General features: G+C 63.3%; 46 protein-coding genes and 1 tRNA gene. 21 read left to right on the forward strand and 26 right to left on the reverse strand.

Translation table 11 applies throughout. From position 1 onward, the window contains the following. Positions 1-134 precede the first annotated feature (134 nt). Complete coding sequence (locus NKI31_RS29255) at positions 135-1946, reverse strand: methyl-accepting chemotaxis protein (protein ID WP_023714517.1); 1812 nt, start codon at positions 1944-1946, stop codon at positions 135-137. A gap of 249 nt (positions 1947-2195) precedes the next feature. Between NKI31_RS29255 and NKI31_RS29260 the strand changes: the two genes are divergently transcribed. The 13 genes from NKI31_RS29260 (at position 2196) to NKI31_RS29320 (ending at position 14751) form a co-directional block, all read left to right on the forward strand. Next, positions 2196-3164: a D-alanyl-D-alanine carboxypeptidase family protein gene (locus tag NKI31_RS29260; protein ID WP_023689149.1), complete on the forward strand. Its 969-nt coding sequence runs from the start codon at positions 2196-2198 to the stop codon at positions 3162-3164. Between the two features lie 429 nt (positions 3165-3593). Then, complete coding sequence (locus NKI31_RS29265; RefSeq protein WP_023703727.1) at positions 3594-4496, forward strand: DUF1003 domain-containing protein; 903 nt, start codon at positions 3594-3596, stop codon at positions 4494-4496. Positions 4497-4658: 162 nt separating this feature from the next. Beyond that, positions 4659-4735: transfer RNA gene (locus tag NKI31_RS29270), tRNA-Arg, on the forward strand. A gap of 264 nt (positions 4736-4999) precedes the next feature. Further along, positions 5000-5266, forward strand: coding sequence for an acylphosphatase (locus NKI31_RS29275; RefSeq protein WP_023714515.1), 267 nt, complete (start codon positions 5000-5002; stop codon positions 5264-5266). Positions 5267-5423: 157 nt separating this feature from the next. After that, a complete protein-coding gene (locus NKI31_RS29280) occupies positions 5424-6077 on the forward strand; it encodes a Rieske 2Fe-2S domain-containing protein (RefSeq protein WP_023714514.1) in 654 nt (217 codons plus the stop codon). Then, the gene (locus NKI31_RS29285; RefSeq protein ID WP_023699367.1) at positions 6074-6919 is read left to right on the forward strand and encodes an aromatic ring-hydroxylating oxygenase subunit alpha; all 846 of its coding nucleotides are present in this window, start codon (positions 6074-6076) and stop codon (positions 6917-6919) included. The genes NKI31_RS29280 and NKI31_RS29285 overlap by 4 nt, the downstream gene beginning before the upstream one ends. Continuing rightward, positions 6916-7575, forward strand: coding sequence for a glutathione S-transferase family protein (locus NKI31_RS29290; protein ID WP_023699368.1), 660 nt, complete (start codon positions 6916-6918; stop codon positions 7573-7575). Before NKI31_RS29285 ends, NKI31_RS29290 begins: the two co-directional genes overlap by 4 nt. Position 7576: 1 nt before the next feature. After that, positions 7577-8956 carry an amidohydrolase gene (locus tag NKI31_RS29295; protein WP_023689144.1) on the forward strand — a complete coding sequence of 460 codons (1380 nt, stop codon included), beginning with the start codon at positions 7577-7579 and terminating at the stop codon, positions 8954-8956. 26 nt (positions 8957-8982) lie between these two features. After that, on the forward strand, positions 8983-10080 hold the full coding sequence (locus tag NKI31_RS29300; RefSeq protein WP_196813867.1) for a BMP family ABC transporter substrate-binding protein: 1098 nt from the start codon (positions 8983-8985) through the stop codon (positions 10078-10080). 3 nt (positions 10081-10083) lie between these two features. Continuing rightward, positions 10084-11607, forward strand: coding sequence for an ABC transporter ATP-binding protein (locus NKI31_RS29305; RefSeq protein ID WP_023699370.1), 1524 nt, complete (start codon positions 10084-10086; stop codon positions 11605-11607). Then, complete coding sequence (locus tag NKI31_RS29310) at positions 11604-12704, forward strand: ABC transporter permease (RefSeq protein ID WP_023699371.1); 1101 nt, start codon at positions 11604-11606, stop codon at positions 12702-12704. Before NKI31_RS29305 ends, NKI31_RS29310 begins: the two co-directional genes overlap by 4 nt. Next, on the forward strand, positions 12701-13612 hold the full coding sequence (locus NKI31_RS29315; RefSeq protein WP_023699372.1) for an ABC transporter permease: 912 nt from the start codon (positions 12701-12703) through the stop codon (positions 13610-13612). Before NKI31_RS29310 ends, NKI31_RS29315 begins: the two co-directional genes overlap by 4 nt. Before the next feature lie 545 nt (positions 13613-14157). Further along, a complete protein-coding gene (locus NKI31_RS29320; protein ID WP_352653225.1) occupies positions 14158-14751 on the forward strand; it encodes a hypothetical protein in 594 nt (197 codons plus the stop codon). A gap of 445 nt (positions 14752-15196) precedes the next feature. Here the strand turns inward: NKI31_RS29320 and NKI31_RS29325 are convergent, their stop codons facing one another. Continuing rightward, a complete protein-coding gene (locus NKI31_RS29325; protein ID WP_198018657.1) occupies positions 15197-15451 on the reverse strand; it encodes a hypothetical protein in 255 nt (84 codons plus the stop codon). A gap of 146 nt (positions 15452-15597) precedes the next feature. Further along, on the reverse strand, positions 15598-16701 hold the full coding sequence (locus NKI31_RS29330; RefSeq protein WP_031253435.1) for a LacI family DNA-binding transcriptional regulator: 1104 nt from the start codon (positions 16699-16701) through the stop codon (positions 15598-15600). 581 nt (positions 16702-17282) lie between these two features. Here NKI31_RS29330 and NKI31_RS29335 point away from each other — a divergent pair. The 3 genes from NKI31_RS29335 (at position 17283) to NKI31_RS29345 (ending at position 20937) form a co-directional block, all read left to right on the forward strand. Next, positions 17283-18245, forward strand: a complete 963-nt coding sequence (locus NKI31_RS29335) for a sugar-binding protein (RefSeq protein ID WP_023672352.1) — start codon at positions 17283-17285, stop codon at positions 18243-18245. Between the two features lie 122 nt (positions 18246-18367). Next, positions 18368-19906: a sugar ABC transporter ATP-binding protein gene (locus tag NKI31_RS29340; protein ID WP_286487875.1), complete on the forward strand. Its 1539-nt coding sequence runs from the start codon at positions 18368-18370 to the stop codon at positions 19904-19906. Positions 19907-19950: 44 nt separating this feature from the next. After that, positions 19951-20937, forward strand: a complete 987-nt coding sequence (locus NKI31_RS29345) for an ABC transporter permease (protein ID WP_023684050.1) — start codon at positions 19951-19953, stop codon at positions 20935-20937. 2 nt (positions 20938-20939) lie between these two features. On the opposite strand, the gene phnN is transcribed toward NKI31_RS29345, so the two are convergent. From phnN to NKI31_RS29395, 10 genes are all read right to left on the reverse strand, one after another. Then, positions 20940-21569, reverse strand: coding sequence for a phosphonate metabolism protein/1,5-bisphosphokinase (PRPP-forming) PhnN (phnN, locus tag NKI31_RS29350; protein ID WP_352653237.1), 630 nt, complete (start codon positions 21567-21569; stop codon positions 20940-20942). Then, positions 21566-22720 carry an alpha-D-ribose 1-methylphosphonate 5-triphosphate diphosphatase gene (locus NKI31_RS29355; protein WP_352510634.1) on the reverse strand — a complete coding sequence of 385 codons (1155 nt, stop codon included), beginning with the start codon at positions 22718-22720 and terminating at the stop codon, positions 21566-21568. The genes phnN and NKI31_RS29355 overlap by 4 nt, the downstream gene beginning before the upstream one ends. A gap of 34 nt (positions 22721-22754) precedes the next feature. Then, entirely contained in the window at positions 22755-23462 is a 708-nt protein-coding gene (locus tag NKI31_RS29360; protein ID WP_352653226.1) for a DUF1045 domain-containing protein, read from the reverse strand. 154 nt (positions 23463-23616) lie between these two features. Beyond that, positions 23617-24429 carry a 5-deoxy-glucuronate isomerase gene (iolB, locus tag NKI31_RS29365; protein ID WP_352510636.1) on the reverse strand — a complete coding sequence of 271 codons (813 nt, stop codon included), beginning with the start codon at positions 24427-24429 and terminating at the stop codon, positions 23617-23619. A 190-nt stretch (positions 24430-24619) separates the two neighbouring features. Next, positions 24620-24868: a hypothetical protein gene (locus tag NKI31_RS29370; protein ID WP_023672345.1), complete on the reverse strand. Its 249-nt coding sequence runs from the start codon at positions 24866-24868 to the stop codon at positions 24620-24622. Positions 24869-24877: 9 nt separating this feature from the next. Beyond that, positions 24878-25795 carry a myo-inosose-2 dehydratase gene (gene iolE, locus NKI31_RS29375; RefSeq protein WP_352510637.1) on the reverse strand — a complete coding sequence of 306 codons (918 nt, stop codon included), beginning with the start codon at positions 25793-25795 and terminating at the stop codon, positions 24878-24880. 141 nt (positions 25796-25936) lie between these two features. Next, on the reverse strand, positions 25937-27787 hold the full coding sequence (gene iolD / locus NKI31_RS29380) for a 3D-(3,5/4)-trihydroxycyclohexane-1,2-dione acylhydrolase (decyclizing) (RefSeq protein ID WP_352653227.1): 1851 nt from the start codon (positions 27785-27787) through the stop codon (positions 25937-25939). A 33-nt stretch (positions 27788-27820) separates the two neighbouring features. After that, the gene (locus tag NKI31_RS29385; protein WP_352653228.1) at positions 27821-29755 is read right to left on the reverse strand and encodes a bifunctional 5-dehydro-2-deoxygluconokinase/5-dehydro-2-deoxyphosphogluconate aldolase; all 1935 of its coding nucleotides are present in this window, start codon (positions 29753-29755) and stop codon (positions 27821-27823) included. 249 nt (positions 29756-30004) lie between these two features. Next, positions 30005-30559 carry a hypothetical protein gene (locus NKI31_RS29390; RefSeq protein ID WP_352653229.1) on the reverse strand — a complete coding sequence of 185 codons (555 nt, stop codon included), beginning with the start codon at positions 30557-30559 and terminating at the stop codon, positions 30005-30007. Positions 30560-30577: 18 nt separating this feature from the next. After that, positions 30578-31423, reverse strand: a complete 846-nt coding sequence (locus NKI31_RS29395; RefSeq protein ID WP_352653230.1) for a MurR/RpiR family transcriptional regulator — start codon at positions 31421-31423, stop codon at positions 30578-30580. 315 nt (positions 31424-31738) lie between these two features. On the opposite strand from NKI31_RS29395, the gene NKI31_RS29400 reads away from it, so the two are divergent. Further along, positions 31739-32848 (forward strand): Gfo/Idh/MocA family protein, encoded by a 1110-nt coding sequence (locus NKI31_RS29400; RefSeq protein WP_352653231.1) that lies wholly within the window; start codon positions 31739-31741, stop codon positions 32846-32848. Between the two features lie 12 nt (positions 32849-32860). On the opposite strand, the gene NKI31_RS29405 is transcribed toward NKI31_RS29400, so the two are convergent. After that, positions 32861-33559 carry a helix-turn-helix transcriptional regulator gene (locus tag NKI31_RS29405; protein WP_023821754.1) on the reverse strand — a complete coding sequence of 233 codons (699 nt, stop codon included), beginning with the start codon at positions 33557-33559 and terminating at the stop codon, positions 32861-32863. 127 nt (positions 33560-33686) lie between these two features. On the opposite strand from NKI31_RS29405, the gene NKI31_RS29410 reads away from it, so the two are divergent. After that, a complete protein-coding gene (locus NKI31_RS29410) occupies positions 33687-34322 on the forward strand; it encodes a LysE family translocator (protein WP_023672340.1) in 636 nt (211 codons plus the stop codon). Positions 34323-34437: 115 nt separating this feature from the next. Here the strand turns inward: NKI31_RS29410 and NKI31_RS29415 are convergent, their stop codons facing one another. The 12 genes from NKI31_RS29415 to NKI31_RS29470 all read right to left on the reverse strand — a co-directional run bounded on the left by NKI31_RS29415 (position 34438) and on the right by NKI31_RS29470 (position 43985). Continuing rightward, on the reverse strand, positions 34438-34953 hold the full coding sequence (locus NKI31_RS29415) for an SRPBCC domain-containing protein (protein ID WP_352653232.1): 516 nt from the start codon (positions 34951-34953) through the stop codon (positions 34438-34440). Next, positions 34931-35290, reverse strand: a complete 360-nt coding sequence (locus NKI31_RS29420) for an ArsR/SmtB family transcription factor (protein ID WP_023672338.1) — start codon at positions 35288-35290, stop codon at positions 34931-34933. The genes NKI31_RS29415 and NKI31_RS29420 overlap by 23 nt, the downstream gene beginning before the upstream one ends. Before the next feature lie 74 nt (positions 35291-35364). Next, positions 35365-36456: a 3-deoxy-7-phosphoheptulonate synthase gene (locus NKI31_RS29425; protein ID WP_023695981.1), complete on the reverse strand. Its 1092-nt coding sequence runs from the start codon at positions 36454-36456 to the stop codon at positions 35365-35367. 89 nt (positions 36457-36545) lie between these two features. Beyond that, the gene (locus NKI31_RS29430) at positions 36546-36671 is read right to left on the reverse strand and encodes a hypothetical protein (RefSeq protein WP_280938682.1); all 126 of its coding nucleotides are present in this window, start codon (positions 36669-36671) and stop codon (positions 36546-36548) included. Between the two features lie 257 nt (positions 36672-36928). After that, positions 36929-37351, reverse strand: a complete 423-nt coding sequence (locus tag NKI31_RS29435; protein ID WP_352653233.1) for a type II toxin-antitoxin system VapC family toxin — start codon at positions 37349-37351, stop codon at positions 36929-36931. After that, complete coding sequence (locus tag NKI31_RS29440) at positions 37348-37611, reverse strand: type II toxin-antitoxin system Phd/YefM family antitoxin (RefSeq protein WP_023687410.1); 264 nt, start codon at positions 37609-37611, stop codon at positions 37348-37350. The genes NKI31_RS29435 and NKI31_RS29440 overlap by 4 nt, the downstream gene beginning before the upstream one ends. A gap of 72 nt (positions 37612-37683) precedes the next feature. Next, positions 37684-38478, reverse strand: coding sequence for an SDR family oxidoreductase (locus NKI31_RS29445; protein ID WP_352653234.1), 795 nt, complete (start codon positions 38476-38478; stop codon positions 37684-37686). A gap of 30 nt (positions 38479-38508) precedes the next feature. Then, the gene (gene iolG, locus NKI31_RS29450) at positions 38509-39504 is read right to left on the reverse strand and encodes an inositol 2-dehydrogenase (RefSeq protein WP_352653235.1); all 996 of its coding nucleotides are present in this window, start codon (positions 39502-39504) and stop codon (positions 38509-38511) included. Positions 39505-39616: 112 nt separating this feature from the next. After that, positions 39617-40399, reverse strand: a complete 783-nt coding sequence (locus NKI31_RS29455; protein ID WP_027049093.1) for an ATP-binding cassette domain-containing protein — start codon at positions 40397-40399, stop codon at positions 39617-39619. A 2-nt stretch (positions 40400-40401) separates the two neighbouring features. Then, on the reverse strand, positions 40402-41478 hold the full coding sequence (locus NKI31_RS29460; protein ID WP_023703753.1) for an ABC transporter permease: 1077 nt from the start codon (positions 41476-41478) through the stop codon (positions 40402-40404). A 161-nt stretch (positions 41479-41639) separates the two neighbouring features. Next, positions 41640-42581: a sugar ABC transporter substrate-binding protein gene (locus tag NKI31_RS29465; protein ID WP_023684065.1), complete on the reverse strand. Its 942-nt coding sequence runs from the start codon at positions 42579-42581 to the stop codon at positions 41640-41642. Positions 42582-42953: 372 nt separating this feature from the next. Continuing rightward, on the reverse strand, positions 42954-43985 hold the full coding sequence (locus tag NKI31_RS29470) for a LacI family DNA-binding transcriptional regulator (protein WP_023684066.1): 1032 nt from the start codon (positions 43983-43985) through the stop codon (positions 42954-42956). Positions 43986-44159: 174 nt separating this feature from the next. On the opposite strand from NKI31_RS29470, the gene NKI31_RS29475 reads away from it, so the two are divergent. The 3 genes from NKI31_RS29475 to NKI31_RS29485 all read left to right on the forward strand — a co-directional run bounded on the left by NKI31_RS29475 (position 44160) and on the right by NKI31_RS29485 (position 46897). Beyond that, entirely contained in the window at positions 44160-45263 is a 1104-nt protein-coding gene (locus NKI31_RS29475; RefSeq protein WP_031209636.1) for a fatty acid desaturase family protein, read from the forward strand. Positions 45264-45348: 85 nt separating this feature from the next. Beyond that, positions 45349-45663, forward strand: coding sequence for a MocE family 2Fe-2S type ferredoxin (locus NKI31_RS29480; protein ID WP_023672328.1), 315 nt, complete (start codon positions 45349-45351; stop codon positions 45661-45663). 16 nt (positions 45664-45679) lie between these two features. After that, on the forward strand, positions 45680-46897 hold the full coding sequence (locus NKI31_RS29485; RefSeq protein WP_352653236.1) for an NAD(P)/FAD-dependent oxidoreductase: 1218 nt from the start codon (positions 45680-45682) through the stop codon (positions 46895-46897). Positions 46898-47189 lie beyond the last annotated feature (292 nt).

Here is a 47189-nt window from a genome sequence, read left to right on the forward strand (position 1 = left end):
GGGGGGGGGGGGCGCGGGCGGCGCGCGCCGCGTCCCCTACCCCCGCCGCGGGGGGGGGGGCAAGCGCCCTACGAGGACCCCCACCCCGATCCGCTACGCGGATCGACCCTCCCCACATGGGGGAGGGTGGGCGCCTACTGCCGCTTATACTCGCGCACCGGCGACTTGGTGCCGTCGGTGTAGGTGACCTGCACCGCCATCGACGTCACGTTGTCGGCGACCTTGAAGTAAGGCTGGTAGTCATAAGGAATGGCGTACGGGTCCTTCTTGTCGCAAGGCGGCAGCTTGATCTCCCTGTCGAGCGCCGTGCCGTTCAGGCTGTAGCGCACCTCCTTGATGCCGCAGCGGAACGACAGCATCTGGGAGAAATAGACCAGGCCATGATTGCCGCTGGCGTCGAAGGCGATCCACGACGTCCAGAACTGGTCGAGGATCTGTTTGTTGCCCTGTTGCAGCGCTGCGTCCGGATCGAAACTTATGTTGAACGGCCCGGTCTCGCGGCCCCTGAGATCGAGATACTTGACCCCGATGGTGGTGGCCGTGGTGCTGTCGGGCAATTCGAAGCTCGGATTGGGCATCGGCTTGCCGGTGCGCTGGTCGTTCATCGCCATCAGCCCGGTGTCGGTGAACGGACCTGACACACCCATGCGCCAGGAAATGCCGGTCGCGGCCTCGGGCAGCGAGATGGAGATCGTCCAGCCGGCATTGGAGCGCATCGGCGTCAGCGTCGGGGCAAAGCGTGCTGGGTCGAGCACGTCGCCAAGCGCCGTCAGGCGGGTACGGCTGCGGTCGAGCCAGTCGGCGAGCTGCGTCTGGTCGACGAAATATTTGAGCAGCCCGCCTTCCTTTTCATAGGAGACGAACCTGGTCAGCGCCTCGGCCTCGCTGCGCTTGTCGGACAGCGACTGGACGCCGAGGCGATCCTCGGAAAACTCCTGCGCGAGCAGGTAATAGGCCGGTGCGAAATCCGGATTGGCGGCGATGAAGGCGTTGAGCTTGTCGAGACGCTGGGCATCGTCGAACTGCAGGATATGGACCAGCTTGATCGACAGCGCCTTGGCCTTGTCGGCCAGGGCGCCGAACACTTCGCGGGCGCCGGCCTTGCCGTCCTGCACGCGCAGCAGGGTGGCGAAGCGTGTGTAGGGATCGACGGCGTCGACGTCGAAACCGGCGAAAGCGAGATAGGAGCGCCGCGCATTCAGCATGTCGCCGGAAAGCTCGTAGACGCGGGCATTGTGATAGAATTCGTCCGGCCGCTTCGGCTCGGCGATCGTCCCGCCCTGCGCGGCCAATGCGGCAAAGCCCTTGGCGATGGTGTCGATCGAGGCGGCGATCTGCTCGGTGGTCGCCTGAAGCTTATCCGCCTGCTCGGCCTGTTTCTGCTGGCCGGCAGCGAGCGTTTCGGTCGTCTGCTTGACCGCCTCTACCGACTTTTGCGTCTGCGCGCCCTGCTCAGCCTGCTGCTGCTGGGTCGACGCAATTTCCTCGGTCTTCTTCGCCACCGCGTCGGTCGATTGCTTGACCTGGTCGACCGCCAGCTTCGTCTCGGTTACCGTTTGCTCGATCCTGGCCACCCTGGCCGAGACGATGCCCATCTGCTGCTGCAACTGGGCGATGGCCGGCACCAGGCCGGCGATCACACCGTTCTGCGAATTGGACTGCTGCTGCAGGCCATAGACGCCGCCGGCGACGGCGGCAGCGCTGGTGGCAAAGATCAGCGCCGGCAGCGCCTTGGCGGCCAGCACCAGCCGCAGAACGATGGCAATGGCGATGACGGCGGCGGCAACCGAAGCGACCAGCGCGATATAGGCGGCGAACGGCGCCAGCGGATTGAGGATGTCGGATGCGGCGCCGCCGATGAAAGCGACGCTGCCGGCCCATTTGCCGGTGCGGCTGAGCGAAGCCCTGATAAGAGATGGCGCAGCCGCGCCGATGTCACCGGTCATTGTCAAATCCCCCAAGCAATTGCCGCCTCTATAGCAGCACCGCGACCCCGCAGGCAAAACAGGACAGGAAGCAGGCGATTTCGGGAGGTTGCCGTTTCAGCGCCGATGGTTGGCGAAGCCGAAGCGACATCTGATCTCCCCCCTTGCGGGGGAGATTGGCAGCGTCATCGGCAGCTCCGCCGTTAACCAAATGGACGAACAAAATGGGTTAGGCTAGGTTCCGGCCCTCTCAGCAACGCCGGACTTGACTTGCCAAATTTCCATTTCCCCTCCCCCGCCCAGAAATTTCTCGCAGCCCTCCTGCTGCTTGTCTTCGTGGCCGGCTGCAGCACCACCGCACCGCCCGACAGCGTGCTGGCGGTGCCGGCGCCGCAGGAGAAATATGCGGCCATCGTCGTCGATGCCGGCAGTGGCAAGACGCTGTTCGAAGTCAGTTCGAGGGCGCAACGCTATCCGGCGTCGCTGACCAAGATGATGACGCTGTACCTGCTGTTCGAGGCGCTGGAGTCCGGCCGCGTCTCGAAGGAAACGCAGATTCCGGTCTCCGACAATGCCGCCCGGCAGCCGCCGACCAAATTGCGCTTCAAGCGCGGCGAGAGCATCGATGTCGATTCGGCGATCCGGGCGATCGTGGTCAAGTCGGCCAATGACGTGGCGGTGGCGGTGGGCGAATATCTCGGCGGCTCGGAGGACCAGTTCGCCGCCATGATGACGTCCAAGGCGCGCCAGATCGGCATGAGCAGCACCGTCTTCCGCAATGCCTCCGGCCTGCCCGACGATGGCCAGCACACATCGGCGCGCGACATGGCGACGCTGGGGATGGCGCTGCGCGCCCGCTTCCCGCAGCAGTTCCACTATTTCTCCGAAAGCGACTTCATGTTCCGCGGCCGGCTGGTGCGCGGCCACAACGACATGCTCGGCCGGGTGCGCGGCGTCGACGGCATCAAGACCGGCTATATCAGGGCATCCGGTTACAATATCGTCACGTCCTACAATGCCGACGGCCGGCATCTGATCGTGGTGGTGATGGGCGCCGACAGCGCTAGGCAGCGCAACGACCATGTCGAAGCGCTGATCCAGCGCAGTCTGTCGCCCGCCATGGCCGATACGAAGACGCGGCTGATGTTTGCGGGAGATCAGCCGGCCGCGTCGCCCGGCCTGCCGCCGCCTGGTTTGCCGGCGCAGGGGTCGCAGTTGCCTGGTTTACCGCCGCAATAGAACCCGTCGTTGGGTGGAGGAACTCTGAAACGCCGGCGGGACAGCACCCCCCTCTGGCCTGCCGGCCATCTCCCCCTCAAGTGGGGAGATTAGCAGCTTCGGCGTCTCGCCTCTTTTTCGTGTTTGGCGAAGCCATGGCGACATCTGATCTCCCCCCTTGAGGGGGAGATGTCCGGCAGGACAGAGGGGGGTCGTGAAGGATCGCTGCCTCATCTTAACTCTGCAGCAGGCGCGACCTCCGTCGGCAACAGCACTTCGGCGGTCTGGTTGCCGAGCAGCAGGCGAGCGAGGCCCCGGGGGGCTGCGCTGCCACAGGCAATTGCAGCAGGCATTCATCACAAGCATGCACAAGCCCCCAATCTTCACCGCCACAGTGGCTATGCCGCCTCGCCTTGGCGTATCGTGGGCGCGACAGCAGGAGCCGGCATCATGAGCCCAAAACCATCCGAACAGGCCGACAATGAAAACGACAGCGGCGGCGAGTATTTCGAGGCGCCGCCCGCCCACGACGCCGAACTGGTTGCCGACGAGGCGCTGGAAGCGCCCGATGTGCCGGACTCCGAACCCCATGGCCGCCTGAAGCCGAAGCGAAAACCGTCGGCGATATCAGGTAGAAAGTTTCGCAAGCGTGACCTGGTGCGCATCGACGACCTCAGGCCGAGCCTGGCCGACCGCATCCGCTCCGATCATCCCGACCTGCCGCGCGGCGCCCGCATCAGCCGGGAGGAGCTCGGCCGTTACCGCATGCGCTACATGGAGGAGCTGCTGCAGCAGGAGCATGGCGAATTCTCCGAGCTCGACCGCCAGGTGGTCGAATCGATCGCCAGGCAGGACACGATTTCGGAAAACTCGGAAGAGGAGTTCGAGGAGCACCGCTCGTTCGCCGACCGCGTCTCCGACAACATGGCGGCTTTCGGCGGCAGCTGGTGGTTCCTGATCTCGTTCGGCAGCGTGCTTGCGGTGTGGATCGGCATCAATTTGATCGCGGGCGTGAGCAGCGCCTTCGACCCCTACCCCTTCATCCTGCTCAACCTGCTGCTCTCCTGTATCGCCGCCATCCAGGCGCCGATCATCATGATGAGCCAGAGACGGACGGAGGCCAAGGACCGCCTGCGCTCGTTCAACGACTACCGGGTGAACCTGAAAGCCGAGCTGGAAGTGCGCCATTTGCACGAAAAGCTCGACTATCTGATCTCGCGCCAATGGACGCGGCTGGCCGAAATGCAGCAGATGCAGCTGGATGCGATGCACGAACTGACCGGCGCGAAGAAGGCGAAGCGGGCGCCGCGCAGGGTGCGCAGGCGGGTGGCGAAGGTGGAGGTGGCGGGGTGAGTCCCGGGCTGAGGCTGCAGGGCGGACGCGAAGTTGCCAAGCCGCGCGACGTGGCTTCGAAAATATCGCCACGCCAATTGCCCGTTGAAGCCCGGCGCGGCTTCCGCTAAGAAGCCGTGGCTGGCCGGCCTATCGGCTGGTTCGTTTTCAGGTTCCTTGAAGGCACCCGTAGCTCAGCTGGATAGAGCGCTGCCCTCCGAAGGCAGAGGTCACAGGTTCGAATCCTGTCGGGTGCGCCAATCTACCCATGTATTACAATAGCTCAGATAACCCTAAAGCGCGTCACGCTGAACGGATCCATGCGACCCGCTTGAAGTCTTTGTTTTAATGCATGTCGTTGTCCCAGAACCGCGGCTCACTTCTGGGCGACATGCATGAGTGCCCGGTGTAGGCATGGGCGATCAGTCCATATTCGGCGTCATGGCGCGTCGATTACCACTTCCGCCCGTTCAGTCAGACGCTATGCTGCCGACCATGACACCAAGGCGCGCGTTCCGTTCGTGATGAAGCAAAGTCAACACCGCTTGCATGAGCGGATGACCATTCGCGGCCACCTCGAACCCGCGTCCTTCCTGCCCTGGATCATGCGCCATGCGGCCAAGCTCGGTCTCGCGCACCACATCGCTCATGCAAGCACCGATCGCATCGAACTCGATATTGCCGGTGCGGCGGAACTGATCGACATGATGGAGATGGGATGTTCGCTTGGGCCCATTGAAGTCTGGGTCGAGACGGTCGACCGCGCGCCTGTCGAGCAAAAAAACATATAGCTTTGCGTGTGGTTACCCTCCGTTTGCACTTAATTTAATCAATATTGCAATTGCGAAATAATTATGCATACGTCAGCCGCATCGAGCGGTTCGCCAACTCCTTGCGCCGGCATCTCTCTGGTCGGGAAACAGTAGTATCAGTACGGAAAGTAAGGTCATGCTGTCCGACAAGACGGACACCTGGGTGCCGGTCGCCCTTACCCAGGATCTGCCAACAGGACAGGTAATGCCGGCGCGGACGCCCGCCGGTCCCATTGCCCTCTGGCGAAGCCAATCGGGGCGCTTGGCGGCATCGGCGGATCGCTGTCCGCATCGCGGCATGCGCCTCTCCCATGGCTTCGTGCGCGGCGAGGCGCTCTCCTGCATCTATCACGGCTGGACCTATTCGCAGGCCGGTCAGTGCCTGCGCATTCCTGCCCATCCCAGCCTCACGCCGCCGGAGACGATTCGCGTTGCGACCCGGTTGGTCGAAGAGGCCGGCGGGATCATCTGGGTCGCTGATGGAGAGCCTGATGGCAACCCACCCCTTTTTGAGGGTTACGTGCCGCTCCGTTCATTGACGGCCCGTGCCGGACATTCGGCGCTCTCGGTCGCTGCCGGTACGAAGGCCACCGTTGAAGGATACGTCTGGCAGGCACCCGGCGCGCCGGCAATTCGCCTGCTGCCTATCCCGCGGGAAGCCGGCGAGACGCTGATCCACGTCCTTGTTCCAGCCGATTGCGATGCGTCCGAGCGCATCGCCGCCTCGCGAGCCGCCGAGAGCCTTCGGCGCATGGCCGAAGGGATCGAGGCGAAAGGGGCTGTGCCATGATCGACGATGCGATGCGCGACGAATGGTATCCGGTCGGGCTTTTCAGCCGGCTCGACCGCTATGGGCGCGAGACCACCCTGATGGACGAGCGGATCAAGGTTGCGCTCGACGCCAATGGCGCGGCGAAAGTGACAGGCGAAAACGGGCGCGTGCTGCCGGTTTCGGTGCGCTATGGCCATATCTGGTCGTCGCTCGGCGAACCGAAGAAACCGGTCTTTCCGATTCCCGAGGCAGACCAGCCCGGGCGCCGCTTCGTCGATGTCGGCGTGGTGCGGGTGCGCTGCTCGCCGCTCCGCGCCGTCGAGAACTTCCTCGACATCGCACACTTCCCCTTCGTCCATACCGACATCCTCGGCTCGGAGCCACATACCGAGGTCGAAAACTACAAGGTCGATATCCGCGAGGAAGAGGATGAGGTCTGGGCGACCCAGGTGAAGTTCTACCAGCCGCAGGCGGCGAAATCCGCGAGCGGAGGTATCACGACGGAATACATGTACCGCGTGCCGGCTCCGACCTGCTCAGTCCTCTACAAGACCTGCCCGCCGCGCCCGGGCGAATGGGATGTGATTGCGCTATTCGTCCAGCCGCTTGCCGAGGATCTCTGCGACGTCTGGCCGTGGATGGCGCTTTTTGATGACGAGACGCCACAGACCGACCTCATCCATTTCCAGCAGACGATTTTCCTGCAGGACCGCTCGATCCTCGAAAACCAGATCCCGCGTCTTTTGCCGCTCGATCCCGGCATGGAAATCCCGACGCGCGCCGACCTGACCTCGGTCGCCTATCGCCGCTGGCTGAAGCGCCACAATTATACCTACGGCGCGCAATTGGTGGCACAATGAAGCTTTACGACTACATCCTCTCCCCAAGTTGCTACAAGGTGCGCCTGATGGCGACGCTGTCAGGTGTGAAGCTCGAAATCCGCCCGGTCGACTTCCATCCCGGCGCCGAGCATCGTGGCCCCGAGCTTATGGCGCTTAATCCGGGAGGCTCCATCCCGATCCTTGAAGACGGCGACCTGATCCTGACCGAGTCTTCCGCCATGCTTGGCTATCTCGCCGCGAAGGCAGCACCGGCCTGGCTCGGCAGCGGCGCCCCCGAGGAGACGGCGCGCATCCAGCAATGGCTTTCCTTCTCGCACAGGCTGACCGCCAACCTCGGCGGCGCGCGCCTGCATGAGATGCTGCTGCGTCCCGGTGACATCGGTGCGCTTCAGGCCAATGGCATAGCGGCACTACGTGAGCTGGAAGCCGGCCTCTTCGAACAAAAAATGCGTGGCGATCGGTTTCTCGCATCCGACCGGCCGACGATTGCCGACATTGCTTGCTTTCCCTACGTCGCGCTCGCGCCCGACGGCGGCGTTTCCCTCGATCCGTATCCCACGATCCGGCTCTGGTCGCGAGCGCTCCGCAGCCTCGACAATTTCATCGAAATGCCCGGTATCCACCGGCTGCACGAGTTGAAGCCCGAACCGCGACCCATGCTGGACGAGGCGTGAGGTGACCGGCTATCTCCTGAAGAATTGCGCAGCGGTCATCACCGACGAGGGCAGGGGTCCGAGCGTCCGGCGCAATGTCGATGTGCTGACGAATGGCCCGCAGATCGAGGCAATCGGGCAAGGCCTGCACAGAAGCGAGTTGCCGGCCGGTACTATCGTGCAGGACGCCGACGGCTGGTTCGTCTATCCCGGCCTCGTCAACACGCACCATCACTTCTTTCAGTGCTTTGTGCGCAACCGTGCCGAACTCGACTGGACGAAGCTGTCGGTCATCGAATGGCTCGACCGGATCTATCCGATCTTCTCCCGGCTCAACGAGGATTGTTTCTACCACGCCTCGATCACGGCGATGGCAGAGATGATAAAGCACGGTTGCACGACGGCCTTCGACCACCAGTACAATTTTCCGCGCCATGCCGGAAAACGGCTCATCGACCGGCAGTTCGAAGCGGCCGATCTTCTCGGCATGCGTTTCCATGCCGGCCGCGGCGGCAACACGCTGCCAAAATCGGAAGGCTCGACCATTCCAGACGAGATGCTGGAGACCACGGACGAATTCATTGCCGACTGCGCACGCCTCATCGACACTTATCACGACACCAGTCCCTTCAGCATGCGTCAGGTCGTGGTCGCTCCCTGCCAGCCGGTCAACTGCTACCGCGAGACCTTCGTGGAATCGGTTTCGCTGGCGCGTGATCGCGGGGTGCGGATGCACACCCATGTCGGCGAGGGCGAAAGCCCGATCATCGAGGCCCGCCATGGCATGCGTACGGTGGACTATCTCGAGGACCTCGGATTTGCCGGCCGAGACACTTTCTATGCCCATTGCTGGGAGCTGACGCATGACGAACTGCGGCTGATGGCGGCGAGCGGCACCGGTGTCTCGCATTGCCCTGAGCCGGTCTATCTGGTGGGCGCGGAGGTGACTGATATTCCCGCCATGTCCGCCTTTGGCCTGCGCGTCGGTCTCGGCTGCGACGGTGCTGCCTCGAACGACAATTCCAACCTCATGCACTGCATCCATTCCGCCTACATGCTGCAATGCCTGGCGGCCTCGACGCGCGCTCATCCCGTGCCTGCGCCGGTCGATTTCCTCGGCTATGCGACAACGGGCGGGGCCGCGCTTCTGGGCCGCAATGACATCGGCCGACTGTCGCCCGGCATGGCCGCCGACCTCTTCGCGATCGACACGCGCCGCATGGATTATGTCGGCACGCGCCACGATCCATTGAGCCTGATCGCCAAGGTCGGTATCGGCATGCCCACCGACATGACCATGATCAACGGCCGCATCGTCTGGGAGAAGGGTGCGTTTACCGGGCTGAACGAGGCCCGGCTTGCTGCGGACGCGGAAGCCGCCTTTGCCGCGGTGGAATTCTAACAACTTAAGACAGGGGAACTGACATGCTGAACTATCTGACCCGCAGAACTCTGATGAAGGGCCTTGCCGCGACAGGGCTTGCCGGCGCGCTTGGCAGCCGTCCCGCCTTTGCGGCCGACGAGCCGCTCGGTATCACGCTCGTGCTCCCGTCGCCGGTCGGCGATGTCGGCTGGGGCCATGCGCTCGCCGCCGGCCTCGAGCCGGTCAAGGCCGCCTACGGCGACAAGGTGAAGATCACCGTCATCGAGAACATCGCCGAAGGGCCGGACGCCGACCGGATCATGAACAAGACCGTCGCCGACGGTAACAAGTTCCTGATCGCCGGCTCATTCGGCTACCAGAATGGTGCACTACAGATCGCCCGCCGCGATCCTGGGGTCACCGTGCTGCATGCCTCCGGCTTCCAGACCGCGCCGAATTTCTCGCCCTTCGCGGCGAAGTATTTCCAGGGCACTTACCTGCTCGGCATAGCCGCCGCAGCTCTTTCCAAGACCGGCAAGCTCGGCTCCGTCTCGGCCTTCGCCATTCCGGAGCTGATCACCTCGATCAACGCATTCACGCTCGGCGCACAGACTGTAAATCCCGATGTCGAGGTATCGGTCGTCTGGGTGAACTCCTGGTTCGACCCGGCCAAGGAACAGGAAGCCGCCAAGGCGCTGATGGCACAGAACTGCGACGTGATCTTCTCGAACGCGCAGGACACACCCTCCGTGATCTCGGCCTGCGAGGAGGCTGGCGTCTATGCGTTCAACCTCAATTCGTCGATGAAGAAATATGCACCGAAGAAATATCTCGGCTGCATCGCGACGGACTGGTCGCCCTTCTTCAAGGCTTCCGTGGATGCCCATCTCGCCGGAACTTTCAAGGGCGCCAACACCTTCCTCGGCGTCGCGGAAAAGGTGGTGGAGGTCGTGGACTGGAACTCAGATATCCCAGCCGACACGATGACGAAGATCAAGGAAGTGGCGGCGAGGATCGCCGACGGCAGCTTCTCGCCCTTCACAGGTCCAATCACCAAGGCCGACGGCAGCGAAGCCGCCGCCGCCGGTGCGACGATAGCGGATCCCGAGATCGTCGCGATGGACTGGCACGTCAAGGGTGTCACCACACCACTGCCGAAGTAAGTCATGACCCCGCCCCTTCTGTCGCTCCGCGGCATCTCGAAGAGCTACGGCCAGATCCGGGCTAACGAAGCCATCGATCTGGACGTGGCGCCCCAATCGATCCATGCGATCCTCGGGGAGAATGGGGCGGGCAAATCGACGCTGATGAAGCTCATCTATGGCGTTGAACAGCCGGACGAAGGCACCGTCGTCTGGAACGGAGAGCCTCTGCGCCTTGCCTCGCCGGCTGAGGCACGGCGCAGGGGCATCGGCATGGTCTTTCAGCATTTCTCGCTGTTCGAGACGCTGACTGTCGTCGAGAACATCCAGCTCGTCGTCCCCGGCGGCAAGGCGGAGTTGGCCGGGCGCATCCGCAGCCTCGGCCAGGATTTTGGCCTTGAAGTAGATCCTCTCGCCGATGTGCACGCGCTCTCGGTCGGCGAACGGCAGCGGGTGGAGATCATCCGCTGCCTGATGACGGACCCGAAGCTGCTCATTCTCGACGAGCCGACCTCGGTCTTGCCGCCGCAGGCGGTGAAGAAGCTGTTCGACACGCTCAGGCGCCTTCGCGACCGCGGCGTGTCCATCCTGTTCATCTCCCACAAACTGGAGGAAATTCGCACGATCTGTGACCAGGCGACGGTCTTGCGTGGAGGGCGCGTTATCGGCACCGTCGACCCGCGCGACTATGATGCGCACGACCTCGCCCGGATGATGATCGGCCGCGACATGCCCGAGGTGATGCCCGCGTTGGCCATGCCCGAGGGGGAGAAGCGGCTGGAAATAATCGACATGGACTACACGCCGGACGACCCCTTTGCCACGCCGCTCTCCGGCATCAGCCTCACGGTACGATCAGGCGAGATCCTTGGCATAGCCGGAATATCGGGCAATGGCCAAGGCGAGCTTGCCGCGCTCATCTCGGGCGAAGCGATGCTGCTGAAGGAACAACGCGACCGGATCTACATGATGGGCCGCGACGTAGGCACACTCGATGCGGCCGCGCGCAGGAGATTTGGCTTCGCCTTCGTGCCCGAAGACCGGCTGGGACGCGGCGCGGTCCCTGAAATGTCGCTCGTGCTCAACACCGTTCTTACCGCCCATCCTTTCGATCTCGTGAGGCGCGGCCTCATCAACAGCGCCGGAGCGACGGCTTTCACCAGCGAATGCATCCGTCGGTACGACGTCCGCGCCTCCGGCCCGGATGCCGAAGCGGGCTCGCTGTCCGGCGGCAACTTGCAGAAATTCATCGTCGGTCGCGAGATGATGCTGTCGCCAAAACTGCTTTTCGTGGCGCAGCCAACCTGGGGTGTAGACATTGGCGCTGCATCCGCCATCAGAAGGCGGCTCATCGCGTTGCGCAACCTGGGCGTGGCGATCCTCGTAATTTCCGAGGAACTCGAGGAACTTTTCGAACTCTGCGATTTCATCCAGGTGCTCCATCATGGAATGCTGAGTCCGCCTCTGGTCACGCGGGACACGCGCCCCGAAGACATCGGCAGATACATGATCGGAGCACATGCCTCGCCAGAGAAGGTTCCTGCATGAGCGTTTGGGCCGCGCCGTTCCTCCCCGCGCTCGTCCGCCGGGAGCATGCCTCGCACGTCGCGGCCATGCTGGCCCCGGCTGTCGCGCTTGGCATGGCGATCATCCTCAATCTGGGCCTTTATGTGCTGATAGGCCGAGATCCGGCGGCCGTCCTGTACGCGATGCTTCTCGAGCCGTTCCTCTCCTGGGCATCGTTTGCGGAGGTGCTGCTGAAGGCGGGGCCCCTTCTCCTCATTGCTCAGGGGCTGGCGATCGGTTTCCGCGCAAAAGTGTTCAACATCGGCGCGGAGGGCCAGTTTATCCTGGGCGCTATTTTCGCCTCGGCGATCCCCGTCTGGTTTCCGCAGGCGACCGGGCAGTGGATCTGGCCGCTGATGCTGCTTCTCGGTGCCCTCGGCGGTGCACTTTGGGCATCTATCACCGCCTTCTGGCGCGTCAGGCTCAATGCGAACGAGATCCTGGTCTCCTTGATGCTGAGCCTCGTTGCGGCGCAAGTCCTCAACTACCTGCTGCTCGGCCCATGGAAGGACCCGGCCGGCTTCAATTTCCCACAATCCGTCATGTTTCAGAACGACGCGATGGTGCCGACCCTGATCACCGGTACCCGCGTCAACGTCTCGCTGCTCATCACACTTGCGCTCTCGCTGGTGGCCTGGGTTTTCATGCAGCGAAGCTTCATGGGGTATAAGCTCAAGGTCGGCGGCCATGCCCCGCGCGCGGCCGGTTACGCCGGCTTCAGCGAAGGGCGTGCGATTTGGCTGTCGCTTCTGATCGGTGGCATGGCGGCGGGACTGGCAGGCGCGGCGGAAGTCGCGGGTCCGCTCGGCCAGCTGCAGCGCTCGATCTCGACCGGCTACGGTTATGCGGCCATCATTGTCGCCTATCTCGGCGGCTTGCATCCAGTCGGCATCATCTTTTCCGCGCTCTTTATGGCTGTCCTCTATATCGGCGGCGACAATGCGATGGTGTCGGCAAACCTGCCGATCGCCGCCGTCCGCGTCTTCCAAGGCAGCTTGCTGCTCGCCTATCTCGGCGCTGTGGCCTTCGTGCGCTACCGCATCGAGTGGCGCCGCCCCCATCACCTGAGCCAGCCATGAACGCCGTCGAGTTCATTATTTCGGGCATGCTCGCAGCGGCAACCCCCTTTCTCCTTGCCGCACTCGGCGAGTTGGTGGTCGAGCGCGCCGGTGTTCTTAACCTCGGCGTAGAGGGCCTGATGGCCCTCGGCGCGGTGCTCGCGTTCATCGTCGTCTACCACGGCGGTGGACACCTGCTGGGGTTCGTTGCCGCCGGCCTCGGTAGCGCCGTCCTGTCCCTCGTCTTTGCAGTGCTGGCACTCGGATTCCGGGCAAACCAGGTCGCGACAGGCCTTGCGATCGGCATTCTCGGCCAAGGCCTTTCGGCGCTGTTCGGCAAAAGCTACGAGAGCTTGACGGTGAAGGGGCTCCCGAAACTTGTCTTTCCCGGCCTCTCGGAAATCCCGGTAGTCGGCAGGCTGTTTGTCCAGGACGTCGTCGTATGGCTTTCCCTTGCCGTGACGTTTGCGATCTGGGCGATGTTTGCCTATACGAGAGTCGGCCTTGTCGTGAGGGCAATCGGCGAGAATCCCAAGGCAGCCCACGCCATCGGCCATCCGGTCATCGCTATCCGTGTCGCGGCCATAGCTTTTGGTGGCATGATGGCGGGTTTTGCCGGCGCCTATGCGGCGGCGGTGTACACGCCCCTTTGGGCGGACGGTATGATTGCCGGACGTGGCTGGATCGCGATCGCACTCGTTGTCTTTGGTACGTGGCTCGCTGGCCGCATCTTCCTGGGTGCCTGCCTCTTCGGCGCGGTTTCGCTGATGAGCCTCGCCGCCCAGGCGACCGGTCTGGACTTGCCATCGCAACTGCTTTCCAGCCTTCCCTATCTCGTTACGATCGTCGTGCTCGGTGTCATCTCGGCGGACCGCCGCTTGCTCAGGCTGAACGGTGTCGCCTCGCTTGGCGAACCCTTCGAACGTTAGCCGGGATGAAAGTGGATTTGCGAAACTCGGCGTAAGTTGAAGAGATTCGAAACGCCAGCGGACGATCGGCATCCGATCCAAAGGGCAGAAACGCCAAACGGGGCGAAGGTATGCCCGCAAGGGTAGCGCTGACGCCGTCGACTGCGAGCAGCGGAACGATGTGACGCACAACGCGCCCGACATCGGTGGAGATCGTCGCGGGTTTCTTGGGTCGTCCCCTTTCCCCAGCACGAGCCCATTCTCGAGGGTCCATTCTCCACCGCAGCCTAGGGAAGCGGCTTCGCAAGACGGCCTGAGGCATGCGCCCGGCAAATTCCCGCATGCGAGCACTCGTCCTGCCTGTCTAAGGTTCCGAGTCTAACCGCAAATCCTCGATTTTTTCCGCCAATTCCAAAATATATATTCCGATCGCCGCAAGCAGCCATAACAACGATTTCCAATACTACCTATTCTCGCAGAAACTAAAAACGCTACACTCGCGTAATCATATTGGTAACGGATGCTGTTCAACCTGCGTACAGGCAACCAACACGGGGAGCGTCATTATGGATTTCTTTAAAAGTTTAACAAAGGCCTTGGCCGGTGGCGCTGTTGCCGTGGCTTTGTGCTTTCCGGCTGGCGCGGGCGGGCTCAGTGTGGGCATCGGCGGCAGCGGTGGGGTGGGCGTCTCGGTCGGCGGCAGTGGCGGCGGGCTTGGCGTCGGCGTCTCGGTCGGCGGCAGCAAGGGCGCCAATGTCGGCGCAACGGTCGGCGGCACCAGCGGCACCACCGCCAGTGTCGGCGCTACGGTTGGCGGCACCAGCGGCGTTGCGGCCGGCGTCGGCGCATCGGTGGGCACGGGCGTCGGCGTCGGGGCCGGCGCAACCGTCGGCAGCGGTGTCGGGGTCGGCGCCGGTGTCGGGGTGGGCAATGGGGTGACGGCCGGGGTCGGGGTCGGCATTGGCGCACCGACCGCGCCCACCAGCCCTCGGGATCCCAACACGCCGGCGGTGCCGACGCGACCGGCGGTGGTTGCCATCAGCGCCATGTCGGCCGGCCAGATCGCCAAGATGAAGAAACGCTGCGCCAGCGTGCTCAGCGGCAAGGGCACCTACGACCGGGACCTGAAGGAGCTCTGCCGGATATTGGCGCGGCGCTGAGTACCGCAACATCGCATCTGCCGTGGGGCGTCAGTCTCTCAGCCAGCCACTGCCGCAAGGTGGCGGGCATTCTTAGGGGGTAGCTTTGCCAAGCGGTTCAGAGTTTCGCGGAAAGGCGGAACCGCTCAGGCTGTGCGCTTTCATCGGCGGCATTCCGCATGGCTTGGTCGCCGAGCCGAAGGAAGCGCGCCGCCCGGTCGCGGCCTTGCGCTAGAGCATTTCGCCGAAACGGCGAACCGCTCCATCTGTTTGTTTTTACGCAATTCCCAAGGAAAGCGCGCACACTTTGCCTGGATTGCGCTAGCCTCTGCCGTCCGTCCGGTCACCCGTTTGGGCCGGCTCAAAGATTCGCCTCTGGCCTTTTGTATCACCCGCTCTAGCTGCTTTGTGTTAGGCTCGTCATGTTAGCCTTGTCTTGCTGATGGAGGTTTTGATGGATCGGCGATCATTCTTGACAGCATTGTTCGGCGTTGCGGGGGCCGCGGCGCTTGCTACCGCGGTTCGGCCTCTCGAGGCCGTGGCCGGGGTTCCCAATGTCGGTAACGGCATTCTCGATGAACTCGACAAGCAGGATGCCAATTCGTTTGATGACGACGAAGGCGCTGGCGATGTTGAGCAGATCTCGCATCGGCGATGGCACCATCGTCGCCACCACAGGCGGCATGTCTGGAGACGGCACTGCCGCACGTTCTGGCGGCATGGCCGGCTGCGCCGGCGCTGCTATCGCAGGCGCTCCTTTGTCGTCTTGCGGTTCTAACCGCGGCACGTTCCCGGATAGTCCCTGCCCTGAGGCGCAACCACCAAACAGACCCATCCCGATTTGCATCGGGATGGGTTGGTTCAGCTTTATCCAGCCACAGCTGCCACCGACTCCCGCTCGACCAGCGGGCATTCTAGCTTGGTGATGGGATAGCGGCCGCGGCCGGCAGGCGGCGGCACTTCGAGCTGTTCGATCGCCCATTGGCCCATCGCCATGTGCGGCAGGATCGATGTCGTCAGCGGCGGGAACAGGTGACGGGCGATCTCCTCGTCGTCATAGCCGACGACGGAGATGTCCTGCGGGATGTGCAGGCCCGCCTCCTTCAGCGCTTCGTAACAGCCGATGGCCGTGCGGTCGTTCTGGCAGAAGATAGCGGTCGGACGCTCTTTCAGCGCCAAAAGCTTCACGGTCGCCGCGTAGCCGGCGCTCGCCGACCAGTCGCCCTCGACCACCAGTTCGGGATCGAACGGGATGTCGGCGGTGGCGAGCGCCCTGCGGTAGCCTTTGAGGCGGTCCTGCGCGGCCTGCATCCACGGCTCGCCGGTGATGGTGGCGATGCGGCGGTGGCCGTGGCCGATCAGATGCCGGGTCGAGTTCTGGCCGCCGGCGATCTCGGACGGCACCACGGCCGGGAAGGCATAATCGGCCGTGTAGCAGTTGAGCAGGATGACCGGGATGTCGAGGCCGTAGAGGAAGTCCGGTGCCGTGATCTCGCGGGTGAAGATGGTCATGTAGACCAGCGCCGAGATGCCGCGCCTGGTGAGCGCCGCAATGGCGCGCGGCTCCATGACGGAGTCGCCCATCGTCTGCGCCACGAGCAACACATTGCCGGCGTTCCACGACGCCTGGCGCGCGCCCTCGATGGCGACAACGGCTTCCGGGCTTGTCGCCAGCTGGTCGACAGCGAAACCGATGACACCGTCAAGTCCATCGAAGGCGGGAACAGGTTTGCGCAGCGCCGAGAAGGCGGGTGCTGCGTAGCCGAGCGCACGCGCGGCGTCGATCACCCGCTCGCGCGTCTGCTGCGACAGCCGGATGCCGGGCGAATCGTTGAGCACGAAAGAGACGGTCGCCTGCGAGCAACCGGCTGCCCTGGCGATGTCGGTCATGGTGACGCGGCCGCCCTTGGCGGCTCTCGCCGGCGCCTTGCGCCGCTTCGCCGTGTCGTCCGGATCCCTCGTCTCGCTCATGGCATTGCGTCCCAATCCCCAGCCTGTCTAGTCGCAAGCCTGCCACACCGACAAGATGGTGTGGCGCCGTCGACCAATGGAAATAGTCGAAGGCGTTTATCTTTATTAGCAGCTTTGAAGTTCGCCGCCATGCCGCTTCGGGCCGCGTGAAATTCGAGGACTGCAAGGCATCTGCTTGCGCGAAGCCGTGCTGCACCTGTTCGGGCAAACTAGACCTAGGGCCACCGCCGAGTGTCCGCGCGAGACCTCTGCTAATAGTGTTTACTAATACAAAACGACGCTGTAACGTCAATCCGCCGTGTCCGGTCAGGTGGGACCCCGTGCGGCGAGAAGTGCACGTGAATGGCCCGACGGCGAGCGGGGTTTGCCTCCGCAAGCCTGGTCTCGGACATGTGATATGTCAGACAAATCAGACTATTTACGAGCACGGGATGAGTCTCTAAAGTCCGTGATCGCGACCGACGACGCCATTCTTCAGCGCCGGGAAACCCTGAGGAGGAGGGCGTCCAAATCGCGAGCGGCAAGTCAGTGAATGCAAGATCGGTTCAGTCCGACGACTGAGCCAAAACGGGAGGTTGAACATGAAATCCTTGATACGACATGCATCCGTGGCCACCGCAGCCCTGCTGCTTGGCCTGACCGCGACAGCCATTGCGCGCGCCGACGACAAACCGACGCTGGCCTTCGTCGTCAACGGCGCTTCCGATTTCTGGAAGGCCGCCGAAGCCGGCGTCAAGAAGGCGCAGGCCGAATTGCCCGACTACAATCTCGAACTCAAATATCCCGAGCAGTCCTCGGTCGCCATCCAGCAGCGGCTGATGGACGATCTGGTGACCGCCGGCGTCAAGGGCATCATGGTCTCGGCCGTCGACCCCAAGACCTCGACCGACGGTCTGAACAAGATCGCGTCGGAAACGGCGCTGTTCACCACCGACTCCGATGCCCCGCAGACCAAGCGCGTCGCCTATATCGGCTCGTCCAATGTCGACGCCGGCAAGCAGGCGGCCGAGATCGCCAAGAAGGCGATGCCGGACGGCGGCAAGTGCCTCGGCTTCGTCGGCCTGCTCGGCGCCGACAATGCCAAGGAACGCATCCAGGGCATGAAGGACGGCCTCGCCGGCAGCAAGATCGAACTGGTGGACGTGCGCGGCGACGACATCGACCAGGCGCGCGCCAAGAAGAATGTCGAGGACGCGCTGGTCGCCAGCCCCGACATCACCTGCATGGTCGGCTTCTATTCCTACAACACGCCGCGCATCTATGAAGCGCTGCGCGACGCCGGGAAGCTCGGCTCGATCACGGTCGTCGGCTTCGATGACGATCCGATCACGCTGGGCGGCGTCAAGGAAGGCACCGTGGCGGCGACCGTCGTGCAGCAGCCCTTCGAATGGGCCTATCAGGGCATGAAGCTGATGGCCGCCTATCTCAAGGGCGACAAATCAGGCATTCCGGAAGGCGGCCTGATCATTATCCCGACCAAGATCATCGGTAAGGACGATGTCGACACCTATGCCGCCAATCTGAAGGCGATGTCCGGAAACTGAGACCACGAGCAGTTGCGCCGGCTCAGGGTTCGCCTTGAGCCGGCGATCGTGTTGACGGGCCGGCCAAGGCCCGTCAGTCTGTAGCCCACCGGCTGCTGGCAAGCCTGATCAAATATGGCGTGATGAATTATTCCGACCCATCCATCGTCGCAACCACCCCGTTCCTCGGCCTCGAGAACGTGCGCAAGACCTATCCGGGCGTGGTGGCGCTGGATGGTTTTTCCATGGAGGTCAGGCCGGGAGAGGTGATCGGCTTGGTCGGCGAAAACGGCGCCGGCAAGTCGACCTTGATGAAGATCCTCGGCGGCGTCACCAGGCCGGACAGCGGCGCCATCACCGTCGACGGCGTTGCGCATGACGGGCTCACCGTCGAAGGCAGCCTGGGGTCGGGCATCGCCTTCGTCCACCAGGAACTCAATCTGTTCGAAAACCTCGATGTTGCCGCCAATATCTTCTTCGGCCGCGAGCCGTTGCGCGGCGGGCCGCTGAGATTGGTCGACCGCGCCAAGCTGCGCGAAATGGTGGCGCCGCTGCTGAAGCGTGTCGGCGCCAACTTTTCCGCCGATACGCCGGTTGCCTCGCTGTCGCTTGCCCAGCAGCAGATGGTCGAGATCGCCAAGGCGCTGTCGATCAAGGCACGGCTGGTCATCCTCGACGAGCCGACATCGAGCCTGCCGCTTGCCGAAACCGACAAGCTGCTCGACGTCATCAAGGCGCTGAAGGCCGATGGCATCAGCGTCATCTTCATTTCGCACCGGCTGCATGAGGTCGAGCGCGTCGCCGACCGCGTCGTGGTGCTGCGCGACGGCATGCTGGCCGGCACCTTGCCGAAGAGCGCCATCAACCACGACCAGATGGTCAAGCTGATGATCGGCCGCATGCTGAAGGAGCGCGAGAAGGCCTCCGAGGCGGCGCGGGCGCCGGGCGCCACGGCTCTCTCGGCCAAAGCCATCCGCACCCCCGCCTACCCTGCCCGGCCGGTCGACCTCGACATCAGGCGCGGTGAAATCCTCGGCCTCGCCGGCCTTGTCGGCTCCGGCCGCACCGAACTGGCGCGGGTGTTCTTCGGCATCGACAGCACGCTTGGCGGTGGGCTCGAACTCGACGGCAAGCCGCTTGTACTGGGTTCGGCGGCCGATGCGGTCGCGCATGGCATTTTCCTGGTTCCGGAAGACCGCAAGCTGACCGGCATTTTGCTTGACCTGTCGATCGCGCAGAACATCTCGCTGCCCAACCTGCCGGCGCATGCGAAGCGTAGACTGGTGTCGGCAAGCTCCGAGGCCGCCACCGCAGAGAAGCAGAAGACGAATCTCGGCATCAAAGCGCCGTCGGTGCAGACGCGAACCGGCACGCTGTCGGGCGGCAACCAGCAGAAGGTGGTGCTGGGCAAATGGCTGGCGATGAACCCGAAGGTGATGATCCTCGATGAGCCGACGCGCGGCATCGATATCGGCGCCAAGGCCGAGATTTACGGGCTGATGCGAGCCTTGGCCGATGCCGGCGTCGCCGTGCTGATGATCTCCAGCGACATGGAAGAGGTGATCGGCGTGTCCGACCGCATCGCCGTCATGCATGAGGGCCAGATCTCGGGCATTCTCGACAAGGAACAATTCAGCCAGGAAAACGTGCTGTTGCTGGCGGTCGGCAAGCCGGCAAACTAGCGGGCTTCAGGCGATTGCCGGTCCGGCGCATTGGGGAGAAGACGATGAGCAAAAAAGATCTCGGCCTGCTGATCCTGATCCTGGTGGTCGGCGCCGTGGTGACCGCCATCAACCCGCGCTTCCTTTTGCCGATCAACCTCGCCAACACCTCGAACCTGATCGGCCTGTTCGGGATTCTCGCCATCGGCCAGGCCTTCGTCATCATCACCGGCGGCATCGAATTGTCTGTGGGATCGCTGGTGGCGCTGCTCGGCACGCTGTTCATCGATTTCATCGCTGTGCGCGACATGCCATGGCCGGTGGCGCTGCCGCTGATCCTGGTGCTGGGCGGCATCATCGGACTGGCGCATGGCTGGCTGATCACAAGGCTGAAATTGCAGCCCTTCGTGGTCACGCTGTGCGGCCTTTTGATCTATCGCGGGGTCGCCCGTTTCTATACCGCCGACGGCACCGCCGGTTTCGCCTTCGGCCAGAATTTTCCCGAGCTCGAATTCCTCACCGCGGGCCGCAGCTATGGCGTGCCCAACAGCTTCATCGCACTGATCGTCATTTCGATCGTCATGTGGGTGGTGCTGCACCGCTCGGTGTTCGGACGCTACCTCTATGCCATCGGCAAGAACGAAGAGGCGGCGAAATATTCGGGAATTCGCACCGGCCGTGTCGTCATGGCCGCCTATGTCATCTGCGGCGTGCTGACGGCGCTGTCGGCGATCTATTTCGCCATGTACACGCGCTCGATCTCGCCGGCCAGCCACGGCCAGTTCTACGAGCTCTACGCCATTGCCGCCGCCGTTCTCGGCGGCTTCTCGCTGCGCGGCGGCGAAGGCTCGCTGGTCGGCGTCATCCTGGGCACCGTGCTGCTGCAGGAGTTGCAGAACCTGGTCAATCTGCTCGGCATCCCGTCCTCGCTCAACTTCGCGGTGATGGGCGGCGTGATCCTGATCGGCGTGCTGGTCGACCAGCAATGGGGCGTGTTCCGCGCAAGGCGGCTGATGCTCGATGCCAGCCGGAAGACTGTCGCGGCGGAGTAGCGCTACATCACGCCGGATATATCCGAGAAGGCCATCGCCTTGCGCAGCACCTCGGCGAAGCGTTCTCCGGCGGCTTCGCGCCGGCCGCCATTGTCGATCGAGGTGACGCCGGAGCCGGACAAAGCGATATTGGCGCTGCGGGCGAGCCGAGCCAGCACTTCGCCGCGCGATTCGCGGCCGCGCTGGGCGAGACGCTCGGCGAGGATTTCCGGCGAGGCGGTGATCTCGACGACAGCCAGATTGGCATAGCGCTCCCGCAGCACCGGGATGACTGCGCGCGAGACATTGGCCACGGCGACATGGCCATTGGCTATCGACCAGTCGACATCGGCCGGGATGCCATAGCGCAGGCCGTGCGCCTCCCAGGAAATGGCGAAAGCGCCGTCGGCCTGGGCCTCGGCAAAGGCGGCGTCGGCCAGCGTGTCGTGATCCTCGCTTGCGGCGTCGCTCGGCCTGGTGATGACCCGGCGGACGAACTCCAGCCTCGTCTCGTCGGCAAACAAGGTGCGGGCATAGCCGATTACCGTATCCTTGCCGGCGCCGCTCGGGCCGACGACGGCGACAAACACGCCGTTGCGGAGCGGAAAGGCCTCGCTGCTGAGTTCGCGCTCGATCGACGCCGAGACCATCAGGCGACCCGGCGCCCTTGGCGCCAGACGGTGCGCACGACCGGCACATGGTCGTCGACGCGCACACGCACCAGATCGGCGCGGCGGCCCTGTTCGATGACGCCGCGGTCGTCGAGGCCGATCGCCTCGGCCGGATTCTTCGACACCATCGCAACCGCCTGCGGCAGGGAAATGCCCTCGACGACGTCGCCGAGGAAGAAGGCCGACTGGATCAGGCTGAAGGGAATGTAGTCGGACGACAATATGTCGAGCAGGCCGTCGCCGGCCAGCGTGCGGGCCGAGACATTGCCCGAATGCGAGGAGCCGCGCATGACGTTGGGCGCGCCCATCAGTACGCCGAGCCCGGCATCCTTCGAGGCCTTGGCGGCTTCCAGCGTGGTCGGGAATTCCGCGACGCGCACGCCCTGCTCGATCGCCTCGTCGACATGGCCTGATGTGGCGTCGTCATGGCTCGCCAGCACAATGCCCCGCTCGTTGCAGGCGGCTGATATCGCCACCCGGTTCGGTCCCGAATTCTTCGCCGATTCCGACATCCGCTTTTCGCAGAACAATTGGAAGTCGCGATCGGTCAATTTCAGCTTGCGCTGATAGTAATGGGCGTAGGTCTCGAGATTGACGAACTGACGCTGTCCCGGCGCATGGTCCATCAGCGAGGCCAGCTTGACCCGCTCGTCGCCATCGAAATTGGCGAAAGCCCGCAAGCAATCCGGCGCCGAGACCTCGCAGCGCAGGTGCAGGAAATGGTCGGCCCGCAACCGGTCTTTCGCGACGCTGTCCTCGATCGCGCCGGCGAGCTTGCGGATGTCGTCGGAGGTAATATCCGCGTCCTCGTCCATGCCGACACGCAACGCGTCGAGGACGGTGGTGATGCCGGCGGTGGCCACCTGCGCGTCATGGGCAAGGACGGCGGCGATCGGGTTCCAGCGCACTTTCGGGCGCGGCGCATAGTGGCCTTCGAGATGGTCGGTGTGCAGCTCGACCAGGCCGGGAATGATGTAGTCGCCGCCCATGTCCTCGCCGCCCATGCTCCCGCCGGTGTGGCCGGTGCCGGCGTCGACGCCGGAGATAAAACCGTCGCGCAGCACGAGCGACCCTTCGACGATCTCGTCGGCAAGCACGATGCGGGCGTTGTGGAGAACAGTTTCGGCGGTCATTCAGGCGGTCCCTGGTTACTCGGACGAATTGCGGTCAGGCGGTTTTTCGGGCAGCGCGGCGGCCGAGCGCATGATGCGAAAGCACCATGAACGGAGCGCCCGGTTCGGTTTCGACGAACAGCGTCAGCGCATCCACCAGCACCGGCTGCTGCAGCACATCGGCGAACAGGCTGTCAATTGCCGCGCGCAGACGTTGGCTTTCCTGCGGCCCGGCCCGGCCGGACAGTGTCATGTGGAAGCGAAAGGTCTCAAACACATAGGGATAGCCCCACTGGCAGAGATTGCGGAACTCGGCCGGCTTCAGCGAATCCGGGCTGCGCCGCTCGATCTCGGCCTCGGTGAGCGGCGCGCGAAAACGGTCGAAGCTAAGCACGACATCGTCGGCGAAACGGTTGAGCGGCGGCAGCGGGCCTTCCGGCACCAAAGCGAAGAAACCATCGATCTGGCTGGCGACCAGGCGCGGGATGGTGACCGTCGGCGTTGCTTCGGCAAAGGCGTCCAGCGCCGCGCGCAGCGAGCTTTCGGTTTCGTTGGCGGCCAACCGGAAGGGCGCTTTCAGCGTCGCATGAAAGCCGTAGCGCCGCGCCGATGCGGTGTGAAAAGCGACTTCGGCCGCCGACAGCTCGCCCACCGCCTCGACCGGCCTGGTGGCGGCGCCAAAGGGGTCGCGACCCAGCCAGTTGGCGGCGATCCGCGCCAGCGGTTCGTCCTGCCTCGGGGTGAAATAAATGGCGTAGCGCATCGAAAAAAATCCTCGTCAGCCCGCTGCCATAGGTGATTTCCATGACGGATTGACGAAGCTTATGCGGGTTTTCGAAGGCAAATCGACCCCGCAGGTCCTTAGCCGACGATTTTTTCCTGCTGGACCGACAGCTTCCGCCGCAAGCGAAGGCCGATCAGGCCTTCATCAGCCATTCGTGCTCGGGCGCGTTGTGGAACTTCCACGTCCGCTTCGGCCCGGCCATGACGTTGAGATAATAGAGGTCGTAGCCGTGGCAGGCGGCGCAGGGGTGATAGCCCTTGGGCACCAGCACAACATCGCCGTCCTCGATCGCCATGGCTTCGTCCAGCTCGCGGGCGCCGGTCTTGTCGGCGTCGGTGTAGACGCGCTGGAAGGCAAAACCCTGCGGCGGGTTGAGGCGGTGGTAGTAGGTTTCCTCAAGATAGGATTCGGCCGGCAGATTGTCCTGGTCGTGCTTGTGCGGCGGGTAGCTCGATGTGTGGCCGCCGGGCGTGATGACCTCGACCACCAGCAGCGAGTCGGCGGGCTTGCCCTCGGGCAATATGTTGGTGACGTAGCGCGTGTTGGTGCCTTTGCCCCGAGTCTCCTGGCCGAGGTCGTCGGGTGCGATGACGCGAACGGGCAAGCCGCCGCCCAGGCCCGGCGCCGAGCAGACCGCGAGCTCGAGATCGGTGTCGGCGGTGACCGACCAATCCGACCCCTCAGGAATATAGACCGACCACGGCTTGCCCTCGAAGGGCGACATGCGCTCGCCGAGCAGGCCAAGTTCCCGGCCGCCGGCCTTGGCCGTGCCCTTGCCGGTGACGAACACCAGGCAGACTTCGCGACCGCCCGTCTTACCCGAGGCGTTTTCGCCGGGCTTCAAACGGTGCAGGTCGAAGCCGACATAGGTCCAGCCGGCGCTGTTGGGCGTGACATGCGCGACGCGGCCATGGCCCTTGTCGGCTTTGACGAGCAGTTTCGACATGTTTTGTCTCCTATCGCAAGTCTTCGAGGTCGGCCTCTCAACTTCGTCATCCTAGGGCGAAGCAGGAGCGAAGCTCCGTCGCGAAGACCCTAGGATGACGAAGCGAGGAACGTTCCGGCCAATCACCGACGTAGGCGATACGCCAGGTGTCCAGTGTCCGACCCGCAAGCCCTTCCGAGCCACGGCCGCTTCATTCCTTCGGTTCGGCGTCCGCCTTCGCTTCGCCGGTCTTCGGTCGATCAGGCGCAGCCTTGCTCTCCTCCACCGGCTTGTAAAGATAGAAGAACTGCCACACCGCGTAGGCAGCAAAGCCGAGCGCAATGATGCCCCAGAATGGGGTGCCGGAGGCGAATTCTATTCCGGCCCAGATCACGCAGACGGCGACGACGGCAACGCGCCGCCACAGCGGCCGGAAGAACGGGTGCTCGTAATCCTTCATCGGATCGCCTCAGGCATTGGGAAAGCCTTGCGTCTCGACCGTGTAGCCGGCCGCCGTCATCACCCGCATCAATTCCTTGTGGCCGACCTGCGCCATCTTGAGCGGCGGGTTCTTCTTCGGGTCCTGCTCGGCCTCGACGACGAACCAGCCTTCATAGCCATGGTCAGCGAAGCGCTGCACGATGGCGCCGAAATCGAGCGAACCGTCGCCAGGCACCGTGAAGGCACCGAGCGCCACGGCGTCGAGAAAGGACTGCTTTGTGCGGTCGAGCCCGTCGATCACGCCCATGCGCACATCCTTCACATGGACATGGCTGATGCGCTTGTGGTGGTTGTCGATGGCGCGCAGCACGTCGCCACCGGCAAAGGCGAGATGCCCTGCATCGAGCAGCAACGGAATGCCTTCGCCGGAATGGCGCATGAAGGCATCGAGCTCCGGCTCGGTCTCGACCACCGCCGCCATGTGATGGTGATAGGACAGCGGCATGCCTTGCTCTGCGCACCATTCGCCGAACTCGGTGAGGCGCCTGGCATAGGCCCTCATCTCGTCATTCGACAATTTCGGCTTGGTGGCGAGAGGCCTGGAGCGATCGCCCTGGATCGAGCGGCCGACCTCGCCATAGACGATGCAAGGCGCATTAACCGCCTTGAACAGGTCGATCATCGGCTGGATGCGATCCTTGTTCTTGCCCATGTCCTCATCAACCAGGGTGCCGGAGAACCAGCCGCCGCACAGCGTCACGTCGGCCTGCTTCAGGATCGGCAGCATGATTTCGGGGTCGTTTGGAAAACGCCGGCCCATTTCCATGCCGGTGAAACCTGCCGAGCGCGACTGGCGCAGGCACTCTTCCAGCGAGACGTCGTCGCTGAGTTCGGCAAGATCGTCGTTCCACCACGCAATGGGGGACATGCCCAGTTTGGCTTTCAAGTTTTAGCTCCGGTTTCTTGTTCACCCTCCCCCTTGTGGGGAGGGTCGCTGCGAAGCAGCGGGGTGGGGTGCGGCGCCAGACCCCCACCGGACCTTCGGTCCGACCTCCACAAGGGGAGGTAGGGGGCGGGTGCATGTACATCAATCGCCGATTGTCTGCATCTGCCGCTTTTCGTCATAGGCCTTGCGGGCTGCGTTGACCTGCGGCCGTGCGGAGACTTCCGGCACCGCGACATCCCACCAATGGCCGCCGGCATCGGTGGAAATCAGCGGGTCGGTGTCGATGACCAGCACGGTGGTGCGGTCGTTGGTTTTCGACTTTTGCAGCGCGGTCTCCAGGCCGGTGATCGACGGCACCTTCTCGGCAATAGCGCCCATGCTGGCCGCATGCGCGGCGAAGTCGATGTCGGGCAAGATCTCGTGGCGCGCGTCCTTCAGGAGGTTGTTGAAGTTGGCGCCGCCGGTGGCCATCTGCAGCCGGTTGATGCAGCCATATCCCCTGTTGTCGAGCACCACGATGATCAGCTTCAATCCGAGCATCACCGAGGTGGCGATCTCCGAATTCATCATCAGGTAGGATCCGTCGCCGACCATGACGACTATCTCCTGATCGGGCTTGGCCATCTTGGCGCCGAGCCCGCCGGCAATCTCGTAACCCATGGTCGAGAAACCATATTCGCCATGGTACGAGCCGGGCGCGCCTGCCTGCCAGAGCTTGTGCAACTCGCCCGGCAGGCCGCCCGACGCGTTCAGCAAGGTCACGCCGGATCCCAGCGCGCGCTGCACGGCGCCGATCACCTGCGCGTCCGACGGGAAGGCGGCGTTGGTCGACGCCGTCACCTTGGAGGCTTCGGCCTGCCAAGCCTTCTTGCCTTGGGTCGCATTGTCGGTCCATGTCGCCGGTGCTTTCCAGTTCCCCAGCGCAGCACCGAGTTCGGCGAGCCCTTCGGCCGCATCGGCGACCAGCGGCAGCGCGCGGTGCTTGCCGGCGTCGAAAGGCTGCACGTTGAGGCCGATGATGGTCTTGCCGGAGTTCTTGAACAGCGCCCACGAGCCGGTGGTGAAATCCTGCAGGCGGGTGCCGATGGCGAGCACGACATCGGCTTCCTCGGCCAGCCGGTTGGCCGCGGACGTGCCGGTGACGCCAACCGCCGCCATGTTGAGCGGATGTGTGTCGGGCAGCGAGGACTTGCCGCCTTGCGTCTCGCAGACCGGAATGCCGGCGCTCTCGGCGAATTTCGCCAGTTCGTCCGAAGCCTGCGCATACAGCACGCCGCCGCCGGCGATGATCAGCGGTTTTTTCGCACCCCTCAGCGCGGTGACCGCCGCCGCCAATTCATGCCGGTCCGGACGCGGCCGGCGCTGGTGCCAGACGCGCTCGGCGAAAAAGCTCTCGGGATAGTCATAGGCCTCGGCCTGCACGTCCTGGCAGAGCGACAGCGTCACCGGGCCGCATTCCGCCGGATCGGTCAGCACCTGCATGGTCCGCGCCAATGCCGGGATGATCTGCTCGGGACGGGTGATGCGGTCGAAATAGCGCGACACCGGACGGAAGCAGTCATTGACCGTCGCGGTGCCGTCGGAAAAGTCCTCGGCCTGCTGCAGCACCGGATCGGGGATGCGGTTGGCGAAGACATCGCCCGGCAAAAACAGGACGGGCAACCTGTTTACGTGGGCGAGCGCCGCCGCCGTCACCATGTTGAGCGCACCGGGGCCGATCGAAGAGGTCGCGGCCATGAAGCGGCGGCGGAAATTGGCCTTGCCATAGGCGATCGCCGCATGCGCCATCGCCTGCTCATTGTGGGCGCGGAAGGTCGGCAATTCGTCGCGCAGCTGGTACAGCGCCTCGCCGATGCCGGCGACATTGCCGTGACCGAAGATCGCCCAGACACCGCCGAAGATGGGCACTCGTCTGCCGTCGATCTCGGTCATCTGCTTGCTCAGAAAGCGGGTCAGCGCCTGCGCCATCGTCAGGCGGATTGTCTTGCTCATGGTGTTTTCCTCCGCAGTCCTCTTGCCGCGCCTTTATGCTGCTTTACGGCCACGCGCGGCAAGCCACGCTTCGGTCAACTGTTCGAAGCGCGCGGCCATGTCGGCGATAGCCTCGTCATCCGTCATCTTGCCCGCCAGCCATTGTTCGGCGGCGTGGACGAAGATGGTGCGGCCGACGGCAAAGCCCTTGACGATCGGCGCCTTGGCGGTGGCGGCAAAGGCCGCTTCCAGTTCGTCCTGCGGCGCTTCGAGACCCAGCAGCACGACGCCACGACACCAGGGATCGTGCTTCAGGATCACCGCTTCGATCTTCGCCCAGGCGCCGGCCGACGCCTGCGGTTCGAGCTTCCACCAGTCCGGCTTGATGCCAAGCGCATAGAGTTCTTCCAGGGCGCGCGGGATGGTCGTTTCGTCGAGCTTGCCGTGCTTGCCGGCGATGATCTCGACCAGAAGCTCCCGGCCGACCTTCCGCGCGGCTTCGAACAGCGAGCGCAGCTTCTGCTGCTGCTCATCCTTGAGCGCTGCCGGATCGTCGGGGTGATAGAAGCACAGGCATTTGATGCAGTTGTCGACCGGCCATTCCACCAGTTGCGAGCCGATGTCCTGCGAGAACTCGAAGCGCAGCGGCCGCGAGCCCGGCAGTTCGACGGGACGGCCGAGCCAGGCAAAGGGGTGGCGGGCGAATTCGAACATTGCTTCGCGGCCATGCTTCTCGTCGATCAGCATGCCATAGCCGTCGCGGCCGGCGGCGACTTTCGCCGCAGCCTTGACCGCCAGCACCTTGAAATCGCGGATGCGCGCCGGATCGGCGCCGGTCTTTGCCGCGACGTCCTCAAGCTGCACACGGTGGTCGCAGGCGAGCGCCATCATCGAGGGGATATCGCGGCGGCGGGTCGTCGCCCAATGGATGTGGTTGATCGCCTCGTCCTTGCGCAACGCTAAGTGCTTGCTGCCGTTCTTGAGGAAGAACTGCAATTCCTCGAAGGTCGGATATTCCGGCGCGCAGAGCAGCCGCGACACGGCGAAGGCGCCGCAGGCATTGGCCCAGGTCGCCGCCGTTGCCAGGTTTTCGCCACCGAGCCAGCCGCGCAGAAAACCGGACATGAAGGCATCACCCGCGCCGAGCACATTGTAGATCTCGATCGGAAAGCCCTTGCCGACGATACCGTCTTCCAGATCGTCGCTGACCGGCCCGTCATAGACGATGCAGCCCATGGCGCCGCGCTTCAGTACGATGGTTGCCTTAGACAGCGCGCGGATCGTCTTCAACGCACTCAGGCAATCGTCGGCACCCGACGCGATCATGATCTCTTCCTCGGTGCCGACGATGAGATCGCAATCGGGCAGCACCGTCTTCAGCTGGGCCGAGACGCGGTCGGATTTGACATAGCGCTCAAAACCTTCGGCATGGCCGGCGAGGCCCCAGAGGTTGGGGCGGTAGTCGATGTCGAACACCACCTTGCCGCCCCTGGCCTTGATGATGCGGATAGCCTTGCGCTGGGCGGCGTCGCTGTTGGGCCGAGAAAAATGCGTGCCGGTGACGACGATCGAGCGGGCCGAGGCGATGAAGGCTTCATCGATGTCTTCTTCGGCAAGCGCCATGTCGGCGCAGTCGCTGCGATAAAAGATCATCGGCGAGACCCCTTCGCTCTCGACCGAAAGCAGCACCAGAGCCGTCAGCCGTTCCTTGTCGGTCTTCAGCCCGTCGACATTGACGCCTTCGCGCCGCAGCTGCTCGCGGATGAAGCGGCCCATCTGCTCGTCGCCGACGCGGGTGAGCAGCGCCGAGCGCAGGCCTAGTCTCGCCGTGCCAACCGAGATGTTGGCCGGGCAGCCGCCGACCGATTTGGCGAAGGAGGTGATGTCCTCCAGCCGCGAGCCGATCTGCTGGCCGTAAAGGTCGACGGAAGCGCGACCGATGGTGATGACATCGAGCGTCGCCTGTTTGGCGTCCACGGCTTCGCTCATTGGAACCTCCCGTCGGTCTTGTTGTCTTGAGCAACGTAGTTGGGGGACACGCGCGAGCGGCAGCGTGGCGCCGGGAATATGAAATAATAATTCCAATCCATAGTCAATATGGAATGAGCATTCCTTCCTTTAAAAGTGCCGAAGAGCGATGGCTGCTGGAGACTTAGGATGGAGACCCGTTACCGCGCAACCAGATGTGGATCGAGACGAGTTTGAGGGGGAAAGCCGCCAGCCGACAAAACGATTCGGTTATGAAAAAGCACGCCAGACCACACTCCCAAGGTCGGGAGAGTAGCGGGCGATGATAGCCTCCTGATCATTTTCCTGCGTCAGAGTTACCTGCTTCCCAGTAGCGTCACCTAGCAATCGCACAAAGCGGTCAAGGTGCTCAATCTCAGTTTCTCCGCTGACTTGCCTAGGATCGAAGTCGAACTCGATTTCGACAACGGTGAAGAAGTGACATGCAAGCTGGATTGGCCCGACGTAAAAAGAAAGTAGGCTGTCTGTTTCGCTTTCCAGGGCGGCTTCGACCCCCAATGGCATCGATTCGATCTTGCCGGAGACACTGAAATTGGCAGGCGGGGTCCATTCGAGGAGGATGTCCCAGACGGCCTGCCAATCTGCCTCAGACGTGTTCAGAACGTAGATATCTCGCCATGAGCCGTCCCAAGCGAAATCCGATGCGATCTGTTCCCAATTCATGCATGAACCATTCTCGATGAACTTCGGTTCTAGCATGGCATACGGGATGATCCCTTTCCACAGATCCCAAGTCCGCATTTTCCGGACGGAAAACCGCTTCACGCCTTTTTCTGGGATTGCCTAGACCTTGCGCTTCTTTCCGGTGCTGCGCCGCTTCTCGCCGACGCCGACGGTGAGCGCCATGGCCAGCGCCATGGTGGCCGACAGCGAGCGGAAGCCGGCGAAATCGGCCTCGGCGACCTCGAACCAGACCTTGGCGAACTGGGCGAGTGGCGAAAACGAACTGTCGGTGATGGCGACGATCGGCACGCCCTGTTCGGAAATGGTGCGGGCTTCCTCGATGGTGGCCGGTGCGTAGGGCGAGAAGCTGATGGCGATGACGGCGTCCGCCGGGGTGGCGAAGGCGACCATCTCGGCATTGAGGCCGGCGGCGGATTCGATCAGCTGGTTGCGGATCTTCAGCTTGCCCAAGGCATAGGCAATGTAGCTCGCCACCGGGTAGGAGCGGCGCTTGGCCAGGACATAGATGGTCTCGGCCTTGGCCAGCAGCGAGATCGCGTCTTCCAGATGCGCCTCGTCCAGCGAGCGTGAGATGTCGTTGAGCGAAGTGCTGGCGGCGGCGACGAAGCCGTCGAAGATGGCTCGGTGTCCAGCACCCGCATCGGCCTTGGCGCGCAGCGCCTGCAGGCGTTCGTCATAAGAGGAATTGCGCTCGCGCAGCCGCTCGCGAAACACCTGCTGCAGGCTGGTGAAGCCGTCAAAGCCTAGTTGCTGGGCAAAGCGGATCAAGGTGGACGGCTGCACGCCCGCCGAAGCGGCGATGCTGGCGGCGGTGCCGAAGGCGATGTCATCGGGATTGTCGAGCGCATAGGCGGCGATCTGGGCGATGCGCTTGGGCAAGGTTTCACGGCGATCGAGGATCGTGGCGCGCAGCGTCTCGAAGTCGCGAGGTACCCGTTCGTCCATCGTCGCCCCGTCCAAGCTCACCTAAAGCGCGTCGCGGTGAACGGATTCGTGCGATGGGCTTTAAGTCTTTGTTTTGATGCATGCCGTTGTCCCAGAACCGCGGCACACTTCTGGGCGACATGCATTAGAGCATGATGCCGAAAAGAGTGCATCGGTTTCGGACGACATCATGCTCTCTTTAACTCAAGTGACGTCCTCTCTGCCCCATCATAGCGAGCCTGCGCAAGAAGGCCATAAAAAATGAGGCAGACATTCCATTCGGAGAATAAATGGACTAATTCATCCATCGATCGCTTCAGGTATTGGGAGAAAGAAATGGTCGGCGTTGGTCTTATCGGCACGGGTTTCATGGGCAAATGCCACGCCATTGCGTGGAGCGCCGTCGGCGCCGTCTTTCCCGATGTCGCCAAGCCGAAGCTGGTCCATCTCGGCGAGGTCAACGAGGAGCTGGCCAAGCGTAAGGCCGGCGAGTTCGGCTTCGCCAAGGCGTCGGGCGACTGGCGTGCCGTCGTCAACGACCCCGAGGTCGATATCGTCTCGCTGACCACGCCCAATCAGTTCCATCCGGAGATGGCCATCGCCGTCCTCGAAGCCGGCAAGCATCTGTGGTGCGAGAAGCCGATGGCGCCGAGCTTTGCCGAAGCAGCGGCGATGGCGGCCGCTGCCAGGAAATCCGGCAAGGTCGCAGCCCTTGGCTACAACTACATACAGAGCCCGGCCATTCGCCACATCGGTGCGCTGCTCGAGGAAAAGATCATCGGCGAGGTCAACCATCTGCGCATCGAGATGGACGAGGACTTCATGGCCGACCCGGAAGCGCTGTTCTTCTGGAAGCACGAGGCTGCTTCCGGCTATGGCGCGCTCGACGATTTCGCCGTGCATCCGCTGTCGCTGGTCTCGACACTGTTCGGCCGCGTCGCAAAAGTCATCTGCGACATGGCCAAGCCCTATGCCGACCGCAAGCTGGCCGGCGGCGGCCGCCGTGCGGTGGAGACCTACGACATCGCCAGCGTTTTGATGCATCTGGAAAACGGCATTGCCGGCACGCTGCTGGTCAACCGCTCGGCCTGGGGCCGCAAGGGCCGCATCGCCATACAGATTTTCGGCTCCAAAGGATCGATCCTGTTCGACCAGGAGCGGATGAACGAAATCCAGCTCTACGTCACCGCCGATCGCCCGACCGAACAGGGCTACCGCACCATATTGGTGGCGCCGCACCACAAGCCTTACGACGCCTTCCTCCCGGCGCCGGGCCATGGGCTCGGTTTCAACGACCTCAAGATCATCGAGTGCCACGAATTGCTGACGCGGCTTGCCGGCAAGCCGGCACGGGTCATCGAATTTGCCGAAGGGCTGGAGATCGAGCGCACCGTTCACGCGATGGCGAGGTCGTTCGAGGAGAAGCGCTGGGTGGATGTGCGGTAAGATCCGCTCGCTTCAGCCGCCAGCGACAGCGTTCGCCTCCCAGCCATTGACCCAGACCTGCCGCAGGCGATCGCCTTCGCCCTTGAAGCGCAGGCCGGTCGGCTGGCAAGCCTCGATGCGATCGCTGCGGAAATTGCGGATGGCCTGGCGCAGTTCACACCAGGCGACGATGTTGGCGGTTTCTGAATAGTAGATCAGCGCGATTGGACGGATCAGCCGCTCGGAGGCGCGGCCGATTTCGTCGCGATAGGACAGGTCGAGCTTTTCCTCGTCGCGGATGGCGCGGCGCACAAGCGCCAGATCGATGGTGCCGATTGCCGGTGCAGCGAACCCCCAGACATGCAGTGCGTTGGCGTCGAACGCCTGGCGTAGTGGCGGCGGCACGGCGCCGGCGATCTTGGCGCTGACGCGCTTGGCCGCCTGCTTGAGTTCGCTGTCTCCCGTGCGCTCCAGCAGCGCCAGCGACAGGACGATCGCCTCCATCTCCTCGATTGAGAACATCAGCGGTGGCAGGTCGAAGCCGGGCCGCAATATATAGCCGATGCCACGCCCGCCTTCGATCGGCACGCGCATCGCCTGCAGTGCGGCGATGTCGCGATAGATCGAACGCACCGTGACTTCCAGCTGCCCGGCGATCATCGCCGCCGTCACCGGCTGCCGCGCCAGCCGCAGGATCTGGATGATCTCGAACAGGCGCGACGCCTTGCGCATTTCCTCTCCCTGATGAAACGCTACTGACACATCCCCGTCAGTTGGGGTGATTTATTGGACTGCCTATCAGCTTGAAAATCAACAAATTCCTTAACGGCACCCCAGCAGGAAGCGACAAGTAACTGACATGAGTTACGCGGAAAATCTCTGGCTGTTCTTTATCCTGCTGTCCGGCATCATCATCGTGCCCGGCATGGACATGCTGTTCGTGCTGGCCAATGCGCTCACCGGCGGCCGCGACCGGGGCCTCGCCGCCACGGGCGGCATCATGGTCGGCGGCATCGTGCACACGCTGAACGGCGCCATCGGCGTCGGCCTGCTGATGCATTTCGTACCAATCCTGTACAAGCCGCTGCTGATAGCCGGCGCCGCCTACATGGCCTTCATCGGCATCTCGCTGATGCGCAGTTCCATCACCGTCGGCCATGACGGGCCCGCCGGCAGCCGTACGGCCTGGAAGGCCTTTCGCCAGGGACTGGTGACCTGCCTGATCAACCCGAAGGCCTATCTCTTCATATTTGCCGTCTATCCGCAGTTCCTGAAGCCGGATTACGGCCCGATCTGGATGCAGGCGACGGTCATGGGCTTGCTGACGATGCTGACGCAGGCCGCCATCTATGGCGGGCTCGCCATCACCGCCGGCCGCAGCCGCAATCTGCTGGTGGCCAATCCGCGGGCGACCGCTTTTGCGGGCCGGGCGGCCGGACTGCTGCTGTTTGCGGTCTCGGTGTTTACGGCATGGGAAGGGTTGAGGGCAGCGTGATCCCGATCAAGCGATGACGCCGCGTTTCTTCGCCTCGGCGCGGCGCTTGCGGATCACTGTCCCGGTCTTTTCGTCGTCGAGGGCGGCAGCTACCCCGTCCGCGAGACCGATGACGTCATGACCGCCTCACGCCCTCGCCCAAGACGACGAGAAGCTCGTCCAATTGCTCGAACGTCTCGCCCATCGCATCCGCCGCCCCGGTACCGGCCGCGTCGAGAGCCTCCTTCGAGGGATAGAGTTCGTGCATGACCAGCAGCGTCTTGCCACCCTTTTCCTCGAAGGTCAGCGTGGTGACGGGTCCACCGTCACCACCTTCGTCATTGGTCCAGACGAGGCGTGAGTGGGGTGTCACTTCGATATACCTGCCGAAGAATTCGTAAAGGTCCGAGGCGTCGTGGCCGAACACCAGGCGGTACGTGCCTCCGGTACGAGCATCCATCTCGCAGGAACGCAGGAACATGCCCATCGACTTCGGCACCCACCACTGCTTGAACAGCTCGGGCTTGGTCCACGCCTCGAACACGATGCGCGCCGGACCGTTGACTGTTCGCGTGACGACCAGCTCGCGCTCGGACTTCCGTTCGACCGTGGTGCGGCTGTTCGTGGGCTCACTCTCGGTTCTTTGGCGCATCGGCTTTCTCCTTCCGTTTCAATTCCTCGACAACCTTGTCCAACTCGTTGAAGCGTGCGTCCCAGAGCAGGCGGTGCCGCTCGATCCAGGCCGCCTCTTCCTCCAGTCCGCGCAGGCCGAGCTTGCAGGTCCGCACGCGGCCAACCTTCTGCGTGGTGACGAGCCCCGCCTGCTCCAGGACGCCGACGTGCTTCTTCATGCCCGTGAGGGTCATGTGGAACTTTCCGGCAAGCTCGGTGATCGAAGCGTCTGCGCGTCCGAGCTGCTCCAGAACGCCACGCCGGGTGGCGTCGGAGAGCGCGGCGAACGAGGAATCCAAGTCGGTATACTGAACCATATGGTTCAGTATTTAGCAGACCGGTTGCCGGGGTGCAAGGGAGCCGCAGCGTCCTTCCCGCGCATCGCCTCGTATCAGGCGGCGCCCGGCCGGTTCTCCATCATGGCGCGGCGGGCTGAGCGGCGCCATTCTACGGCGCCGGCGAGGCCGTGCAGCACCGTCTCTGTGGTCGCCCAGTCTATGCAGCCATCTGTGATGCTCTGGCCATAGACGAGCGGCTTGCCTGATACCACGTCCTGCCGGCCGGCGACGAGATTGCTCTCGATCATGACGCCGATGATACGCTCGTCCCCTGCTGCCACCTGGCCGGCGACATCGGCCGCCACCTTCGGCTGGTTCTCCGGCTTCTTGCTCGAGTTCGCGTGGCTGACATCGATCATCAGACGGGGGGCGACGCCGATGCGGGCAAGTTCGACCGAGGCCGCCTCGACGCTCGCCGCATCGTAATTCGGCTGAACGCCGCCGCGCAGGATGACGTGGCAGTCCTCATTGCCGGTAGTAGTCGCAATGCCGCTGCGTCCGCCCTTGGTCACCGCCATGAAATGATGCGGCTGGGCGGCGGATTTCACCGCCTCGGCGGCGATCCTGAGATTGCCGTCGGTACCGTTCTTGAAGCCGACCGGGCAGGACAGGCCGGAAGCCAGTTCGCGGTGGATCTGGCTCTCGGTGGTGCGCGCGCCGATGGCGCCCCAGGCGACGAGGTCGGCAATGTATTGCGGCGTCGTCATGTCGAGAAATTCGGTGGCCGAGGGCAGGCCGAGATTGTTGACCGCCGACAGCACGTTGCGCGCCATCCGCAGCCCCTTGTCGATGTTGAAGCTGCCGTCGAGATCGGGGTCGTTGATAAGGCCCTTCCAGCCGACAGTCGTGCGCGGCTTTTCGAAATAGACCCGCATGACGATCTCCAACCGGTCGGACAGGGTCTCGCGCAGCGCCACTAGCCGGCTGGCATAGTCAACGGCCGCGACCGGGTCGTGGATCGAACACGGGCCGACGATGACAAGCAGCCGGTCGTCGGTGCCGTTCAAGATGGCATGGGTGGCGTTGCGTGATGCGCTCACGGTGCGCGTTGCCGTCAGCGTGCGCGGGATCTCCCGCATCACCTCGTCCGGCGTACTCAATTCTCGGATTTCCTTGACCCGAAGATCGTCTGTGGTGGTCAACACGGCTTTCTGCTCCTGTTTTTAGGAGACCTGCCGGCTGATACAAAAAAGCCGCCAGGTCTGGCGGCTGTTCGGACTTGTTGCTGCAATCTTCAGATCGAGCGCAATCCTCCCGCCGCCAGCGAGCTCGTAAAGTACCAATAGGTGGCGGTCAGGTTGATCATGAGGCTCATATAGTCGATGCCGAGGCGCTTGTCACGTGGGGTATGCGGAGACAATTCGGGATGGGCCGAATCCTCGCGATTTCGTCATCCCTGGGCGGAGCAGGAGCGAAGCTCCGTCGCGGAGACCCTGGGATCCATTCCGTGACCTGGGCCGTGGAGTGCGGCGGAGCAGAATTCTGGACCGTAGCAGCGCTCTGAAGTCGCGGCATGGATCCTCGGGTCTGCGCTGCGTCGCCACGCTCCTTGCTCCGCCCGTGGATGACGAAGTGCCGGCGGTTCGCCAATCGCCAACACGTATAACGCGGAGCGGCTCATGCGGTCCAGGGATCGAAGAGTTCAAGCCCAAAGCCTTCGAAATCTTTCGTATTGCACGTTGCCAAGGTGAGCTCGTGCGCAATCGCAGTGGCTGCGATCAGGCCGTCCATCGACGATAGACCACGACCGCGGCGCTTGCCAAGACCCATCAGGTCGCCCCAGGCCAAGGCAACCGCATCGTTCACCGGCAAAACCCGCTGTTCGAAGCGCTGGGGCAGGTCCCGGGCGAGCCATTCGGCCAGCGCCTCGCGTTTGCGGCCCTCATCCATCAGAGAGACGCCGCGCCGGATCTCGGCGATCGACACTACGCTGATGAAGGAGCGGTCCTCATCAAGCTCGTCCAGCCAGCCCAGGACACGTGCGTCAGGCGCTGGCCTCGTCACCTCGGACAGGACATTCGTGTCGAGCAGCAGTCTCACAGCGGCAGGTCACGCGGTTCGTCGCGCTGACGTTCAAGCTCGAGATCGGCGCCGCGCAGCGGCGAGTCCAGCAGGAACTCGGCAAGCGTACCCTTGCGTGCGATCTTGCGCTGCCATTCCTCGGCCGAGACGACAACCACGCTTGGTTTGCCGTTCTTGGTGATCGTCTGCGGCGAGGACTGCGCGCGCTCGATGACCTCGGAGAGCCGGGCTTTTGCCCCGGCAACCGTCCAGTTGGTGCCTTTGGATGACGTTAGCATCGCATTCCTCGTGACTATCATGACTATCATGACTATCTGGGAATGGCGATGTTGCTGCAACAGGGTTTGAAGCTACTCCGGCGAGGTCCCCGCGACGTTCTGGTCATAGTCGACCAGCGAGCCGGTCATGACGCCGGATTGCGGGCTGGCCATGTAGCTGATCAGCCGCGCCAGTTGGTCGGGCTTCACCAGTTGGCCCATCGGCTGGCCGGCCTCTGCCTTTGCCAGCCAGTCGTCGGAGGCGCCGTGCCATTTCTTCTGCACGATGTCCTCGCCCTCGGTGTCCATCCAGCCCGGCAGCACGGCGTTGCAGCGGACGCGGTTGAAACGATAGGCGTTGGCGACGTTCTTGGTCAGTGTCGCCAGCGCGCCCTTGCTCGATGAATAGGGCGCCAGGAACGACTGGCCGCAATGCGCCGACATAGAGAGCACGTTGACGATCGAGCCCGGCGCCTTCTTGTCCAGCAGATGCGCCACCACGCCCTGCATCAGGAAGAAGGGACCACGCACATTGGTGTGGAAAATCTGGTCGAACACCTCTTCCGAAGTTTCGACAAGTGAACCACGCGCGGACGTGGCGGCGGCGTTGACCAGCGCGTTGATGGTGCCGAAATGCGAGATCGCGGTTGCCACCGCACGCTTGCAGTCCGCCACTTTCGAGACGTCGGCGCTGATGAAGATCGCATCGACGCCGGCCTTCTTGAAGTGGGCGGCCGCCTTGTCGCCCTTCTCCTGCGAGCGGCCGATGAGCGCCAGCGCCTTGCAGCCCTCGTCGGCCAGCGCTTCGGCGACGGCAAAGCCGATGCCTTGCGCACCGCCGGTGACGATGGCGCGCGTGTTCGAATTGCGATCGGCGGATGTGCTCATCGCTCTGCTCCTGTGCCCTGGTTCCGGTTCTTACTTGTCGAGGCGGACGGTCTTGCCCGATGTCGCCGACTTCAGCGCCGCATCGGCCAGTTTTAGCGCAACGAGGCCGTCGGCGCCGCTCGGCGATGCCTTCTTGCCCGAGGTTGCAGCAGTGATGAAAGCGGCAATCTCGATGGCGTAGGCGTCGAGATAGCGGGTCATGAAGAAGTCGTGCAGCGGCGGGCGCGTATAGCCCTTCTCATTGGCGACCTCGATCGACACCGGCCGCTGGTTCTCGGCGGCGACCATGCCCTTGGAGCCATGCACCTCGATGCGCTGGTCGTAGCCATAGGTGGCGCGGCGCGAATTGGAGATGACGGCCTGCTTGCCGGATGCGGTTTCGAGGATGACGCTGACCGAATCGAAATCGCCGGCCTCACCGATCTTCTTGTCGACCAGAACCGAGGCATGGGCGCTGACCGCGACCACCTCTTCGCCGAGCAGGAAGCGCGCCATGTCGAAATCGTGGATGGTCATGTCGCGAAAAATGCCGCCCGAGCGCTTGATGTAATCGACCGGCGGCGCGCCCGGATCGCGCGAGGTGATGGTGACCATCTCGACAGTACCGATGGCGCCGTCGTCGATCGCCTTGCGCACGGCGGCGAAGTGCGGATCGAAGCGGCGGTTGAAGCCGACCATCAGCGTCGCCTTGGCCTTGTCGACCACAGCCAAGCACTTCTCGACGCGCTTGACGTCGAGGTCGATCGGCTTCTCGCAGAAGATCGCCTTGCCGGCCTTGGCGAAACGCTCGATCAGATCGGCATGGGTGTCGGTCGGCGTGCAGATGACCACGGCGTCGATGTCGTTGGCCTTCTCGATCGCGTCGATGGTGCGCTCTTCGGCGCCATAGGCGGTTGCCAACTCGGTCGCCGCCTTTTCAAAAGCGTCGGCAACGGCCACCAGTCTGGCCTGCGGGTTGGAGCCGACGGCGCGGGCATGGACCTTGCCGATGCGGCCGGCACCGAGGAGGGCGAAACGAACAGTCATGGGGTTTTCCTCTAGGGGGATGGGTTCGAGAGAGTTGTGTCTCCACCTTCCTTTTGAGAAAGGTGGCAAGATAATTTTTCGAGCACGCCAGAAAACAGGATGACCATCCTGTTCAGGCCGCGAGTTCCGCCTCCCCGGTCTTGGCGCCGGTGATGTAGGAGACGATGTCGTTGCCGTCGGTGTTTTCCTTGCGCAGGTTGGCGACGATGCGGCCGCGCCGGAAGACGACGATGCGATCGCACAGGTCGAACACCTGGCGCATGTTGTGGCTGATCAGGATCAGCGGTTCGCCATTGTCCTTCAGGGTGCGGATGATGTTTTCGACCTGCGCGGTCTCCTGCACGCCAAGGGCTGCCGTCGGCTCGTCCATGATGATCAGCTTGGAGGCGAAGGTCGCCGTCCTGGCGATGGCAACGCACTGGCGCTGGCCGCCCGACATGTGGCGGATGGTGTTGGAGAGGTTGGGGATTTTCACTGCCGTGCGGATCAGCGCCGCCTCGGTCGCCTTGCGCATGTATTTGCGGTCGAGGATCGAGAACGGCCCGAGATTGAAAAGCACCTTTTCGCGGCCGAGGAACAGGTTCGACGGCACGTCGAGATCGTCGGCCAGCGCCAGATTCTGGAACACGGTCTCGATGCCCGCCGTGCGCGCTTCGATCGGCCCGGCAAAATTCACTTCCCTGCCGTCGAACCAGATCTGGCCGCTGGTGCGTTGCTCGACGGCGGTGATCTGGCGCACGAAGGTCGATTTGCCGGCGCCATTGTCGCCCATGATGGCGACATGCTCGCCCTTGCGCAGCTCGAAATTCGCGCCTTCCAGCGCGTGCACGCCGCCATAACGCTTGGTCAGGTTTTCGGTCTTCAGGACGATGTCTGTCGTGGAGATATCTGGCATGGTCAAGCCCTCAATGCCCGCATGCGCTGGCGCCATTGGTCGAGAACGACCGCGCCGACGATGATCACGCCCTTGACCATCTCCTGATAGTAGGCGTCGAGGCGCAGGAAGGTGAAGCCGGAAATGATGACGCCGAAGATCAGCGAGCCGATCACGGTGCCGACGATCGAGCCGCGGCCGCCCGACAAAGAGACGCCGCCGATGACCGCCATTGCGATGGCGTCGAGCTCGTACATGACTCCCATGCCGGACTGTGCCGTCAGGTTCTTGGAGGAGAGCACGATGGCGGCCAGCGCGGCGAGGATGCCGGCAATGACGTAGACGAGGATCTTGTGGTTGGCGATCTTGATGCCGGACATGCGCGCGGCATCCTCGTTGGAGCCGATGGCATAGCAATGCTTGCCGTAGCGTGTGTAGGTCATGATCAGCTGGAACAGCACCGCCAGCGACAGGAAGATGATGACCGGCATCAGCCCCTTGCCGATACCAGCGAAACTTTCGGTCGGAAACGAGATCGGCTGACCCTTGGACCACCATTTGGCAATGCCGCGCGCGGTCACCATCATGCCGAGCGTGGCAATGAACGGCGGAATGCGCGTGTATGCAATCAAGGAGCCGTTGACGAGACCGGCGAGCAGACCGCAGCCGATGGCGACCAGCACCGGCACGATAACCGGCAGGTCGGTCCAGCCTTGCGCCAGGAACATCGCCTTGGGGTTGGGGTTACCGTTGACCGTCGCCACCTGGGCAAAACTCATGGCGATCATGGCGGTGGCGCCGACGATCGAGCCCGAGGACAAGTCGATGCCGCCGCAAATGATCACCTGCGTGACGCCGATGGCGATGATGCCGACGATCGACACCTGCAGGATGATGATCTGCAGGCGGGCCTCATTGAAGATCCCGGCGACGTTGTCGCGCGTGTTGAACAGGAAGCTGTCGCCAAGAAAGATGCGGCCGATCATTTCGAAGATGACGACCAGAATGACCAGCGCCAGGAAGACGTTGAATTCGGCCGGCCATGTCCGCCTCTTCGCGTCATAGCTGACCCCGCCGACGCCATGAGATGTCTGTGACATGCCTTGTCCTCCGTGAGGCCGCATTTGCCCTTCCGCCCCTCAGGGCGGTGGGGGAAACGGGAGCGGCGCGGTTGCGCCGCTCTCTTGTTTGTTTGTCGCAATTCCGGACGGAAAACCGCTTCACACTTTTTCCTGGAATTGCTTACGCGTGAGTTGCCGGCTCAGTTCTTCTTCAGGAACTTGTCGATGTTGGCCGGCGTAACCAGCTGGAAGGGCACGTAGACCTTGTGCTCGACCTTCTCGCCCTTGGCGAGCTTCAGTGCCGCGTCGAGCGCGCCGGCGCCCTGGCCGGCCGCGTCCTGGAACACGGTCGCATCGAGGTCGCCTGCTTGCATGGCGGCAAGCGCGTCCTGCGTGGCGTCGACCCCACCGACGACAACCGTCTTCATGTCGATGTTGGCGGCCTTCATCGCCTGGATGGCGCCGATGGCGCTTTCGTCATTGTTGGCGATGACGCCGTCGAACGGCTTGCCGGTCGACAGCCAGTTGGTCATCAGGTTCTGCGCTTCGTCGCGGTTCCAGTTCGAAGTCTGCTTGTCGATGATCTTGATGAAGCTGCACTCCGGCGTGGCGATCACCTCTTCGATGTCCTTGGTGCGCTGCACGGCGGCCTGGTTGGAAAGCTCGCCCATGATGACATAGACATTGGCCTCCTTCTTGCCGGCCTCGGTGAACAGGCGGCAGACTTCCTTGGTCTCGAGCGTGCCGGAATCGGCCTCGTTCGACGCGACGAAGGCCTGGTTGTCCGGCAGCGTGTCGACATTGACCGGCTGGCGGTTGACATAGACCAACGGGATCTTGGCGGCTGCGGCGGCGTCCGACATCGCCTGCGTGGCCGAGGTATCGACCGGGTTGACGATGATGGCGTCGACGCCCGAGGCGGCGAAGTTCTTGATCTGGTCGAGCTGCTTGGCGACGTCGTTCTGCGCGTCCTCGACCTGCAGTTCCACGCCGCTCATGCCCTTGGCCTGCTCGATCATGCCGTTGCGCAGCACGGTGAGGAAGTTGTCGTCGAACTTGGCCATCGACACGCCGACCTTGGCGGCAAAAGCGGACGAACTCATCAGCGCCGCAAAGGCGACGCCCAAAATCAGTTTCTTCATTGTGTTTCTCCTCCACATTGGTGTCCGGCTGCACCGATCTACCCGGAATCCCCGATAGCCCGAGGAATCGCTCCCTGATGCCTTCCTGTTCCGTATGGCGTTTTGTCCAAGGGATGGAACGCCAGGCTCCCAGTTTGAAACAGATGTTCCGGAACGAAAGAACCAAAATACCAATCTGATGAAATATTTATTCCATTTTTTCGCAAGACGTCAAGAGCGATTCCTAAGTCGGAAAGCGGATTTTCGGTCGCCGCGCCGCAATTTCACGTCGAATCGAGGCCGACAGCGGCCCAGGCCGAGTCTGAAGGCAGAATCTGATAGATTCTATCATCGCCGGAGAGCCCACGCCGAACGGGTCGGCGCGGCAACGCGTTAGATATTTTCCGGCAGATAGATGTCGAAGGGCAGAAAGGTCTGGCCCGGCGCGTTGGCGGCGCCGGCCTCGATGGAATGCGCCATCAGGTCGACAAGCTCGCGGCACAAGGCGGCGAGCGGCGTCGAGATCACCATTGTCAGGATGTTGTCGGCGAGTGCCGCGCGCGATTCGGCGTTGATCTCGTTGCAGACGACCACCGGCATGTTTGCGGGCTTCGCTGCGCGCAGCGCCGAGACCGCGCCTTCCATGCCGCCGCCGGCGACATAGCAGCCGGCAAGATCCGGATACCGCACCAGGAGATCGATCATCGCATCGTGGGTGACCTGGTTGGCTTCCAGATTGACCAGCGTTTCCATCACCGTGAAGTCCGGCGCATGTTCGCGGAAGAAGGAGCGAAATCCGATCTCGCGCAGTTCATGACCGTGGAAGCGATGACTGCCGACGAAAAGGGCGACCTTGCCGGGGTTCTTTGCCGCCCTGGCGATCATCCAGGCCGCGGTGCGACCGACCTTGCGATTGTCGAGGCCGACATATCCCTCACGGATGCCAGCGGCAAAGTCGGACAGCAGCGAGAAGACAGGTTGCCCCCTCGCTTTCAGCGACTCCACGACCGCCGTCAGCGTCGGATGGTCCGGACCGACAACGGCGATTGCTCTGGATTTCGCTGCCAGCTTGCGCATCTGGGCGGCGATCTCGTCGGCGGCTAGCGAGCTGGCGAAATCGATGGTGGCGACGCCGCGGAAGCGCTGCGATTGCGAGACCGCCATTTCTAGCTCCCTCGCGAAATCGCCGTAAAAAACATCATTGCCCCGCAGCAGCAGAAAGCCGAGGCGGTATTCCGGCAATTCCTGGCGCATGCGCCGCTTGATCAGCCCGGCGGCGTGGTAGCCGATGCCGGTCGCCGCCTCATAGACGCGGCGCGCGGTTTCCTCGCGCACCGGCAGCCGGTTGTTCAGCACCCTGTCGACAGTGGCGACGCTAACGCCGGAGATGCGCGCCAGATCGGTGATGGTTGGCCGTTTTGCCATGACTGTCCCGCATGAGTGCCTGCAACTGCTTACATCGTTCTGATGGAAAATGATAGAAACTATCTTTGTGATATTGAGACTATCACCGCATGGCGCTATTTTGCGCTCGGACACAAGCGCCTGTAATGGACATATCCGTCCTGACGGATGCTGTGGCCGACGGAGGCAGCCCCTATGGAAGCGACACTATCCACACTACCGTTTCGGCGCGACTACAGCCTGATGGGCCGCGATTCCAAGCTCGCCGTCGAGACCGGGCTGGCGGCGGCCGAGTGGTATCACACCGATATTCCGCGCAAGCAGATGAAGGAGCTGATGCAGCGCTCCGACGGGCCGGCGATCCGCGACACCGCGATCTGGCTGGCCGCGCTGATCCTGAGTGCCGCCGGCGGCGCCTGGTTCTGGGGCAGCTGGTGGTGCGTGCCGTTCTTCTTCGTCTATGGCGTGCTCTACGGCTCGTCGACCGACTCACGCTGGCACGAATGCGGCCACGGCACCGCCTTCCGCACCCAGTGGATGAACGACGCGGTTTACCAGATCGCCTGCTTCATGATCATGCGCAATCCGGTGACCTGGCGCTGGAGCCACACCCGCCACCACACCGACACCATCATCGTCGGCCGCGACCCGGAAATCTCCGTCATGCGGCCGCCGGATCTGTTCCGGGTCGCGCTTGGCTTTATCGGCGTGCTGGATGCCTGGCATGCGATGTCGGACATGCTGCGCAATGCCGCCGGCAATATCAGCGCGGCGGAAAAGACTTTTATCCCCGAACAGGAGCAGCCTAAGGCCATTCGCATCGCCCGCATCTGGACGGCGATCTATGCCGTGACGATCGCGCTGGCGCTTTATTTCGGTTCATGGCTGCCGCTGATGCTGGTCGGGCTGCCCCGGCTCTACGGCGCCTGGCATCATGTCATGGTTGGCCTGCTGCAGCATGGCGGGCTGGCGGAAAATGTCATCGACCACCGGCTGAACAGCCGCACCGTCTACATGAACCCGGTCAGCCGCTTCATCTACTGGAACATGAACTATCACGTCGAACACCACATGTTCCCGATGGTGCCCTATCATGCACTGCCTAAACTGCATGCGCTGATCAAGCACGATCTGCCGGCGCCGACGCCGTCGATCCTGGCCGGCTACCGCGAGATGATCCCGGCCTTTTTGCGCCAGCTGCGCAACGAGGACTATTTCCTCAAGCGCGAACTGCCGCCAACGGCGCGGCCCTATCGCGAGGAACTCCACAACGACGCCGTCGCCGCCGCGGCGGAATGATCGCGCGATTAAGCTTTTGTTTTGACGCAACTCCGAACGGAAAACCGCAACGCACTTTTCCTGGAATTGCTTTTGGGAGGAACACATGAGCGACTGGATCGAAGCCTGCGCCGCCGGCGACATCGACGAAGAAGATGTGATGCGCTTCGATCATGGCGGCCGCACCTTCGCCATCTATCGCAGCCCCGATGACGACTACTTCGCCACCGATGGCCTGTGCACGCACGAAAAGGTGCATCTGGCCGACGGGCTGGTGATGGATGACATCATCGAGTGCCCCAAGCACAATGGCCGCTTCAATTACAAGACGGGGGCGGCACGCGGCGCGCCGGTTTGCGTCAATCTCGCCACGTATCCGGTAAAGGTCGAGGCCGGCAAAGTGCTGATCCAGATCGGGTAGGACCATGCAGGCGGGAATGGTCATCATTGGCGCCGGCGAGTGCGGCGGGCGGGCAGCCCTTGCTCTGCGCGAACTGGGCTATGACGGGCCGGTGACGCTGGTGGGTGACGAACCCCATCTGCCCTATGAGCGGCCGCCTTTGTCCAAGGACGCAATGACGAGCGACGCGGCCGAGATCAAGACGATCGCCAGCGACGAAATTCTGGCCGAGAAATCGATCCGGCATATCCATTCCGTTCAAGCGGTGGCGATCGACCGCCCGGCGCATATGGTGCGGCTGTCTGACGGTTCGGCCCTGCCCTACGACAAGCTGCTGCTGGCGACCGGCTCGACACCGCGCAAGCTGCCGATGCCGGGATTGGGGTCGCGCTGCGTCTACCTCCGCACCTTTGCCGACGCGCTGGCCATTCGCGCCCACCTCAGCCCGGCAAACCGCATCGCCATCATTGGTGGTGGCTTTATCGGCCTGGAGCTCGCCGCTTCGGCGCGCAAGCTCGGGGCCAGCGTCACGGTCATTGAGGCGCAGCCGCGCATCCTCATGCGCGGGGTGCCGGCGGAGATCGCTGAAATCATCCATCAGGCGCATGAGGCCGAAGGCGTGACCGTGCTCACCGGTCAGGGCATCGCTGATATCGCCGACGACGGCGCTGAGGTGCACATCATGCTCGCCGATGGGCAGGACATCGTCGCCGATCTCGCCGTCATCGGCATCGGCGCCGTGCCGGTGACCGGGCTTGCCGCGGAAGCGGGCCTGACCGTCGATAACGGCATCGCCGTCAATGGCGAACTCCAAACAATCGATCCCGACATCTTCGCCGCCGGCGATTGCTGCTCGTTTCCGCTCGCTGTCTATGCTGGCCGGCGGGTAAGGCTGGAAGCCTGGCGCAATGCGCAGGAACAGGGTGCGCTGGCCGCGAAGAACATGCTGGGCGCCCGCGAAGCGCATGCCGCGGTGCCATGGTTCTGGTCGGATCAGCATGGTTTGTCGCTGCAGATCGCCGGCCTTCCCGACGAGGGCAAAAGCACGGTCCGCCGCGATCTCGGCGACGGTGCTTTTATTCTGTTTCATCTGGCCGAGGATGGCACGCTGGTGGCGGCGAGCGGCATCGGTACGGGCAATGCCGTGGCGCGCGACATCAGGCTGGCCGAGATGCTGATCGCGAAACGGGCACAGCCGGCGCCGGAGGCGCTGGGATCGCAGGCGGTCAAATTGAAGTCGCTGCTGGCGGCGTGAACCCACCCTCCCCTTGTGGGGGTCCGAAGGACGGGCGAGACCCGTGGCTCGCCTCGGCAAGTCGCTGCGAAGCAGCGAGGTGGGGGCGGCGCAGACCCCCACCCGGACCTTCGGTCCGACCTCCCCACAAGGGCATAGGCGCTAAGATAGGTATTGCCTTGCGGAATCGGGTGTGATTCTACGCTGCGATGACACATGAATCGCTTGTTGATGACGGCTGGGCCGAGACGATTGAGCTTCTGGGCGGCGAAGAGTTGATCGCAGGAAGTGCCCGCGAGACGAAGGCGTTCCT

Origin of the sequence: Mesorhizobium sp. M0659 (genome assembly GCF_040320605.1) — a bacterium.
GTDB lineage: Bacteria > Pseudomonadota > Alphaproteobacteria > Rhizobiales > Rhizobiaceae > Mesorhizobium.

What these genes read in the sequence shown, in the direction of transcription:
- NKI31_RS29255 (WP_023714517.1), bottom strand. Translation starts at nt 1,946, where the DNA reads ATGACCGGTGACATCGGCGCGGCTGCGCCATCTCTTATCAGGGCTTCG.
- NKI31_RS29265 (WP_023703727.1), top strand. Translation starts at nt 3,594, where the DNA reads ATGAGCCCAAAACCATCCGAACAGGCCGACAATGAAAACGACAGCGGC.
- NKI31_RS29275 (WP_023714515.1), top strand. Translation starts at nt 5,000, where the DNA reads ATGAAGCAAAGTCAACACCGCTTGCATGAGCGGATGACCATTCGCGGC.
- NKI31_RS29280 (WP_023714514.1), top strand. Translation starts at nt 5,424, where the DNA reads ATGCTGTCCGACAAGACGGACACCTGGGTGCCGGTCGCCCTTACCCAG.
- NKI31_RS29285 (WP_023699367.1), top strand. Translation starts at nt 6,074, where the DNA reads ATGATCGACGATGCGATGCGCGACGAATGGTATCCGGTCGGGCTTTTC.
- NKI31_RS29290 (WP_023699368.1), top strand. Translation starts at nt 6,916, where the DNA reads ATGAAGCTTTACGACTACATCCTCTCCCCAAGTTGCTACAAGGTGCGC.
- NKI31_RS29305 (WP_023699370.1), top strand. Translation starts at nt 10,084, where the DNA reads ATGACCCCGCCCCTTCTGTCGCTCCGCGGCATCTCGAAGAGCTACGGC.
- NKI31_RS29310 (WP_023699371.1), top strand. Translation starts at nt 11,604, where the DNA reads ATGAGCGTTTGGGCCGCGCCGTTCCTCCCCGCGCTCGTCCGCCGGGAG.
- NKI31_RS29315 (WP_023699372.1), top strand. Translation starts at nt 12,701, where the DNA reads ATGAACGCCGTCGAGTTCATTATTTCGGGCATGCTCGCAGCGGCAACC.
- NKI31_RS29320 (WP_352653225.1), top strand. Translation starts at nt 14,158, where the DNA reads ATGGATTTCTTTAAAAGTTTAACAAAGGCCTTGGCCGGTGGCGCTGTT.
- NKI31_RS29325 (WP_198018657.1), bottom strand. Translation starts at nt 15,451, where the DNA reads ATGCCGCCAGAACGTGCGGCAGTGCCGTCTCCAGACATGCCGCCTGTG.
- NKI31_RS29330 (WP_031253435.1), bottom strand. Translation starts at nt 16,701, where the DNA reads ATGAGCGAGACGAGGGATCCGGACGACACGGCGAAGCGGCGCAAGGCG.
- NKI31_RS29335 (WP_023672352.1), top strand. Translation starts at nt 17,283, where the DNA reads ATGAAATCCTTGATACGACATGCATCCGTGGCCACCGCAGCCCTGCTG.
- NKI31_RS29340 (WP_286487875.1), top strand. Translation starts at nt 18,368, where the DNA reads ATGAATTATTCCGACCCATCCATCGTCGCAACCACCCCGTTCCTCGGC.
- NKI31_RS29345 (WP_023684050.1), top strand. Translation starts at nt 19,951, where the DNA reads ATGAGCAAAAAAGATCTCGGCCTGCTGATCCTGATCCTGGTGGTCGGC.
- NKI31_RS29355 (WP_352510634.1), bottom strand. Translation starts at nt 22,720, where the DNA reads ATGACCGCCGAAACTGTTCTCCACAACGCCCGCATCGTGCTTGCCGAC.
- NKI31_RS29360 (WP_352653226.1), bottom strand. Translation starts at nt 23,462, where the DNA reads ATGCGCTACGCCATTTATTTCACCCCGAGGCAGGACGAACCGCTGGCG.
- iolB (WP_352510636.1), bottom strand. Translation starts at nt 24,429, where the DNA reads ATGTCGAAACTGCTCGTCAAAGCCGACAAGGGCCATGGCCGCGTCGCG.
- NKI31_RS29370 (WP_023672345.1), bottom strand. Translation starts at nt 24,868, where the DNA reads ATGAAGGATTACGAGCACCCGTTCTTCCGGCCGCTGTGGCGGCGCGTT.
- iolD (WP_352653227.1), bottom strand. Translation starts at nt 27,787, where the DNA reads ATGAGCAAGACAATCCGCCTGACGATGGCGCAGGCGCTGACCCGCTTT.
- NKI31_RS29385 (WP_352653228.1), bottom strand. Translation starts at nt 29,755, where the DNA reads ATGAGCGAAGCCGTGGACGCCAAACAGGCGACGCTCGATGTCATCACC.
- NKI31_RS29395 (WP_352653230.1), bottom strand. Translation starts at nt 31,423, where the DNA reads ATGGACGAACGGGTACCTCGCGACTTCGAGACGCTGCGCGCCACGATC.
- NKI31_RS29400 (WP_352653231.1), top strand. Translation starts at nt 31,739, where the DNA reads ATGGTCGGCGTTGGTCTTATCGGCACGGGTTTCATGGGCAAATGCCAC.
- NKI31_RS29405 (WP_023821754.1), bottom strand. Translation starts at nt 33,559, where the DNA reads ATGCGCAAGGCGTCGCGCCTGTTCGAGATCATCCAGATCCTGCGGCTG.
- NKI31_RS29410 (WP_023672340.1), top strand. Translation starts at nt 33,687, where the DNA reads ATGAGTTACGCGGAAAATCTCTGGCTGTTCTTTATCCTGCTGTCCGGC.
- NKI31_RS29415 (WP_352653232.1), bottom strand. Translation starts at nt 34,953, where the DNA reads ATGCGCCAAAGAACCGAGAGTGAGCCCACGAACAGCCGCACCACGGTC.
- NKI31_RS29420 (WP_023672338.1), bottom strand. Translation starts at nt 35,290, where the DNA reads ATGGTTCAGTATACCGACTTGGATTCCTCGTTCGCCGCGCTCTCCGAC.
- NKI31_RS29440 (WP_023687410.1), bottom strand. Translation starts at nt 37,611, where the DNA reads ATGCTAACGTCATCCAAAGGCACCAACTGGACGGTTGCCGGGGCAAAA.
- NKI31_RS29445 (WP_352653234.1), bottom strand. Translation starts at nt 38,478, where the DNA reads ATGAGCACATCCGCCGATCGCAATTCGAACACGCGCGCCATCGTCACC.
- iolG (WP_352653235.1), bottom strand. Translation starts at nt 39,504, where the DNA reads ATGACTGTTCGTTTCGCCCTCCTCGGTGCCGGCCGCATCGGCAAGGTC.
- NKI31_RS29455 (WP_027049093.1), bottom strand. Translation starts at nt 40,399, where the DNA reads ATGCCAGATATCTCCACGACAGACATCGTCCTGAAGACCGAAAACCTG.
- NKI31_RS29460 (WP_023703753.1), bottom strand. Translation starts at nt 41,478, where the DNA reads ATGTCACAGACATCTCATGGCGTCGGCGGGGTCAGCTATGACGCGAAG.
- NKI31_RS29465 (WP_023684065.1), bottom strand. Translation starts at nt 42,581, where the DNA reads ATGAAGAAACTGATTTTGGGCGTCGCCTTTGCGGCGCTGATGAGTTCG.
- NKI31_RS29470 (WP_023684066.1), bottom strand. Translation starts at nt 43,985, where the DNA reads ATGGCAAAACGGCCAACCATCACCGATCTGGCGCGCATCTCCGGCGTT.
- NKI31_RS29475 (WP_031209636.1), top strand. Translation starts at nt 44,160, where the DNA reads ATGGAAGCGACACTATCCACACTACCGTTTCGGCGCGACTACAGCCTG.
- NKI31_RS29480 (WP_023672328.1), top strand. Translation starts at nt 45,349, where the DNA reads ATGAGCGACTGGATCGAAGCCTGCGCCGCCGGCGACATCGACGAAGAA.
- NKI31_RS29485 (WP_352653236.1), top strand. Translation starts at nt 45,680, where the DNA reads ATGGTCATCATTGGCGCCGGCGAGTGCGGCGGGCGGGCAGCCCTTGCT.